Origin of the sequence: Konateibacter massiliensis (assembly GCF_900184995.1) — a bacterium.
GTDB classification, from domain to species: domain Bacteria; phylum Bacillota; class Clostridia; order Lachnospirales; family Lachnospiraceae; genus Lachnotalea; species Lachnotalea massiliensis.
Genome location: NZ_LT860099.1, coordinates 1,208,885 through 1,266,555 on the forward strand (window position 1 = coordinate 1,208,885; position 57,671 = coordinate 1,266,555).

Here is a 57,671-nt window from a genome sequence, read left to right on the forward strand (position 1 = left end):
ATCAATGCCACAACATCATTTTTCGGCTCAATAACAGAACAAAGCACCTTGTTTTTTAATTCTCGAAACCGCACAAAGCCAAGCAGATGATGACTTTCGTTTCCGACTGCCCTGCTCAGTTCAAACACACGGCATATATTTTTATCCTGCAAATTCTCCATCAGCTTTCTCGGATTGTTACTGGCAAGCCCTGCGTTGATTGTGCGAAAAATCACCTCCGCCTTATCCGCTCCGTTAGAGCATGCCGCCTCATAAATATTGGCGTATACCTCTGCTCCAAAGCGCCTCTCTATCGTTCTTGCCACCTTACTTGCCTTCTCAAAATCCGTCGTTACGTTAATATATTCAGAAAACAGCTCATAGTTTCCCTCTGCATTCACGGAAAGTTTGATAAATTCCTTGGGATGCCTGCTCTCCCACGCACAATATACACCCGTAAAGATGCCTTCTGTGCTGTTTTCGCATAAAAATATCTTCTGGTTCATATATGGTTGCTCCCTTCCCAGAGCTTTTACTTCTATTATCATAACCGTTTGGTGCCTGCACAGTTACATGTTACTCTATATCTGCCCAAACATACTCTGTGCCTGATCTACAATGTTTGGCTGCGGATTAAAGTTCACATCATCAAACAGAGAAATTTGCTTAAAGCCGCCTTCCGTTGCTTCAATCGGAATTCTTTCTCTTAAATTTAAAAGATTTCTTGTGATATAATCCTCTTCCAGCTTGATGTGGTACATCATCTTACCCTTGCAGGTGATAAAGTACAAGGCTCGTTTTAAAACAACTCCCATTCGCTTGATATCCTCAAAATCGAGCACTGCCTGTCTTCTTGCCTTTACAATTCGCTGTGCAGACTTGACACCGATTCCCGGAACGCGAAGCAAAGTGTAGTAATCTGCCCGGTTAATCTCTACCGGAAAATTCTCTAAGTGCCTAAGCGCCCAGTCACACTTCGGATCAAGCAGCACATTAAAATTCGGTCTCGCTTCAGACAATAACTCACCCGCCTTAAATCCATAAAAACGAAGCAGCCAATCTGCCTGATAAAGTCTGTGTTCCCGAAGCAGCGGCGGTCCTCCCGGAAGTGCCGGTAGGGCGGCATCCTCATTGACATGAACAAATGCGGAGTAGAATACCCTCTTTAAGTTAAACTTATCATACAAATTCTCCGCAACAGAGACAATTTGATAATCGTTCTCCGGCGTAGCTCCGATTATCATTTGTGTGCTCTGCCCCGCCGGCACAAAGCTCGGGGCATTTTTATAGACCATCAGTTCATTTTTATTCTGCACGATGCCAGATTGTATCTGCCTCATCGGTTTTAGGATAGTTTTTCGGGTCTTATGCGGCGCCAAGGTCTTAAGTCCCTCCGCCGTTGGAAGCTCCAGATTAATACTCATACGATCAACCAAAAAGCCAAGTCTTTGAATCAGCTCACTGTCAGCTCCCGGAATCGCCTTAACGTGGATATACCCCCCGAAATGGTATTCATTTCGAAGCTTCCATATCGTCTGATATATCAAATCCAAGGTGTGGTCCGGGCTCTTTATAATACCTGAACTCAAAAACAGCCCTTCTATATAATTACGCCTGTAAAATTCAACCGTGAGACTGCACACCTCATCAGGGGTAAAGGACGCCCGCTTCACATCGTTGGAGGATCGATTAATGCAGTATTTGCAGTCAAAAATACATTCGTTTGTAAACAATATTTTGAGCAGTGAAATACATCGTCCGTCGGCGGAAAAACTATGGCAGATTCCTGCTCCAATTGTATTGCCCATATCTTTTCCGTTTCCTTTTCGATCCACTCCACTGGAGGTACATGCCACATCATATTTTGCGGCATCGGACAGTATTGAAAGCTTTTCCATTACCGTCATATTTTCCTGAATTACCATAAAAACACCCCTTGCTCTTCTTCGAACGTTTGTTTGATTATCGTAACATATGTTCGAAAAAAAAGCAAGGGGCTTCTCTTTATTTATAAATATGAATTTAAAGTTCAGCCATGCCATTCATAATGTGTCAGATATACCGCTATTCCAAGTATCTTATGATATAATTGACACATTATGAATGTCGGGCGTCCGCCCTATAGAAATGATTATTCAAAAAGCCCTTAGAGTGCAAGCACTCACGGTCGTTTTGAATAATCATTTCTGCACGGCTGAACTATTTATCAATTAATATTCGTCAGGAATAATAATTGCTGCGATAAAATATGCTAAAATCCCCGTTCCGGTAAAAGCAAGTAATACAAGTAAAAGTCTTATAATCGTAGGGTCAATATTTAAGTACTCTCCAATTCCACCACACACACCACAGATAAATCTATTTGTTCTTGATCTGTATAATTTTTTCGTTTCCATCATTTCTACCTCCTATTATTCATTCTCAAAGCTTATTTGTATAGTTCCAACACCACAGTTGATATCCATTGTATAATCAGAATTGTTATCAATATGTTTCTCACCGTCAACCCCTCCAAAGGTAAGCGTTCCCACTATAATTGTTCCGATACCGCATTCTATGTCATAGTCATAATCGGACTGTTCTCCGTTCAACGTCAGCTTAATTGTCCCAATACCGCATTCTACGTTTGCATCTCCCCTAATTTCTCCTGCAACTTCCATTTTTCCGGTACCGCAGTCCATATTCAGCTCATCCGCTGCAATCTTTTCAACGGTCAATTGTCCGGCTCCTACACTTAGCTCTGCTTCCTTAGCAATAATTTCATCTGCCTCAAACTTTCCGGCACCCAAGTCTACATCCATTGTATTCGCCTCGATGCGCTCTGCGTTTACAACACCGGCTCCCATATCAATGTCAGCCTCCTTCAATGTGGCATTTTCCGGGATATAAAGCGTAATAAGAGGGTGATACTCATCTCCTATTCTCCAATTATTCTTAATGTTGTCTTCTATAATAAGTTCTCCGTTTTCTTCTCTACACTCAAAGCCTCTTACTACACGTTCAGCTTCCACTCGATATTTATCGCCATCTGTTTTTTGAATATTCAGCTCTCCATAGTTTAAATCAATGTTGAGTGTTTCAATTCCTTCGAATTCACCCGTAAAATCTGTAGTATTTTTGCCATCAACTACACTCACAATATTATTTCCGTTAATGGAAAATCTGCCGTCCCTCAGCATCGATGCAAAGGTGCTTCCTGCTCCTAATGCACCTCCGATAATAGTCAGTACTAATCCAATGGCGATTGCCACTCCGCTAAAAATCAAACATCCTCTTGTAAATGATTTCATTGCATTACCCCCCTTCTTTTAAACGGCATTCTGCACAGTTCAACAATATTGCGAAACAGCCAAGGAATAAACTTCCAACAAATCTGAACACTCAGCAGTGTCAAAAGACTTCCGACTCCCAATAAGAGAAGTCCCACGCCGCAACTGAATATTCCGGCGAGCGGCGATGTAAACAAAGTTACAAAGCCTACCACAAATACCGTGACACCGCCAAGTACGCCTGCAATTGCAAGACCGACAATTCCTGCAAAAATTCCGATTGCTCCGCCCACAAGTCCTACAATCAGACCGAATAATCCGCCTAACAGCGGCAGTCCTACCGGAATGGCAAGAATAAGAAGAATGATAATGAGAGCTATTTTACCGCCTGAAGCTTCTTTGGTATCTTTTCTGTAAGTTCTGCGGCTGTTGCTCTGTTCCTTTGTATCATGATTGTCTGCCACCTCGTAATTGATGACAAATCTTGGATCAGAATATCCTCTCTCCGTAAATTCTCCGGATTCGTTTATATTTTCCTGAAGACTAGTTTTGATAATAGCCGCAACCTTTTCCGGTGTTCCAAGTTCTATAATAACCTGATTTTCATTTTCCGGTCCTGCCTCGTCAAAATAATCATTATAATACTGCAAGGCTTCTTCTCTCTCGCTGTCTTGAATATTTCCCAGCAGATTTTCCAATTTTTCCATAAATTCTTTTCTACTCATCGCTCACGCCCTCCTCAAACATCATCGTTATTCGCTTGGAATAACTTTGCCATTCTGAAATATATAAATTCAACTGCAGCCTTCCCTTTTCCGTCAGCTTGTAATATCTTCTGTTACGTCCGCCAAATTCCATATCGTAGACTTCCAGACAATCATCTTTTTGCAACCTTCTAAGTACCGGATAGAGGGTAGACTCTGAAATTTCAATGACCTCTCTGACTTCCTGTGTTATCTTATAACCGTAAGTCCCTTCTATCTCTTTCGACACAACCGCCAAGACAATTGCATCTAGCAGTGCCGCACCAGTATTAAATACCATGTCATCATCTCCTTTTCCCTGTGACTTGCTTCCTTTCCTTAATATATTATTTAAAAATTAATATTATTTGTTTTTTAATATTATTATTTTATCAATATTAATTTATATACAATACTATACGCCGTATAATATTATATGTCAATATATTTTTTTAAAAAATATATTGACAGCTTATTTTTTTATTTCGTTACATTAGAGTTTTAACAAAACTATGGCTATTACTGAATTTATATGTATTTTGAGCAAAATCATCCCCCGTTGAATGATGTTTTGTTCTCTTCTATAAAAGGCATTACCGACGTTGGAGCCTAAAGGCTCATTAAAAAATTCTCCTCTTGCACAAACATTACCGCTCGAGTCCAACATGTCTCATTTTATTTGCTTTATTTTACCTGCTCACTCAGTAACGAGTCAAACATAAAATATATTCACCTACAACATAAAAATTCCAGCCGGATTTGTGCCCTGCTGGATGAAAAATTTATCTTTTTCAATTATCTACTTGATGAGAAGCGCTTCACACTTAATGCGACAGCTACTTTACTAGTCAACTATAATACGACGCATATAAGCCCCTGTAAATATTATTTAATCACCAAAAATAATATAGCTGCAATAATAATTATTGTAATAATCCTTGTAATAAAATTACCTTTTACTAAAATATTGAAATCACCTATCACTGAATGGTTTATAGAATCCGAAAAATTAATCATTGGATTTCTTTTATATTCATTGCTTCTTCGTTTTTCTTCTTTATCACTCATAATTCCTTCCTCCTGTTTTTTATTATGATTATCAGTATATTCCAATGAGTGAAGCCCTTTTGGTTTTCTGATGTCAGCTAACCTTTCAAATTTTTTTCAATAACTCCATATTCTATATTTTCATTCTAATATAGTTAGCTTTAAGTTAACATGGTATAAAACCGCAGAGCCTCTGCCCGGTTATAAATTAAGGTTTGTCAGCTTCACATTACGCCCATAAATAAAACTATTCTAGGATTGAGATACCATCATTTGCAAGTTGACTAAGTGTTTTCTCTAACTTATCTGCATCTGCTGCTCCAATGCATGAATGATTAAATATAATCGCTAAACCATTTTTCTTTCCGTCACGCGCTGATGCTGCCACACAATAATTTCCGTCAACTCCCACTATTTCTACTTCCGTTACTCTTTTGTCACGTAAGTACTGAGATAACTCAGCATTAGTAAAACAGCTGACTCTACTTTTAACAAAAACTGTATTAGGCTCTATAATATTTATCCCTTTAACAAGTTGTGGTATATATATTTTCCTTTGATAAAAAAATCGATTGACGATATAGATTACCATGTTTCCTGCATCCACAAAATCCAAAATTCTCTGATTAACTCGTGGAATTAATATTTCCGGGTTATAAGGAAATCGTTTTTTATTTCTTCCTTCTCCAACATAGTCTTCTTGCATATCTATTACCAGTAATGCTTTCATTCATCATCCTCTTTGTTCCTATTATAAAAAATCGTTATTATAAACGATTTTGTTTGTTAATACACATCCCTACAACCATACCAATGAGCATTCCAAAACTGATGCCATACGAAAGTGATATAATTCCCATTGAATTTAATACGGTTCCTGCGCACATTCCCAGACACATTCCTACAGACATGTAATTGTCCTCAGAATCTACCTTTGTTGATTTCGCTTTATCCAAATGCCCCTGCTCCTTTGGACTTAGCTTTCTCTTTTTCCTACTGAAATTGGCTGCAATAATAGCAACTGCAATTCCAATTAGCAGCCATGGTAAGGCTGCCGATAAAAAATCTGCCATTTCATTATCCTCCAATAAACTCCTGTTTGTCTGTGTGTTATATGAATAATTGGTATCAAATAATATCTTATTAATGACTGTTTATAAATATAATAGGAAGATCCCTAAATAATTTGTAGTTACATTTACTCTTTTAACTCATCTTCTTTTGGTAATCGTACATAGGAAATCATACTAAATTCACAAGCTTTGAATTCTTTATAATTTCTTTTAGCTTCTCGCAATGTAATGCCATGGTTACAACAACTATATTCTGTATCGTTTTCCAAAAAAACATCATTTTCCCAAAAACATACAGGACATATATAACCTTCATCATCTTTAGGCGCTATTGAATATGTATAAAATTCACAGCACGGACATTGATACTTCAATCAATTCACCTCATTTTAAAATTAGCTTCTCAAACCTTTTATATTTAATATCATATAATAAATATAATGGGCCATTGAAAATTATAGCTTAATTCTGAGCTTATGGAAAATGTATAGTTAGTGGTTATTATTTAAGCATTCCCAACAATAAACAGGGTGTCCTTCTTTCGGCTCAAAAGGCACCTTAGCATCTACTCCACAAGAAGAACACTTAACACTAAAATATTCTCTTGATGCACGAGTGGCATTTTTACGAGCAGTTCGGCAATTTATGCATCGTTTAGGTGCACGAAAATTTTGTTGAGCATAGAATTCTTGTTCGCCTGCCGAAAATATAAATGTGCCACTGCACTCGATACACTTTAAAGAAATGTCTGCTTGGCATAAAGGTTGCGAGTTTTCTAGTGTTACATTGCCACTAGCGTAAATGTTAAAATGTTTGTCTTTTCTACCACTTATAGACAATTCAACATTTAATGATGGATGAATAATCATTTTCCAAGGTGAATCAATTAACAAAGAATACTTCTCCTTATATTCCCATTGGGTTGCAGTATCTTTATTCAAATAATTCCCAATAAATCCGATCCTGTATAAATCATTAAGAACCGTAACCAGTTTCTCGGTTAAGAAGGTATTGGGAAACAGTTTGCCTACTCGCTCATTGATTTCATCATACGAAAATATAGTTTTATATCCTCGAAAACACTGAACAATACAATCTATTTCCTCTGCAGTATAGAGTGCACGCATCTCCTCTTGTACTTCCACCAAGCATTGTTTAGAGTAGACGTGCATAAATGTTTCAAATGCATTTTGATTAAACGAGTAGAATCTTTTTGAATTTTTAGATTGAGCTGCAAGGATTAACCGCACTATATCTCGAGGTCTGTGCCACGTATTATCAAGAATATATGTACATATATGTGTATTGTAAACTTGTGACACAAACCATCTTTTGATAAGATCATGCTGTGTCGAATTGACAATACCAGCTTTTTCTTCTGCCATTTCTATCCGTCTTATTAGTATGCTAATAATTGGGTGCTTAAACGAGTTTGTATTCGTATATTCCCAAGTAAGCCTCTTATCATATCCTTGCATAATTTTGTGTAACTGGTTGGATTGTACAAAACGATTTATTGAATTAACTATCTCCAATCGAACAGAACAAACAAATTTTGTTCTTTCACGAAAAGTGTCATTCATCCTCTTCGTGGTAAAAAGAAGATCTCTAATCATTCGTAAGTCTCGATAGAATACATCACTGCCACTTCTGTATGCTTCCAATTCATCAATGAAAATATAGTATGGTATATCCGTTCTTGTTACGTTCAGAATAAGGTCATCCGCCTTTTGAATGATCTTAATGAAGTCGCCATAACTTGCCGTATTGTTAAAGTGAGGTTTGGATAAATCCAAAGGTTCAACACCAATACTTGGCTCTACGGTTCCAAATTGAGGATTGGTAGTTGCTGAGAATGTAATTTTAGCTGGAATACGCATTTTTCCACTATAGATAGTTTTATCGATTTTTGATATCTCATGGCAGAATTTAGTCCAGTCATCATCATCTATGAAAAGGTTACTATTAAAACTCTTATTATCATCAATAATTTTTTGATAAAATTGCCATCTCCAAATGTACGTAAAGTCGCACTCTAATTCTTTACCAGATGCAGCTATAGATGCATCCACGGCTATTGGTGTTGAGATAGCCTGGGATATTGTATTTAATTTTGCTCTATCTACCTGCGAGTATCCACTTTCAAAAAAAACAAAGGATGAGCATGCTGCATCATCTAATGTCCTAACATAGTTTTCAAGAAAATGTAGTAACGCCGTTTTTCCTGTTCCCTTATCACCCATCACAAAATATGGAGAGCCGTATTTTGTGATGGCTATTTCCTCAATATCTATTCCTGTTGGTTCGATATAGCTGTTAACAAACTCATCGTAGCCTTGCTCTTTTATTTCATCATTAGCATCTGGTTTTCCAGCGTAAATATCCCCAATTGTCAACAATTTCTTATTAATTGTCATAAACATCAACCTCCTAATTTTTATAAATACATCTTAGATTATTACTTCTGATATCTATTCATATTTCATATTATAGCCACATTCAAACCTTGTGCCAGTTTCCCATTATTGCTATAATATGCAACTGATTTTATAACATTAAATTTCTTTAGTTACATAAGTTTTATGACATTAAGAACTAACTTATTATATTTTATACCTTTTTTCTATATTTTTCTATAAAAATAGTAAATTCATCGAAATTTTAAGTATGAAACATCTTATCCACCTTTACTTGTATTCATCCAAACTCTTTTTCTATTAATGCTTTGTTAAAAACTTTATTATATCGTCCATTAATCTTTTTCTTTTAAAAACAAAACTTGTTAAAAACCAAACGAAACTTGCTCATAAAAACTTTAAACTAAAAGCTAAATAATCTTAATCCTTATTATCACTTTACACACCTACTGGATATGGTTCCGAAACTGACGGATACAAAGGGAAATATAGAAACCTTAAAATTAGATTTATGACTACCTTGGTCAAAAGACCTATCTGTTAAATGTTACAAACCACGCCGCTTATGATGCAGCGTTACTTCATTGGCAGGAGGATAATTTGACATTTACGTATTCAGTTTAACAGGCTAAAGCCCTAATAAAAACGGAGCACGCTTCATGTACTCCGTACAAATTGTAAACAAAGTGAATTTTATTTTATCGTCTTTTATATCCAAATCATCACAAAATCAAATTAATGATTTCTTCCTTCTTTCGTATTTCACGAAGTTCTGTCATTCGCTTTCCAACGTATTTCTATTTGTACTTATATGCTCAATAACTTTTCCATGATCCATTCTAATAACCTCATCACATAGAATTTCAATATCTTCTTTTGTATGGCTTGCTATTATTATCGTTTTTCCCTGCCTTTTTAAACTTAAAATCACATTCCTTATATCTTCAACACCTTCGTTGTCAAGACCATTCATTGGCTCATCTAAAAGTAAAATATCAGGTTGTTCCATAACTGCTTGTGCCAGTCCTAATCGTTGACGCATACCTAGTGAATATTTACCAACTTTCTTTTTACTATCAGGGTCTAACCCCACCATTGTAATTGCATCCTTTATTTCCTTTATTCCAATTCGGTTACGAATCATCGCCAGCATCTTCAAATTTTTAACCGCAGAGTAATCAGGTAGAAACCCTGGATTCTCTATAATTGTACCAATATTATCCGGAATATCAATCTCCTTACCTAATAATTTATTATGTACTCTTATCGTGCCTATGCTAGGAATCACAAAGCCACAAATACATTTTAATAACATCGTTTTACCCGAACCATTTCGCCCAACTAATCCATATATCTTACCTGCTTCAAAGTTAATGGATATATTATCTAATACAATAGATTTATTGAATTGTTTTGTAAGATTCATAATTTCTATTACAGCCATACCACTTCCTCCTATATAAAATCATTTGATGTAATATCTCTATGTTTTGTGTTTTTTGCAATCATAACAATTAAAGTTCCTATAATTATAAGAAACATAATAACAGCATAGAGTTCAGATGGATATTTATTTCCATTTAATCGGCTTAAACTAGACAAACTTGACCAAGATACAGGGGAAATCCAATAGAAATCAGGGTTTCCAATGTAACGAACAATAGGGTCAACTAATACCAGAAAGCTTGCAAGAGCCAAACCTGGCTCTTTCCTTTTTAAATTAATATTACAAAAATAAATAATCAGTCCTAATAAAGCTGATGCTAACCAATTAAGTACAAATGACAAAAACATTGCATAGATTGGAGAGTAGATTGTTATTAAACTAGGGTAAAAAGACAATGTAGGCGCATAAGTATCTCTCGCATTTGTAAGCGCAAGTGTTCCTAATACTTTTCCCCAATCTGACATAAAAGCTACGTTTGGCAACAAGCTCAACACACTGCCGATTGTTATAACACATAAATAAAAAAAAGAGGTCATAATAATGTAAAGTACTTCTCCCTGCCACCATGCCCTTCTTTTACATCGTATCAAAAGATAAGGTTTTGCAGGATCAAAGAATGGAGCATCACAAAACAAAAAAATAACACCAAAAAGCAGTAGAACTTTTAAAAGTCCCATACTAACATAATAATTCTCCATTAGTATTGGCAATAACCATGGCGAAGATGGATAGCCGGAAACTTTGGCAAACGTTTTAATTCCGCTTGTATATTTCAATAATAATATCAGTACGGTAATAACTATCATATGAATACGATAATCTCGTCTCCATTTTAGAAATTGAAACAGCGTAACTTTCAAGACCTGCTTATAGGATTTCATTCTCTAACCTCTTTTCTAAAATAATTTCAAAGTAAAAACATGAAAGAAGCCATAAGCCGGTTAGTACTCCTATTGTATATAAAAAGTTACCCAGCGCCCCCAACGGAATTAATTTTACCCCTGTTGATAATCCAAAAAAAGAAAGTGGTTCAGGAAAAAAAAGTGTAAGAGAACATAATATGTAATAAGCTATAAATGGCATTGCAATAGCGACAAATTTATTTGGGAAATATACAGTAAAAACCATCCCAACCGTACATAGAAAAACGACAGAAAGACCAAAAATCAAGGTAATAAGTAATATGTATAAGATACCAGGATAATTCTTCACAATATTTTCATATGGTGAAAAGTTGGAAATAATCTGTAATATCTCTTTATGATTGACCATTGGCAAATGAAATAAATAGGAAAACGAAATTGAAAATACTAATACACTTCCCAAAAATGAAAATAAAATTGCACATGCGTTTGCCGTCAGTCTGGCCCACGCATACATCCTAACAGAACTACGTGCAACAATCATATGGAGAAAACGACTGTTCCAGTCTTCGCAAAAACTCGAAGTATAAATGGAAGCTAACAAGATTATAATAACTGACTTAAAACGATCAAGCCCTATGATACTGGAAAAAAGAGATACCATGCTACTATATCCACTAAATTTTCCTTTTATCAAGAGCTGCAGCGTATCCCATGCACTTGCATAAAAAACAAGTATAATTCCACATGTCAGTACAATAAACTTAAAGGATATTATACTCTGAAACAAATTCATTTTCATCATATTAAAAAAGGAACGTATTTTACTATCTTTCATAGTTAGATATCCTTTCCCGTAATCGCATTAAACCTAAAAGTATTTATAACTTTATTCGAACTATTGTTTGTATCACTTTCTTCATAGGAAAAAGTACAAATCCATACTGGAGATAATTCTGCTATAAAAGTGTCAAAAGAATATTCTGTTATTTCATATGTAAGAGATAAATCTGTAATTTCCACCTTTTTTATCATAAGGTTATTAAACCTATTTTTAATTATTTCATACATTTGTTCAGGAGGAATAACATCAACTGTTTCTGATTCAATTTTACTTAAATTGCATCCTACACTTGATGTAATAATTCCATCTTTTCCTACTAAATTATAAGCAAACGATGATAATCCTGCATTTTCAGAATATCCAACTGCAATCCCATTAACATTACCTTGATAAATAAAAAGATAGGCATCTTCTCCCTCTATCCACTCGCTACGATTCGTAAAGGAAACAGAAGAAAAATTATTTTCCTCCCAAATGTCATTCATAACGTTCACATCCAATGCATAGCACTCGGGTTCAAAACCAGCCTTAAATCCAGACATTGTTAACATTTCATCACTCAGTTCCCGTGCCGCTTCTTGAGAAATCCCAGGTAATTCATCGCCTTTAAAGCGTTCTAAATCCCTTGAGAATATTTGTGCTGATGTTCCACCAGAATATATTAGATTGTAACAGTCGGATAATGTTTCATTATTTGAATAATATAATGAACTACTATCATTACCAAACAACAGGCATCTCTCGTTATTTCTTATTATTACTGTTGTAAGCCCTTCGTAATCGTTTACCTCTTCCTTAATTTCCTGTGTCGGAATATCTTTAAATAAAAATTCTTTTATTTGCTCTTTATTATTGAGAAAATAATCTTTATCTGCCGCTGCTTCTATCACTTCAGGTTTAAAATCATCTGGAAATTCCACCGAAAAGTTAGCTTTCAAATCATCGTTAAGCATTTCATCTACCTGAAAGTTCCACTCGTCTTCAGACTGTTGGCTAGTGGCCTCTGAATTTCTACATCCTGCCATTATGAAAAAAAATGACATAAATATACTAATTATTATTATCTTTTTGGGCATCTTCAACTCTCCTACTTGTAAAATTATGAATAAATCTATAGCCAGCAAATAATTAATACCTTCATAATATATTCTGTGCAGGTTCAGAATATATTTTTTCTCTTTATGGTGTCCATGTACCTGTTGATGTAGGACCTACAGCACTTGGAACTGCTTTTAATCTATGATTACCAGTGGACGTTGTACTATATGATATTTCTTTACTGCCTGAATTTGACGATAACTTGTATCCCAGTGATACATCGCTCCCAGCCTTTTGCACAAACATCGTAATATAGCGCGAAGTGGTTAAATTACCTGATGTTGGAGAAAGTATTGCATGATCTGTCGTATTGGCCTTTGCTACATATGTAGAGTATTGTGTTGAACTGTTAGCAGTAAAAGTGAAATTATAAGAACCACTGGCTGCAAATGCTGTAGACCCTAATAAAACTGCTGTTTATATTAAATAAATTAGCATAAATTTTTTTGAAATTCAATCATAATGCACGAATGGGACATTTGAGAGCTCGAATGGACAAAATTTTGATTTTTTTGATAAATTATGGTTAAATGTAATCCCACTTTCCCGTTTTGTAAACAAGATTCACATTCTGAAATCAATCTTCCATTTTGAGTTAAATGTATCTCTAAATACAAACAATAAAAAGTTAAATTCTATTCCCACACTTGTCTACATATTATAACTGAAAGGAGGTAGAAAGAATATGAACAGTAATCTAGCCTTAAAAGAAAATACTACGCCAAATTATGATAGTCGCAACGGAAAGCGCGGATTAACAGATGATGAAGTGAGACAAGCCAGAAATAAATATGGAGAAAATCTTATCAGCAGGAAAAAAAAGAAAGGATTTCTCCTTAGTTTTTTAGAGAGTTTCGGCGATCCGATTATTAAAATTTTATTGATTGCACTTGTTATCAATATTATTTTTTTGTTTCATGAGTCTAGTTGGTTTGAAACGATTGGAATTGCGATAGCCATTTTACTGGCAACCTTTGTATCTACTTTGTCCGAATATGGCAGCGAATCTGCTTTTGAAAAGCTCCAGGAAGAAGCCGCCCGCATTGAGTGCAGAGTTTATCGGGCAGATGGGTTAATACAAATACCGGTAAATGAAATTGTTGTCGGCGATAACATTTTACTGCAATCGGGTGATCGGATTCCGGCAGATGGTCTTATAATGGAAGGAAATATCGATGTAGATCAATCTTCATTGAACGGAGAAAGTAAAGAAGTCACAAAATCCCCTCAGAGTTTAATTAAAAAACCCGGATTAAGCAAGGATAACTTTTTAAATCCTACAATGCTGTTTTCGGGCACGATTGTATGCTCCGGAGAAGGGGTGATGGAGGTTACTGCCGTTGGAGATAATACCTACTATGGACGTATCGGTGCTGAAATTCAAGAAGAAACAAGGGAAAGTCCACTTAGAATTCGCCTGCGTGGCCTTGCAGAATCAATTGGTAAACTTGGGTATGTGGCTGCTCTTTTTTCTGTGTGTGCATATTTTTTTAATAACATTATCCTGGATAATGAATTTAATCTTACACTTATTTTAAAAACAGTCACTACCTGGAGTATCATGTTTCCGCATCTGATAAAAGCATGCACACTCGCTGTTACCGTCATTGTTATGGCTGTGCCAGAAGGACTTCCGATGATGATAACAGTAGTCCTTTCCGCTAATATGAAGCGTATGCTAAAAGACAATGTATTGGTACGCAAGCTGGTAGGCATTGAAACAGCGGGAAGTCTCAATATACTGTTTACTGATAAAACAGGGACATTGACACAAGGAAAATTAAATGTAACCCATTTTATTGCTGGAAATGGTAAGGTATGGAATAAAAATGAAGTTGGGATAAATAATTCAAAAATATGGCAGATTTTAAATGACTCCATACAGTATAATTGTGCCGCCAGTCTGAATCAGGGTGTTGCGATAGGCGGAAATGCAACAGACCGTGCCATGCTGGAATTTACTTCAAATTTAAAAAGTAATAATAAAAATATTAAAAAGGTAAATGTAATACCGTTTACAAGTGATTTAAAATACATGGCTACTACTATATCCGGAGACTGGAATGTTACTTTAGTAAAGGGGGCTCCGGAAAAAATATTAACTTCCTGTACGAAGTATTATGATGAGTACGGCAATGTTTCTCCATTGGCCAATAAATCTGAGCTAGATAATATTTTAAAACACTTTGCAGAAAAAGCAGTTCGTATGATTGCAATCGCCGTGACCAGTAATAGCGGAAATACAGGCTCAAAAAACACAAATAGATTTGAAAATCTAATTCTGGTAGGGCTTGTGGGGCTGCGTGATGAAATCCGTCCTGATGCAGTAAAAGGGATACAGGAGGTTCAAAGTGCCGGTATTCAAACCGTTATGATTACAGGTGATTCTGCTCCTACTGCCCGCGCCATCGCAAAAGAAGTCGGACTAATAAGAAATCATAGTGATTTAGTCATAACCTCTAATGAACTGAATGCTATGTCGGATAGCACCCTTTCAAATAAGCTCCCGAACCTAAGAGTTGTAGCTCGTGCCCTACCGTCAGACAAAAGCCGGCTGGTGCGAATAGCGCAGGAAAAAGGACTTGTGGTGGGTATGACAGGCGACGGCGTAAATGATGCCCCTGCACTGAAACAGGCTGACATTGGATTTGCTATGGGAAGTGGTACAGAAGTAGCGAAAGAAGCCGGAGATATCGTAATTCTTGATGATAATTTCATATCGATTTCCAAGGCGGTTTGTTATGGGCGTACTATTTTTAAGAGTATACGTAAATTTATTATTTATCAGCTAAGTATTTGCATGTGCGCAGTTGGAGTTACTGTAATCGGACCTCTTATCGGGATTGATTCTCCGATCACGGTTATACAAATGCTCTGGATTAACATTGTTATGGACACATTAGCTGGCCTCGCTTTTAGCGGTGAAAAGGCGCGGCTTAGTTACATGAATGAACAGCCTAAATCACGTGATGAAAAAATTATTAATCCGTATATGTTGCAGCAGATAACCGTAAACAGTATTTATTCCACCTGCTTATGCCTTTTTTTCCTAAAAAGCTCTGCCATACAAAGCTTATTTGGATTTCAGGATGATGCTTATAAGATGACTGCCTTTTTCTCTCTATTTATGTATTCTGCTATATTTACAAGTTTTTCAGCCAGAACTCATCAAATGAATCTATTAGACTATTTGGCAGCAAATAAGCCTTTTATATTAATAATGGGATTCGTAACCATTATTCAAACCATCATTATTTATTATGGCGGAACTGTTTTTCGGACGGTTAAACTCGATTTTAATGATTTGATTTTGGTCGGGTTGCTCGCCTTTTCCGTTATTCCGGTTGACCTAATACGAAAATCCTTATTAAATAAAAACTCAGAAGTCATTGGAACTTGATTTCTTTGCTGCTATTCTATACGAATGATAAATAATTTCTCCTAAATATAAATCAAACGAAAAAATGACATTTAATCTACCGCTAAGTGGTGATTACTTTCATTTTTTCGTTTGCATAATTTAACGTTTTTTTAAACCTGCGAAATTGCCTCTACCGGGCAGCTATCCATCGCATCAATAGCACTTTCCTCATTATCCTTCGTCGCTTCCTGATATGCTTCTGCTACTCCCTCATCATTCATTCGAAATACTTCCCCTTCTTTTTCAGGGCAAAGTCCGCAGCTAATACAGACATCTGGATCCACATAAAATTTCATTTGGCTCACTCCTTTTTATTTTGGATTATAGCCATATTTCTATAAATTCATTCATATCCTGCGTGCGAAATTTTTCCAATTCACCCAAATCAAATAGCAATTGTAAAAGCCCGTAGCGGTTTCTCAGCTCCTTGGCGTAGATAATGCTGTTTTTCAAAAGCTGCATGTTGATATCCACCTGCTCCGGTAAATACGGAGCATCCAGCGAACTTAGAATTTCACTGATTGCCTCCGCTTTTGGCAGATGGTTAATCAGGTTGATAATCTCATCTCGTTTTTCTTTTACAACTTCCCGTCTCTCTGCCACTGCCTCATTGCTGTTTTTATGTACTCTCTCCTCCAGCGCAATCACATCCTCCGCTGCCGGACCATATACGCTTTTTATCTGTTCCTGCCACTCTTCTTCCTCAAAGCTTGGTGCAGCCAACAAATCTATATACCCCAAATTCTCTTTCACCCGATTATACAGCTTTATCGCGGCAACCGTTCCTATTCCCACCTTCGTTCCATGAAGCGGACACGGCAGGTTTTCCTGCAAGAAGGTCAGTTCCCAAAAATGTGACAGATGGTGCTCGCTTCCCGAAGCCGGTCTGGAGTTCCCGATATAGCTCATTGCAATCCCTGATAAAATTAAGGCCTCCATAAGAGACGAAATTGCCTCCTTATCCCGCTCCTTCAATCTGTCTGCCGCTTTGACCACAAGGTCCAAGGAATCTCTGACAAGTGCCTCAACAAAATCACAATGATATTCCCCGGTAACAAGATGAGACAGCTTCCAATCCGTGAGGCATACATATTTCCCCAATATATCGCCGACACCTGCCGAAATCATGTGCAGCGGTGCCTCAGCCAATATATCTGTATCTGCAAAAACAGCCTTCGCACGCCCTACCTCGTAGCTGCATTTCAAATGATTGTTAATCAAGACAGATACATTCGAGGCATAGCCGTCCATGGACGGAGCTGTAGCTACAATAATATAGTCAATTCCCATCTTAAAGCTGATGAATTTACATAAATCGTTAATCGTGCCGGAGCCTACTCCGATAATCAAATCGCATTTCGGAGCAATGTGCATCATAATCTCACCGATGCTTTTCTCATCTGCGATTGGCTCTTTCTCCTTCAACACAATCGGTTCAAACTGAATTAGATTGTTTCGAAGCTCCTGATATACCATCTTACCTGCAATCTCTTCGGTCGTCTGGTCGCATACAATGCAGGTATTGTGATAAAAGCCTGCCATAATAAACTCGGAAAGCTTTGAGATTGCGCCTTCCTCTACAATAATTTTATCTATTTCACAACTGTGCTTCATGCCGCAGTTACAGTCAATTTCCGTATTTAAATAATCGTCCCAATTCCTATTTTCCATTACATACTCCTATTTCATAATTACCGCTATTATAGCATAGCATTCCCTGACTGTCTATTGTACATTTTGTTAAACATTTCCTCTGTAAATTTGTCCAAATATAGGAAAGGAGTCCCATAAGAATGAGACCCCTTTCCTGCTGTTATTCATATCCTAAAAATCTGCTTCCAGCTTCGTCATGCTGCTTAAAAATACTTCTATTTTACATAATGTATGCGTGCTTCCTCATATCTATCCTGCTGCTTTGCAGTTTTTTGAGGGTAGCCGCACGGAATTACCGCAAAAACCTCCAACTCCTCGGGTATTTCGAGTATCTCTCTCACTGCCTCCATTCGGCCTTTGTGCGGTGCAATTCCAAGCCAAACAGCTCCAAGACCTAACTCAGTTGCTTCCAGTAATAAGTTCTGCGTACTGGCACTCAAATCAATTTCTGCATACTCCGGCATTTTAATCTCTTTGCGGTAGCAGTTGACAATCGCAAGCGGAGCATCTTTTGCACATCCCGCATACATGCTGCATTTTGAAAGCTTCTCCAGCTTACTCTTATCCGTCACAACATAAAATTCCCATGGCTGTTGATTTCCGGCAGAAGGCGCTGCCATCGCCGCCCTTAAGAGCTGCTCAACCTTTTCTGCTTCCACTTCTTTATCTTCGTAGCTTCTGACACTTGTTCTCGTAAATATCGCGCTCATAGTAGCCTCCATGTTTCTCAGATTATTTTACTTCTATTTTAACACTCTATTTTACTTTGACAAGAATATACTTTGAAGTAATTTACTATCCAAATGGAAAGTATTCAGTTTGTTTTAGTGGTCCTGCGCCGCATAAAGCTGTGCATAAATTCCATTTTTTGCAATCAGCTCCTCATGCTTTCCGATTTCCGCAATTCCGTTTCCTTCCAGTACAACAATCTGGTCCGCATGGCGGATTGTCGAAAGTCTATGTGCAATAATAAGAGTCGTGCGTTCCTTTGATATCTCATCTAACGCACCCTGTATCTCTTGTTCTGTTTTCGTATCTAGAGCTGAAGTAGCCTCATCCAAAATAAGAATCGGAGAGTTTCGCAGTATAGCTCTGGCAATCGACAATCTTTGTTTTTGTCCGCCTGAAAGCCTAATTCCGCGCTCTCCTATAAGTGTATCATAACCATTTTCCATCTTTTCAATGAAGTCATGGGCATTGGCTGCTTTTGCCGCGGCAATCACATCATCCTTCGTTGCATCTTTCCATCCGTAAACAATATTTTCATAGACCGTTCCGTTAAATAGAAACGTATCCTGTAAAACCATGGATATATTATCGCGAAGACTGGTTAGGGTGACATTCTTAATATCCACCCCATCGATTAATACTTTGCCCTCCTGCGGGTCATAGAAACGGTTAATTAAATTCGCAATCGTACTCTTTCCAATACCGGTTGTTCCAATCAAGGCAACCGTCTGCCCCGGCAAAATCGTAAGATTAATGTTGTTTAAAACCTTCATATCCTCCTGATAGGAGAAAGTAAGGTCCTTCAATTCAATTTTCCCCGCAACACGAGGCAGTATCTTCGCATCCTTTTTCTCTTTCACATCTGAACTTTCGTCCAGAACCTCAAATACACGCCTGCAACCGGCGGCTGCCTCTCCTGCCTGCTCCGCAAGCCTTGAGAAACTTTTAATCGGGTTATAAAACATGGATAGATACATCACAATACCAACGATATCTGCAATGGCTACCTTATTCTGGCTCAGCAGACTGCCTCCGTAAATAACAACAATTACCGTTCCAAGAGCCGTAATAAATGACAGCAACGGATAGGTCATCTCAAAGAAAAAGCTGGCACGAAGATAAGCCATGCTATGTCTGATTGACAATATACCTACCTTATTTTCTTCATGCTTTTGTTGATTAAAAATCTGTATTTCTTTAATACCGGATAAATTATCCTGTACCGTTCCCGCCAATTCTCCGCGTATTTTTGAATTTTCTTTCCAGACCGGAGACACATGACGGCTTTGCCAAATCGTAATGCCGAGCAAAATCGGAACCGTAATAATACTCATTAGTGCAAGACGCCAATTAATGGTAAATAAAAGAAATCCCACTCCGATAAGAGTTAAGGTATTCATAACAAAATCGGGAATGACATGTGCAAGCAGCATTTCTGCATCCAGTGCATCGTTCACAACACGACCGGTCAAATCACCCGTCCTGCTTTTGTGAAAATAGCGAAGGCTCATATGCTGTAGCTTACTGTAAAGGCGTTTACGCAAATCTGCTACATAATGAAGCGCTGCATAATGGTTCAAATACCCGGAGACTGAGTTTCCTACTGCCTGTAATGCAGTTGTCAGCAATAAAAGAAGTCCAATTCGAAGTGCCTCTTTCGCAAAATCACCAGACTGCTGTGTGGCAAGACTTGTCAGTTCACGCAATGCCCAAGGCATGTAGAAACCGGCAATTGTCGAGATAACAAGCGCAAAAAAAGCGATAATCAGATAAATCCAGTATTTTTTTGCTTCTCCAAATATTCTTAATACAGTCTTCATACAGCAGCCACCTCTTCCCGGTAATCGGTTTCAACGGAAAGAAGGTCATAGGTAAGACATACCGGTCTTCCGGTTCTTGGCTCATGTACAATCTGTGCATCAATAGAAAAGGTTTCCTTTAGTACTTCTTCTCGCATAACTTCTTTTGGATTTCCGTGGCTTATAATTTTACCCGACCGTATGGCTATCATATAATCGGAAAAGCGCGCCGCAAGGTTTAGGTCATGAAGCACCATTGCAATCGTACAGCCCTGTTTGCGGTTTAATTCATTCAGCAAAGTCAGAACCTCCAACTGATGAGCCAAATCAAGATAGGTGGTCGGCTCATCAAGCAAAATCAAATCGGTTTGCTGCGCCAATGCCATTGCAATCCATACTCGCTGTCTCTGACCTCCGGAAAGGGTATCGACTTCTCGATGTTCGAATTCCGTTAGCTTTGTTATATCCAGTGCCCACTGCACTATTTTTTTATCCTCCGGCGTTAATTTACCAAAGCCGCTTTGATGCGGAAATCTTCCATAAGCCACTAATTCGCTCACCGTTAAACCGCTGGGAGCTGTTGGCGTCTGAGGAAGAATTGCCATTTTTTTCGCTACCTCCTTCGTAGAAAGCTTGCGTATATCTTCACCGCTTAAATATACCATACCGTTCTTTGGTTTCAAGATACGCCCTATCGCTTTTAACACCGTCGATTTGCCGCATCCGTTGGGACCGATAATCGATGTTATTTTTCCATGAGGAATATTCATATCAAGAGCCTTTACAATCAGCTCTTCTTCATAAGAAATATCTAAATTACTCGTTGTAATACTGTTCATTTTTTCTCCTTCCTTTGTTACTGTCCGCAAAATACTAACTTGCTTTCGCTAATAAATATAAGAAATACGGGGTACTGAGCACGGTAATAACAATACCCGTCGGTACTTCCGTTCCAAGACTGATGGTACGGGTAATCGTATCCGCCAATAGGACAAGAAGCGCTCCTGATAAACAAGAAGCTGGCAGCAACAGCTTATGGTTAGGACCAACTAATTTTCTTGCCATATGAGGAGATATCATACCTACAAAAAAGAAGTTTCCGCCAAGAGCTACACATCCGGAAGATAATGCCACGGATGCAACCGATAGTCCCAAAAATTCTTTTTTTACTGCCACACCAAGGCCGGTTGCCGTCTCATTTCCAAGATGAAGGGTATTGAGTATTCTCGATTTATAGATGACATAGACCAATAAAATAAGAGTCCATGGCGCTAATACCATCAGATAATTCCACTCGTCGCCCCAAAGGCTTCCCGCGCTCCAGCGCTGCATAAACTCCATCTGAGTGTCATCCAATTTGAGTGTCAGAAGTGTCGTTACGGCTCCATAACCGCTTGATAGGGCAACACCGGTCAGAATCAATCCGGTCGGCGATATATCCCTGCCTCTGCGATAAGACAACAAGAAAATCAATGCCGCAGCCGTCATTCCTCCTACAAACGCCAAAAGCGGCAATGTAAGAGCGGACGAAATTCCTTTCGAAGCAAACATTACTACAAAAATCAAAACAAATAATCCCGAACCGGAACTAATACCTAAGGTTCCCGGGCTTGCCATATCATTTCTTAAAAGACTTTGCATAATACTGCCGGATGCGCCCATTCCAAATCCTACCAGTACCGCAAGAATAATGCGGGGAAGTCGAAATTCAAACACAATCAGCTTTTGTTTCTCTGTCCCGTTTCCAAGAAGTACCTGAAATACCTCATAAACCGATAAGTTCATCTTTCCCGAATTAACGCCCATGATCGCAATCACAACGAGCAGAACAAGCATTATAATCAAAACCATAATTCCATGTTTTATTGTGAAACGTTGCTTTCTCATTCAAACTCCCTCCTTTGCTTTCTTGCAAGATAGAGGAAATACGGAACACCGATTACCGCAAAAATTACGCCGATAGGTGTTTCATACGGTTTATTGATCAATCTTCCGGTCAAATCCGCAAATACAGTTAAAAGCGCACCATATAAACCGGATGCCGGAATGATATAGCGATAATCAACACCGATCAGATACCGAACGATATGAGGTGTAATCAATCCCACAAAGCCAACGGGACCAACCACAATCACGGAAAGACCTGTTAACACCAACACGATTAGCGTTGAAATTCCTCTTACAAATCCGGTTTTCATACCAAGACCAATTGCAACATCTTCTCCCAAACTCATAACCGTAACGGAAGGTGAAAGTGCGATTGCTACTATTACCGATACCAGAAAAAAGGGAGCTACAATTGCCAGTTCACTCCACTTAGCCCCTGCTGTTCCGCCGGCAGTCCAATATATCAGCGCTTGTCCTAAATTGTATTTAATTGAAATATATTGACTAAATGCACCAAACATCATGGAAATTGAAATACCTGCAAGTACCAGTCTCTGCGGTGTCATGCCGCGCTTTCCAAAAGAAGCAATGGAATAAGTCATTCCTGTTGTTACAGCCGCACCAAGACATGCAAAAAGCATGGTCTGTCCATAGCTGCGGCCCGGCATATATGCCATTGCCAGTGCAATCGCAAAGGTTGCACCGCTGCTGATACCCATCAGACCAGAGTCTGCCAAAGGGTTTCTTGTTGTTCCCTGCATCAATGCACCGCAAATAGCAAGACTGCAACCGACGATAACATCCGCTACAGTTCTGGGAAAACGCAGGGTTTTAATGATTTGGTGCTCCGTCAGATTAGGGTCAAATTTAAAAATTGCACCCCAAGCGGTAGACAAATCCATGTCGGCGGCGCCGAAAGAAATCGACACCGCCGACATCAGAACTAAAAGCCCTGCTCCCACAAACATATAAAACACGAAGTTTACTGCACCTCGACGCTTGTTGGAGTTTTTTTGCATAATACTTAAATCCTTTCTCAGCTTATACTAATCAGCCTATAATATCCCTACTTAACAACTTCATTTAACTTGTCAATAATATAATCAAGCTGCGCTGTTACACTGAGTACGTCAGAATAGTAGAATAAACCACTCATATTTCCCGGTACAGTGACTACCTGCCCTGCTTGTACTGCCGGAAGGCTTTCCCAAATCGGGGTCAGCTCATATTCAGACGGATTATCCTCTACCGCATCATAAGGACGGAACCAAATCATATAATCTCCAAAGTATTCGGCTGCCACCTCATAGCTCAAGCCTCCTCTGCCTTCACCTGTTTCTTCAACCAACTGCTCCAGCTTCTCCGGTTTTTGCAAACCAAGGTATTCATATAACAGTGTACCTCCTCTGGAGCCGGTTTCATAATACACACCGTAGGATGCAGAACCCCAGTCTTCGTTAATACTAAAGGTTTTTCCTTTGAAGTCGTCTCCTTCCAAGGTTTCCTTTGCAGCATCAAGCTTTGTATTAAAAGTATCTACCGCTGCTTGTGCCTGCTCACTTCTTCCTGTTGCTTCTCCGATAAAGAGAACACGCTCAAGAGATGTCATACCTTCTTCCGGTACAACAAGTACGGGTGCAATACTGTTAAAGGTATTATAATCATCTTGACTGTATGTAATGATTAAATCAGGATCAAGTGCCATAACCTCTTCTTGTTCCCAATTTTCAATTCCTGTAGTCGCCATCATTTTATCATAAAACGGCATAGCTTCATGTGCCCACGCATTGTAACCTACCACGTTGAGGTCAAGTGCTAATACATCTCCGATATACCAATTAACAACTACTCTTTGTGGATTGGCAGGAACTTCAATGTCGCCCATCACCGTACTTACCGTACGTGTTCCGCTTTCCTCTTGTACGTCCTGCGCTTCCTCTGTTGCCTCAGCTTGTGAGTCTTTAGTTGTTTCCGCTGTTGCTTCTGTTTCTGCTACTGCTGCTGTTTCTGAAGTATTTGCTCCTTGGCATCCAACGGTTACTAATAGGACTGCCATTACCATCAAGGGTAAAAGAAACTTTTTATTTAATTTTTTCATATTATTCTACTATCTCCTTATTGTTGATTTCATATTAAAAGCTTAGTGCGCGCTTCCAAACCAAGTTAGACACCGCTAACTCATGTTGGTATTCTATCATGCCCTATTTTTCGTGTCAATCTAGGATAGTCTGTCTCATGCTAGGTTATAATTTTTTATAACTTTCAAAACATCCCTAAATACAGGAACTAATTATAATTTTTCTTTGTTTTTCATATTTGTTTTGGAGTATTTCTATCACATTTTGGATTGTTTTTTCTTGACTCATTTTCTTTTTCCATGCTATAATCGAGCTAATTTGAAATAGAAATGGAGGAGATAAATTATGGGTTATACCGAGGAATATAAGCTGGGTCTTGGCGCAATGACAGATCATTTGCATTTTGATACAAAGTACCATAATCATTATGCTTTTCATACCTTTCCGGGGACATGGGAAAATGGCTGGATTAACGAAGTTCATTCTTGCGACGGACTATTTGTAGGCAGTGCCTGGTTTACAACACAGAACGTTCTTAATTACACCATGCATATCGAGTTGCCCTGCCTCTTTGTCCTGTGTATTGATACCGGAGAAATCACCCTGACACAAAAGGGAAAAGCTCCCCGCACCCTTACTCCGTTTACACATCTATTCATCAACCCAGGAAGTCCGGTGCGTATTACTGTTCCCGCGGGAATGCATGTTTGTTTTACCAGTGTGCTTATCTTTGATTCTTGTATTGAAACTTTTTTGAATGCGACCGGGTCCTCCTATCCGATTCGTGTCAAGGATGCTGTCAATTGGAAAACTCAGCACGTTGACACGCCGAATGTAATGCTTGTTATGGAACAGCTTCGGTGGGGTGTGCGCGGCAACCGGCTTCCTCCTCCGGCATATCTGTGCAAGGCAATCGAACTGCTTTGCTTGTTTGCTCATAATTTGGACCGAGAGAAGCAAAAAAACAGCCGCCGCAACTATGTGACTTGGAATGACGAAAAAAAGCTCTACCGGGTAAAGGAGCGAATTGATCAAAATCCTCTTTCGCTGCCTACCACAGAAGAGCTATGCCACCTTGCTCAGATGAGTGAGAGCAAGCTGCGTATTTCATTTAAAAGTTTGTATAATATTACGCTGTACGCCTACATGAGAGAAGCCATTATGAAGCGTGCCATGCAGATGTTAGCCGATGATGAATTGAATATTAAAAATATCGCCCATCTATGCGGATATGAAAATTCAGCAAAATTCAGCGCGGCATTTAAAGCAATTCACGGGATTACACCAAGCGGGTTTCGCAAGACCTTTGGATTATAATACACCAGCTCGGTAACATTATATCGCTCCGACGATTTTATGCGGAACATAAAGTTCCTCTAAATAATCAATATCCTCTTTCGTCAGCTTTATCCCAAACGCACCTGCGGCATCATCAAAGTATTTCAGCTTGGTGGCTCCGATAATCGGTGATGCCACATCCTTTTCAAACTGCCATGCAAGAGAAATCTGAATGTCCGTGTTTCCCAATTTTGTATATTCCATATTTTTTTCTCCTTTTGCTTTTTCTATTGTTAGTATTAGACTAGCATCTGGAGTTAAGTCCATGTCAAGAAATTTTTTAGTACCAATTTTAGGCTATAGGCGACATTCCTCCTCAATTCTCATCCAAATACCCCTTCAATATCTCCAATCCGCTTCTCAGTCTATTCTCGTCATCCACCGTTGCCAACGAAATACGAAGAAACGCATCATCGCTATATTTACCGGATAAAAACCGATCGGAGTGATAAACCCGAATTCCTCGCTCCATCAGCTCCGCTTCTATCACGCCTCCGTTTTTCTCATTTGAAATCGGAAGCCATCTGTAATAGCTGTATGGGTGACCGTTTGGAACCTTATTATCAAAATATTCATCGAACAGCGCATTTCGCCTCTCGGCAAGCTGTCGCTTTTTCGCTACAATTTTGTGCGCTGTTCCTGTTAAAATAGCTTGCGTAATGACCTCCGCATCAAGAGATGACGTTTTTACATTAACATTAAAAATAGCAGATAAAATCCCTTCCTTCAAACGCTCACCAAATACAAGGTAGGCAACTCGAAGACCAGAGCAGATTGATTTTGACGTACCGCACAGATAAACGGTCTGCTCTGGGAGAATACTGAAAAACGACTGGCGGTAATCCGGCATAATCCCTGCTGTCATAAAAGCATGAATATCATCCTCGATAACCAAAAGCCTGTATTTTTCAATTATCTTTGCAAGTGCCCTCTTTCGCTTATCGCTCATCATAATTGTGGTCGGATTGCTGCAGCACGGCATAAGAAAAACCCCCTGAATTTTATTTTGCTTGCAGGCATTTTCCAGCTCCTCCGGTATCATACCGTTCTCATCCCCCTCGATGGGTATGAGTTGAATGTGATAGATTCTAGAAAGCTCAATAAAATTTGCAAAAATAAAAGTATCTACCGCAATCTGATCGCCCGGAGAAAATAAGCCAAGCAGGGCGATTGCAAGGGCATTTTGTGTTCCTGAGACAATCGCCACATGATCGATATCTGCCTCTATCCCAAACGAGGACATCCAGTTTAATCCTGCCATCTTCTGATAGGGGATGCCGGTCGGATTGTTGTAGTCAAACAAAGAGGCAACCTGTGATTGCTCCAATATATTTGCGGTACATTCCAAAAGCATGGCATTGCACTCCTCAAAAGACGCAACAATACCAAGGTCAATGCAGTCACCGGAAAAGTTTCCCGCTGATATCGTAACCGAACGCAGAGCATTCGGAGATACAAAGGTGCCTTTTCCTGTAATTCCGTACACAAGCCCTTTCTGTCCGCATTGCTTGTACACTCTTGTAATTGTAGTAAAATTCAAATCCAGATAATCCGCAAGCTCTCTTTGCGGCGGTAATTTCGTTCCGGGTGCCAGAAGCCCTCTCGCAATATCATTTTCCAGTGCTTTTGCAAGCGACAGATAATAGGGCGCTTTTAATCTTGATTTATCCGGTTTCCATGACAGCGGATAATTTTCAAATGAATTTACAGGCATAGTAACCTCCAATCAAAATTGTTGTACATACAATTATATAATTGAATGTATGGATTGTCAAAGTTATAATAAATGCATTGCTATTGATTAGACTTAGTACAAATTATAGATTAACAGGAGTTTAGACATGAAGAGATACACGATAATAAAAAACTCATTTCAGGCGGCATTTCCGTATACAATCCCTATCTTTGCGGGCTTTTGGTTTCTGGGGCTGACCTATGGTATTTATATGAATGTTTCGGGCTTTAGCTTTATCTACCCGATGATTATGAGCTTTATTATATTTGGAGGTTCTTTGGAATTTGTTGCGGTGAGCCTGCTGCTTGGAGCATTCAATCCCATTCAGGCATTTACGATGACTCTCATGATACAGGCAAGACATCTGTTTTACGGTATTTCCATGCTGGAAAAATTCAAGGATACCGGTTGGAAAAAGAAATATCTCATCTTCGGAATGTGCGATGAGACCTTTTCCATCAACTATACCGCAAATATACCTAAAGATGTGGACACAGCGTGGTTTATGTTTTTTGTGACCGCCCTCAATCATCTCTATTGGGTGTTCGGCTCCACACTTGGAGGAATTCTGGGTTCTTTTATTCATTTTGACACAGAAGGCTTGGATTTTGTTATGACCGCCATGTTCATCGTCATATTTTTAGAGCAATGGCTAAAGGAAGAAAAACATTATACCGCTTTGATTGGAATTGCTGTATCCGTTCTTTGCCTGATCTTATTTGGCGCAAATAACTTTATGATTCCGACTATGCTGATGATACTTTTACTTTTGACTGTTTTTAAGAATCCAATTGATAACAAAGAGGACAAGTCCGCATCAGCTCTCTAATCCCTCACCCATGAGAGACTTGGATTTGTGCGCATGATATAAAAAAGGAGGCTTCCCTACGACATGACTCTCACACAACAGATTGTTACCATCGGCGTCTGCGTACTTGGTACCATGATAACTCGTTTTTTACCTTTTATTGTATTTTCCTCTAATAAACCAACTCCTGCCTACATCCAGTATTTGGGGCGGGCACTTCCGTCAGCTATTTTTGGTATGCTCGTTATCTACTGCCTGAAAAACGTAGAGATACTGGGCAACACCCACGGTCTGCCGGAACTGATTGCCATCATAGCCGTGATTGGCTTACATATGTGGAAGCGCCAGATGCTGCTTTCCATTGCGGGCGGAACCGTGCTTTATATGGTGCTTGTACAGGTTGTTTTTTAGACAATATAACAAAGCAGGTGCTCAAAATTTTTTTATTTTTAAGCACCTGCTTTTCTCTATTTCTCTTCTAAAAGTCTGCTGACCAATTCTTCGCAGATTTCCACAATACTCTTATCATCTGTCGCAACAATGATATCAGCTGCCGCCAGATATTTCTCTCGCCTTTTTTCCATTAACTCGGCAATAAATTCCGTATTCATATTGTTATTTAAAATCGGACGCTCCTTGCTGTTTTTGACGCGTGCAAGCGTTGTCTCAGGAGTTGCCGTCAAAAGGACGACCTTTCCTTGCTTTTTCATATGCTCCACGTTTTCTGAGCGAAGAACGATACCGCCACCACATGAAACGATGAGTCTCTTTTGTTTTTGCAGCTCAAGAAGCGTATCGCTCTCGCACTGTCTGAAATATTCCTCACCATGCTTTTCAAAAATCTGAGGAATGGACATTCCTTCCTTTTTTGCAATCAGCCTGTCCGTATCGACCTCCTCCATCTGCAGCAAGTCTCTCAACAAGGAAGACACCGTACTTTTTCCTGCCCCCATAAAGCCTATGAGCATAATATTATAAGAAATTTTCTGTCTTGCCTCGGCATACCATTCACTGTTTTTTCTTTCGTCTTTCAAATTTCCCATAAAAGTCCCCTTTCTCATCTCTGCTTTTCTATGAAGCCGAAGGCTGAATAGAAGCGTTTAATATATGCAATACCTCATTTAAGTCATTTACCGGTATCTGCCCCGGCGCCGATATCTGTCCTGCTGATGCGAATGTAAGGGCGGAGCCAAATATCTCGCCTGCCAGCCTGCTTATCACACCCATGCCGGACATGGACATCGTAATGACAGGTCTGTCTGCGTAGTGCTCTGTCATCAAAATCGTTGCCTCCAACAGCACAAGCACATCCAGCTTGCTCTTTGGCATCGCCGCAAGCTTTACGATATCGGCTCCCATATCCTGCATTTTTCTAAGACGGGATATGATGTCCTCCTTGTCCGGTGTCTTCTCAAAGTCATGGTTTGAGGCAATCACCTGTACTCCGTTTTCATGAGCATACGAAATAATATCGGCCACAGCTTCATCTCGGGTGAATATCTCCACATCAAGCAAATCCGCAAGGCGGCTGTCTGCCACTGCTTTATTTAACGCAATATATTCCTCTGTCGTGATATCCCGCTCTCCGCCTTCCTTTGCTGTACGGAAGGTAAAGAGAAGCGGCTTATCCTCAAGCACTAAAACAAGTGCCTTTAAAACCTCCATTACCTGTTCCAAGTCAGAGACACCCTCAAACCAGTCGGCTCGCCATTCCGCTATATCAAACGGGAGACTCTGAAAGCGTTTTGCTTCCTGAATGATTTCTTCTTTTGTCTTTGCCACAATCGGGATACAGATTTTGGGAATTCCTTCCCCTATCGTCACATTTTTTACCGTAACTGCATTCATCTCGGTCTCCTCCTTTTTCTGACAAGTTTAAATTCTATCGCTCTTCCCTGAAATATGCTTTTCCAAGGCTGGACGGCGGCTGGCTTTCATGCTTGTTTCGTTTGCTGGAAATGATAAGCACGATAATCGTCACCACATACGGGAGCATTTTGCAAAGCTCCTGTGTTGCCCTTGTAAGTCCCGGAAGGTAAATATAGAGAATATACAGACCTCCGAACAAAAATGAGCCCCAGATGGCGTTATTTGGGTTCCACAGTGCCAGAATAACCAAAGCGATGGCAAGCCAGCCTCTGTCACCAAAACCATTGTTGGACCATGTTCCGCCTAAGTATTCCATAACAAAATATAAACCGCCTAATCCTGCAATTGCAGCGCCTACAATGGTTGCCACATATTTATATCTGGAAACATGGATACCGGCAGCATCTGCTGTTGCAGGATTTTCACCAACTGCACGCAGATTTAGCCCTTTTCTTGTATTCTTTAAAAAGTATGTCATAGACAACGCGATAATAACAGCAAGGTAGGTTAAAAAACCATAAGAAAAGAATAACTCTCCTATAATAGGTATCTTGTTCAAGCCCGGTACAGACGCACGGAATGCCGATGCTGTCCCTTTTACCGAAATCTGTCCAACTCCTCCTGCAAGCTTTGAAATAGAGCCGCCAAAGAAGTTACCAAAGCCCACACCAAAGGTTGTGAGTGCCAAGCCGACTACATTCTGGTTTGCACGGAGTGTTATCGTCAAAAAGCTGTAAATCAGTCCTCCAAACGCAGACGCAAGAAGCGTCGCGGCAAAGGAAATAATAAGTCCGATAAACGGAATAGGATTCTCTGCGGCGTTCTCATAGACAAATGCTCCCATCAGTCCGCTGATGCCTCCCATATACATAATTCCCGGAATACCGAGGTTTAGATTTCCCGATTTTTCCGTTATAATTTCACCTGTTGCACCAAAAAGAATTGCAATGCCCTGTCCGATTGCCTTTTGTATAAAGGTAAGTACTAATTCCATCTATCTGTCACCCTTTCCCTTTCTTCTAAATTCCAACTGATAATTGATAAAAAACTCGCAGCCGATCAAAAAGAAGATAATAATACCGGTTATAATATCGGAAGCATTTTCATTCAATCCGAATTGAGATGCAATCTGAATGGAGCCTTGCTGCATAAAGATTAACAATGCGGACACCAAAACCATGGCAGCCGGATTGAATTTAGACATCCATGCCACAATAATTGCCGTAAAGCCTCTTCCTCCGGCAGTACTTGTGGAAATCGTATGGCTGGCACCGCTCACAATAAGACAGCCTACAAAGCCGCATATTGCACCGGACAGCATCATCGTACGAAGAATAACCTTCTTAACCTTGATACCTGCATACTCTGCCGTAAATTCACTTTCTCCGACAACGGATATCTCATAACCGTGTTTGCTGTATTTCATGTAGATTGCAATTCCAATTGTAAGCAGCAATACAAGCACGACATTCAGCCCGTATGCATTTCCGAACAAGCTTGGAAACCAGCCTGCCTTTGTCGCGGAGTTGATAATGCCGACCGTGTTAGAGCCCGCAGGATTTTCCCAAAAAACAATGCAAAACGTTACAATCTGCATTGCCACATAGTTTAGCATCAACGTAAACAACGTCTCATTTGTATTAAAATAAGCTTTAAAGAAAGCCGGAATAACACCCCATATAAGTCCTGCAACCGCACTTGCCACAATGATGACAATCAAAAGCACTGCGTTTGGAAGCTTTCCTCCAAAAAAAATCATAAGGGCTGCGGCAGCCGTTCCACCCATAAGTATCTGTCCCTCTGCTCCGATATTCCAGAATTTCATCTTAAATGCCGGTGTCAGACCGATTGCAATACAGAGCATTACAAGAATTTCCCTGATTGTCACCCACAATCTGCGGTTACTTCCCACTGCACCATCTATAATACCAAGATATATCTGTATCGGATTTTGTCCTGTAATTCCTACAATGACAAGAGCCGCCACGATAAGCGCCAGCAAAACGGCAATCAGACGTATCGACCATGCCTTTGCCGTGGAGATAGTGTCACGTTTCACCATTCGTACCATCGGCTCTTTATTTAAAACCACATTTTCCTTACTCATCGATGTGCTTCTCCTCTCTCGTTCCCGTCATCAAAATTCCGATTTCTTCTTTCGTTGTGGTGCGCGCATCTACAATACCTGAAATCTTTCCGCTGTTCAGCACAAGAATGCGGTCGCTCAGTTCCAACAGCACATCCAAATCTTCGATAACACAAATAACTGCATGTCCTTTTTCTTTTTCTTCGTTTAATAAATTATAGATTGTATAGGATGAGTTGATATCTAAGCCTCGAACCGGATAAGCAACCATTAAAACAGTCGGATTTAATGCAATTTCTCTTCCGACAAGTACCTTCTGTACATTTCCTCCTGATAGCCTCTGTACAGGCGTTTCCAGCTTCGGTGTCGCAACCTTTAGCTGCTCCACAATTTTTGCCGCAAGCTTTCTCGGTCTTTTTCTGTCAACCAAAAAGCTCTTTCCGTCCTTATAGCTTCGTATCATCATGTTGTCTGTCAAATCCATCGAACCCACAAGCCCCATTCCCAGGCGGTCCTCCGGCACAAAGGCAAGACGAATTCCTCTTTCCTTGATGGCATCTGCACTCAGCTTTGTGAGATCTTCTGTCTCTCCTTCCGGCGGATGGTATAAAATCTCTCCGCTCTTTAAGCGCTGCAAGCCTGCGATAGACTCTAAAAGTTCCTTTTGTCCGCTTCCTGAAATTCCTGCAATTCCAAGTATTTCTCCACTATATGCGATGAACGAGGCATCCTTTAAAATAGGCAGCCCCTCTTTATTTCTGCAATTAATTCCGCGAACCTCAATTCGTTTCTGCGGATTTACCGGCTCGGTGCGGTTAATATCCAGATCCACCTTTTCTCCTACCATCATTTCGGTTAGGGATTCTACCGTGGCATCCTTCGTCTCAACTGTTCCGACATATTTTCCTTTTCGAAGTACACTGACTCTATCTGATATTTCTAGTACCTCGTTTAATTTATGTGTGATAATGATAATGGACTTTCCGCCCTTTTTCATATTTCTCAAAACCTGAAACAGCTTTCTCGTCTCATGCGGGGTCAACACTGCGGTAGGCTCATCGAGAATCAAAATCTCCGCCCCGCGGTACAGCACCTTCACAATTTCAACCGTCTGCTTCTGTGATACCGACATGGTATATATTTTCTGGCTTGGATTTAGCTCAAAGCCGTATTTTTCTGTTAACTCATTAATCTCTGCCTCTATCTCGGACATTTTCATTTTTTTGCCCGGCAAGCCTAATATTGTATTTTCTGCCGCTGTTAAAATGTCAATCAATTTAAAATGCTGGTGAATCATTCCGATTCCCAGTGCAAAAGAATCTTTTGGAGAGCAAATCGTAACTGCATTTCCATTGACGCTGATTTCTCCTTCATCAGGAAAATAAATACCGGATAACATATTCATAAGTGTGGTTTTTCCACTTCCGTTTTCGCCCAGAATCGCGAGTATCTCGCCCTTTTTCAGTGTGAGATTTACATCATCATTTGCTGTAACCTCACCAAAACGTTTTGTTACGTGCTTTAGTTCAATTGCGTTCACCTGTTCCACAAGAAATCCTCCTAAATAAAATAAGATGAATCTGCACGCAGATTCACTTTATGAATAAGTTTGCGGAACTGTGTAATACAGCTCCGCTAAAAAGTTTATCAATTGTTCAATACTAAAACTACTCTGTCAACTCCGTAATACCATCAATTCTTAAGTCAAAAGACGGAACAGATGCAAGCTCTGATTCATGGTAGTAGCCATCTTTTACATAGTCTGCATATTTTGCAAACTCAGTATCGTTTGCGATTAAATCTTCAATCGAAGAACCGTTTACTGTAAATGTGCTTGTATCAAATACATGTAAGCTGCCGTCCTTGATTGCCGCTTTTATTTCCTCTACTTTATCAGCACTTCCTTCTGCTGCTACAGCCTCGTTGATTGCTGTAGTTCCGACTGCATCTTCGTTATAGCCCTGGCACCAGTCTGTACTCATTGCAGTGCCTTCCAGAACGCTTTGAACTGCATATGTATAGTAAGGACCCCAGTTGTTATAAGCTGATATCAATGCGCTGTTTGGAGCAACTGTTGTCATGTCTACGTTGTAGCCTACACAAGGAATACCTGCTGTCTCCGCTGTGGATGGTGCACCTGTTGTATCTGCATGCTGACCGATTAATACACAGCCGTTTGCGATTAACTGAGAAGCAACCTCTGCCTCAGCTGACATATTTCCCCAGCTGTTTGTATACTGCACGTCCATTGTTACGGTAGGGCATACACTCTTAGCTCCTAAGTAAAAAGAGGTATAACCGGAAACCACTTCCGCATATGGGAATGCACCTACATATCCTATTTTTGCCGCATCTGCTGTAATAGTACCATCTTCAATCATTGCATTTAATTTTAAGCCGGCAACAACACCCGATACATATCTTGCTTCATAAATAGAAGTAAAATAGTTGTGCATATTAGAAAGTCCTGAGGAAGCTGCCTGATATCCGGTTGCATGACAGAACTGGATTTCCGGATATTCGGATGCTGCCTGTATTAAATAGCTCTCCTGTCCGAAGCTTGTTGCAAAAATAATATTACAGCCCTGATCTGCAAGGTCAACCGCTGCATCGTATGCTGACTCATCCTCTGGTATATTCGTTTTTTCAATGACCTGAGAATCTTCGATACCGAGCGCTTTCTGCATCTCATCAATTCCCTTCATATGAGACTCTGTATAGCCTTCATTCTCATCACCGATATAGATAATTCCTACTTTGACTGCACTCGCATCCACTGCACCCGCTGCTGTACCCTCTGTTTTTGCTGCATCAGTGCCTGCTGAGCCTTCCTCAGCCGCAGAGCCGCAACCTGCCAGTAATGTTGCTGTCATTGTCAAACCAAGCAGCAAACTAAGCATTTTCTTCTTCATAATTGTCCTCCTAAAATAATGTGCGTTTATCATTTTATACAAAACTCTTTCAACTCTATTATTTTACAAGTTATACTAATAAATTTCAACTGATTAATATGTATTTTTAATAATAAGTAGCATGCTGTTTTGCTTATAAATCAAAGCTTTACCACTTTAATTCCAAAAAGCCTGTCTTGCAAAAAAGGAAGTGACATGTATCACTACATACACTCCCTTGTAAGTCTATGGATGCTTCTTAACTTTTTGCCAGCTCATTCAATTCTTCGGCTTTCCTTGATATTACCTCTATGCTTGCGGTAATATCCTCAACCTCCGCTGATTGTGTGCTTGATATTTCATTGGCATTGTTGACATGATTGCTTAACAGACCAATATATTCCGACATCTTGGTAAGCTTATCGCTAATCAACTTCGCTGATTCGCTGTTGCTCTTTGAAAATTTTCCCATTTCGGAAGCAACCACAGAGAAACCACGTCCGGCATCTCCAGCTCTTGCCGCTTCAATCGAAGCATTCAGTGCCAAAATATTAGATTGTCCCGCACTTTTTTGAATCATATCCACCACATTTGTAATGTTTTGAATTTCCTTCGTCACTTCCTGTGAAAAGCTTTGTATCTTGCCGAGCAGCTCTGTGAGGTTCATGGAGCCGTCTGCTATATGGCTGATGGACTCATTAATCTGTCCGAGAGATCCTGCCAATGCTGAGGAAGAAGACTCAACCTGAAAGTTTTTCTCTGTATCATACCCCGAAGTTACCACTGCAATTACTTCGTTTTTATTGTTTTTAATCGGAATTACTTCTCCCTCAATCGATCTTCCGAATACCTCTCGCGGAATCACATTATGCATTGCTTTTCCCGTTCTTGTCACCTCAATTAAAGTCGGATCATGGCTCATATCAAATCCCGGCTGCACGCCTGCACCGGAATCCGGGTCACAGAAACAGCTATCGCAGATTCCATTTATAAAAATACTTATAACAAGATCATCCTTGGTTAGTTGTCTTAGATAAGGTATGCTCACTTTAAGTGCATTGATTATCTCCATATCGTTTTCGTTGTTCATCATTTAAAAGCCTCCTTAGTATGCCGGATGAATCTTTTTCTTTTGTCCGGTTTATGCTCCCGTAATCATTATTGAATTACACTAAAATATTATACCACACTGTAAAAATCAGGTCAAATAATACGTGTTTTTCATTTATGTCAAACAAAAAACCAAGTCTGCGATTTGAGCAAACTTGGTTTTTCCTATATTTTTATATCTCTTTCGCTTTTTAAAACTGTCTCACATTCTCCGGTATAATCAAAGGTGCCTCCGTTTTCTCGACAACCTCTTCCAACGTTGTACCCTCTGCGATTTCCCTCAGTATGAGCCCTTCTTTTGTCACCTCGATTACGGCAAGTTCTGTCACAATCTGGTGCACCTTTTCCACTGCCGTTGCAGGCAGGGTAATCTGCTTTAAAATCTTTGGTGAGCCATCCTTTGCCGTGTGGGTCATCGCAATGATAACCTTCTTTGAGCCGGTAACCAAATCCATTGCACCGCCCATGCCCGGTACCATCTTGCCCGGTATGATATGGCTTGCAAGGCTTCCCCGTTCATCAACCTGAAGTGCGCCAAGTACCGTCATATCAACATGACCCCCGCGTATGATTGCGAAGGAGGTTGCGCTGTCAAAATAGCATGCTCCCGTCTCAACCGTGACGGTTCTTCCTCCGGCATTTACGATATTTCGGTCTGAGGACTCCTCCGGCACAACAGCGCCCATTCCCAGAATTCCGTTTTCAGACTGCAGACAGATCGTAACATCCTCAGGAGTATAATCCGCCACCATTGTAGGCAGACCGATTCCTAAGTTTACGACATGTCCGTCTTTCATCTCCATCGCTACTCTTTTCGCTATCTTTTCCTTAACCGACATGAGGTTCACCTCCTACCAGATAATCCACAAAAATTCCCGGCGTTGCGATTAACTCCGGCTGTAATTCTCCAACCGGCACAATTTCCTCAGCAGCGACGATTACGGTCTCGGCAGCCGTTGCCATAACCGGATTAAAGTTTCTGGTCGTCGCCTTATAATAAACATTTCCTTTTTCATCGGCAACGGAGCCGCGAATCAGCGCAAAATCTGCCTTCAAAGGTTTTTCTAAGAGATACTGCTTTCCGTCAATCTCCAAAACCTCTTTTCCTGCTGCCACCTCAGTCCCAAGACCGGTCGGGGTCAGCACGCCGCCAAGCCCTGCTCCGCCTGCTCTGATTTGTTCTACGAGAGTCCCCTGGGGCACCAATTGCATTTCGATTATTCCGTCATGCATCATCTGGCCTGCCATAGGATTCAAACCAATATGAGATGCTATCATCTTTTTTACTAGGTTTGCTTCCAATAAACGTGCTATCCCGGTTCCCGGTGTCCCGCTATCATTTGCAATAATTGTTAAATCCTTAACATTTTTTTCAATTAGTGCATCAATTAAAATTTCAGGTGTTCCGTTGGACATAAAACCGCCAATCATAATAACGGAACCATCTTTAATTGCTGCAACTGCCTCCTGTGCAGATACCATCTTCATATTCATTCCACCTATCGTTCTATTACAATCGCCGTGCCCATTCCGCCGCCGATGCAAAGTGTCGCAAGACCTTTTTTCGCCTCTTTTCTTTGCATTTCAAACAGCAGGGAAACTAAAATTCTGGCGCCGGATGCTCCTATCGGATGTCCAAGTGCAATGGCACCGCCATTTACATTTGTCTTCTCCATTCCAAATCCTAAATCTCTGCACACTGCAATCGCCTGTGCCGCAAAGGCTTCGTTTGCCTCGATTAAGTCAAGCTCCTCTGCGGTAACACCCGCTTTCTTCATCGCAAGCTTTGCCGCAGGGACAACGCCGAGTCCCATAACCTCCGGCTCCACTCCGCCTGAGCCGTAGCCGGTAATCTCAGCCATAATCGGAAGTTTTAGTTCCAACGCCTTTTCCTTGGAACAGATAACAAGCATTGCCGCTCCGTCATTGATGCCGGAAGCATTTCCTGCTGTGACTGTTCCGTCCTTTTTAAAGGATGGGCGCAAGTTTCCAAGTGTCTCCGCTGTTGTTCCAAACCTCGGGAATTCGTCTGTATCAAAGATTTTTACCGCGCCTTTTTTCATTGGAATCTCAACCGGTACAATCTCTTCCTTAAAACGCCCTTCTTGGATTGCTTTCTCTGCTCTTTGCTGGCTTATCGCTGAAAATTCATCCTGCTCTTCTCTGCTGATTTGATAACGCTCTGCAATATTTTCAGCGGTAATTCCCATATGGTAATCATGGAAAGCATCCCACAATCCGTCATTTACCATTGAATCTACAAGCTTCTCATCGCCCATCTTTTTACCAAAGCGGTGATTACTAAGAATGTACGGCGCATTTGACATGCTCTCCGCACCTCCTGCCAAAATAATGTCCGCATCACCTGCTTTGATAATCTGTGCCGCTATTGAGATTGCTCTGAGACCAGAACCACATACCATATTGACACCAAATGCAGGTGTTTCAATAGAAAGCCCTGCTTTTAATGCAATCTGTCTTGAGATATTCTGTCCAAGCCCCGCACTCAGCACGTTGCCGATTACCACTTCATCTATCTGCTCCGGTTTCAGTCCTGCGCGGCTTATTGCTTCCTTGGCAGCGGTGGCACCTAACTCCACCGCTGATATGCCTGCAAGACTTCCGCCAAAGCTGCCTACAGCCGTTCTTGCTGCTCCGGCAATTACTACTTCTCTCATACGTCCTCCTTGCACTCTACACTCCCAATATCTGTCTTGCTTCGTCAGGAGTTGCAACCTGTTTTCCGAATGCTTCGATTGCAGTCTTTGCACGTTCCACAAATTCCACATTGGATTTTGCCAACTGTCCCTTGCTAAACAGAATGTTATCTTCCATTCCGACACGGATATTTCCGCCCAATGCCAATGCCGCATACATAATCGGCAAATGTCCTTTTCCGATTCCAAGTGCACTCCAGGTTGACCCTTCTGGTATCAGGTTTTTCAGATAAACCAAGTTTTCTACCGTTGCAGGCATTCCTCCTGCCGCTCCCAGTACAAACTGGAAGTGTAAAGGTCCTTTTAATACTCCTTTTTTCAGATAATAGAGGGCATTGTAAATCATACCTACGTCAAAAATTTCAATTTCCGGCTTTACTCCGACATTCTGCATCGTCGTTCCGAGCTTCTCCAAAAAAGCAGGGCTGTTTTCAAACACGGTATTGTGCTGCCAGTTCATGGAACCACAATCATAGGAAGCCAGCTCCGGCTTTAAATTGATAAAAGGCATCATTCTCACGTCATCCGTCAGTCCGATTCCACCTGAGGTTGTAAGGTTTAACACAATGTTGCAGTCCTTTTTCTGACGAATCAGATTGACGGTTTCTTCAAATTTATTATAGTCCATCGAAGCATTCGCATTGTCATCGCGGACATGAATATGTGCCACCGATGCGCCTGCTTTCCAGCATGCATATACTTCCTCGGCAATCTCGCTTGGTGTAATCGGCACATAAGGAGTATCCTCCTTTTTCGGCCATGCACCTGTTGTTGCCACTGTCAAAATAACTTTATTGCTCAAATCGCTCATACTTGCCTCCCGCTTATCTTACATACAACCGCCGTATGTATAGGTTCTTTCCGGTACATCATTTAAATCTTCTTCGTCAATCTCTGCAACGCAGCGAACCATGGAGCCGTCTCCCATATACCAACGGATTGGGAAACAGAAAAATCTAAAACGTTTGCCGGAAACCTTATCTAAGTTACCACCAAGGTTCTCAACACCAACGATACCGTGTCCAAGCATTTCCTTGTGGCATGGCTCCCATGTTCCCCAGCAGCCGATGTCTTCTAATTCACCGAACTTTTCATCATAAGCCTTCTGTCCGTGAAGCTTGATATATAATTCTTTATCAAATTCTGCGTATGCTTCCTCGCCGAATTTCTCGATATATTCCTCTGTAATCGGCTTTCCGGATGCTCCCAGAAGGTTCATACGTGTCATTCCGTTATTTCCCATAGCGGTGTGCAGCGGATGATCAAGTGCCTGCATATCCATTGCCACGCATTTTACTTTATGCTTTACAAACCATTTTCCTGCATCAATTCCTGTTCCGCAAGAATAGTGGTAGTAATCCTTGGAATCGTCAAACTTACGGTGCATACCTGTATTTAAGCATACTACCATTCCTTCTAATTCCTCCGGTTTGATGTTTGCACGCTCACATGCGTCCTCTAAATGCTTTTCTGTGATAAGTCCCCAAGGCTCAATCTGAATCTCAAGACAAACCGCATCTCCTGTGTATGCATCAACCGGCATTTCATGTGTGTAACGTGCTCTCTTGCCGTCAAATTCTTTTTCCATAACATGACGAGGTGCGTCACAGTGAGTGCCTGTATGCATTGTACAACCAATATACTGTGTTAAAACACCACCCTTTGCCAAGGTGTGCTTGCTGTCAATTACCGGCTTATCAAAATATGGCCAACGTGGGATCTCCGCGCTGAATGGATGTGTTAAATCTACAAATACTTTTTTACTCATTTTATATTCCTCCATAGGTTTTCTTTTTTTTAATTGTTAAAATAATTTAGTTTGCCCAATATCCGCCGTCTACCGGAATGTTTGCTCCTGTGATGAAATCACTTGAGCTGGAAGCTAAGAATAACGCTGTTCCGACAAAATCTTCCGGCTCGCCTAAGCGTCCGATTGGAATACGGGTTAAGAACTTCGTGCTTGCCGTATCATCATTGAACATCCACTCTGTCAAATCAGAACGGAATACCGTAGGGTTAAAGGTGTTTACATTGATGCCGTACTCACCCCACTCACATGCAAGTGACTGTGCCATCAGGTCAATTCCTGCCTTTGCTGTACAGTATCCGGTGTAGTTCTTCATACCAATCTTAGAACGTGCAGAAGAAACTAAGATAACTTTTCCGCCCTTTTTCTGGTCTACCAAAACGTGACCTACATATTTACAGAAGAGCCATGTTCCCTGCACATCAGCGTCAATGATAACTCTCCAATCTTCCAAGGTGTGATTTAAAATGGATTTCGGGCTGTTGTATCCTGCTGCCGTCACCAAAACATTGATTTCCTTAAATGTCTCAACCGTATCCTTCACGATACGCTTTACATCTTCTTCTTTTGCAGGATCGCCTACGCTGTAAGCGCATTCAATTCCTTCTGCCTTTAATTCCTCACATAATGCCTTTAGTGATTCTTCTTTTCTTCCGGTTGCCATAACTTTCATTCCAGCAAGACCGTAGCCCTTTGCAATTGCTTTTCCAAGTGCTCCTGTTGCTCCTGTGATTAAAGCTACCTTTCCCTTTACATGAAACATATTGTCTACAAAATTCTTGTCTAACATCTCGTTTCTCCTTTCTTACTGCGGATAATTGATAATAACCAGCATCGTTGCAGGGCTATTTGATTCGTTAATTAAGTAACGTCCTTCGTTTGGTGCAAAGGAAATGCTTTCATTTTTATGTATCACATATTTCGTACCCGCCTTGTCTGTAACGGTCATTTCCCCTTCCAAAACGTAATATACCTTCTCCAACGGATTGTCCTCATATGCGTATTCCGCGCCGCCTCCAGGAAGAAACGTGGATAATCCCATCCAGAATTTCTCTGCTCCTGTCTCTTCCTTGCCGTGAATTCTCATCGCGGTCATTTTAAAATGTCCCGGTGCATCATAAGCCTTTAGTTCTTCCAATGTTCTCTTTACCATAGCCTTGCTCCTTCTCTTTTTTTATTTTTAATCATATGACTTGCTTACTTCTAATTGCTTTAACAGACGTCTGTTAAACTGGTTCTGTATTTTAAGCCTATCGGAATCAGGATATTCAAAAAAGCCTCTGCCTGTCTTAAATCCTAATTCTCCTTTTTCAACCTTATCGCGAAGCAATGAGCTTGCATGGTCGGAACGGTCCATATCTGAAAGAAGGTTATCGCCTACTTTACACCAGATATCCAAACCTCCGAAATCTGCAACCTCCAGTTGTCCCGTCGTCGCATAGCGAAATGCCGGACCGAATTTCAATGCAGTCTCGATATCCTTTGCATCCGCAGCACCCATTTCCATCAAGGAAAACACCTCTCTTGCGATGCCTTGCTGAATGCGGTTTGCAAGAAGCCCCGGAATATCCTTTCGCACCTTTGCAGGTCGTTTTTCAATGGAGCGGTATAAATCCTCTACCTCCTGATAGCGAGCCTCCTCCATATTCCCGAAAAAGGACAGCTCCACAAGCGGAATTAAGTGCGCCGGATTGTACCAATGACAGACCATCACTCTTTTCTTATTTTTCTCATCAAGCTTCTCTGTCAGTTTGGAGAAAGCAATGCTTGACGTGTTGCTCGCAAATATGGTATCCTCACGGCATATTTGAATCAAGCTGTCAAACAGCTCCTGCTTTAGTTCAGGTACCTCAGGAATCGCCTCAATAACATAGTCTGCATCCTTAGCAGCCTCTGCCAAATCTGCATACAATGTTATGTTGTCCAGTGCCTTCTGCTCCTTCGCTTCGTCTAGTACACCTTCAGAAACCAAAAAATCATATTGATGTTTGATTTTTTCTTTACAAATGTTTCTCACTGCCTCGAAACTCTCATAAACGGATACTTTGTAACCATAAAGAGCGAAACAGCCTGCAATGGCATGCCCCATCGTCCCGGCACCTACCACTGTGATGTTTTGTATCATGTTCTTCCTCCTTTCAAAATAGAGAATGTGCAAAGTACATTCTCCGCGCCCGAAAGTCTTTTGAAATCACTTGGTTATTTTGACCAAATCCAGTGACTTTTTCGCTTTTTTGTTGTAAAATAAGTGTAACATATCGCCAATATTAAGTGAAATTCATAAAATTCATTACAGTTATGACAAAGAGGAGACCAACATGAATTTATTTCAATTTGAATATTTTATTACACTCGCTGAGACGCTCAGTTATACAAAAGCTTCTCAGAAATTGCATATTTCCCAGTCAACGCTCAGCAAAATGATTATTAATCTGGAACATACCATCGGTTCCCAGCTTTTTATCCGGAACAAAAGGGATGTTAAACTGACAACCGCGGGTAAAATCTATTATGATGAAATCAAAAATATTTTAGATACTTATGAGGGAACGATACGGAAAATTCAGAATATGGAAAACGGTACGACCGGAGTAATCAACTTAGGATTTCTTGGAACTGCGCTTGTGGAGCTGCTTCCGTTTATCATCAACCGCTTTCATGAGCACTATCCGACAATCAGAATTAACCCTTTAGACTACACCTATTCGAAAATTATGGAATCACTGTTTAACAATGAGATTGACATTGCAATCTTGCCGGATTTGGAACTGGAGCATTTTCCAAATCTGGCAAAGAAGCCGATTTTTAAGGACAGCATGTGCGCCGTTGTGCATAAAGACCACCGCTTTTCAAAACTTGATAAGATTAATATCGCCGATCTCAAGGATGAGCCTATCGTCAGCATGGACCCGAAGGTATCGCGTCACGACAGCTCTCTCATCAGCAATATTTGTATCAAGCAAGGATTTTTCCCAAATGTGATCTATGAGGCAAACAGCCTGTTAAATATGCTTGTGATGGTGGATTGTCAGGTAGGAATCACGATTATGGCAAGTCACATGAAGCACTTTGCCACAGATACTGTGAGATTTGTACCGATTGCCGGTTTGGAGAATAGCTTTCATGTCGTATGTGTCCACAACAGTACGACAAATGAGAGTGTGCCAAAGCTTTTGGCAGTGATTGATGAATGTTTTCCACCGGAAAACTGATGATATATTCTTTACATTTAACAAGATGTGTGTAAAATTCCAAAATGAACTTACGATAAGACGGAATACTATACTTATAAGATAATCAGTAATAAAACTTACTAAGAGCCCGTTTAGATATCAATATCTAAATCAGGCTCTCTCTTTTTTGTTATCCTTAACAAAGGCTACCATTTACCCCTTTTAATAAAAGTCATGAAACACATAATCAAAAATATCAGTAAACTATAAAGTAATATTATAAAATCATTTCTCCAATGGTTCTTCCGATAGAAGCAATATCGCTGGTGCCAGTAAATTCAAATTTCACTTTACCGAGTCCACTGAAATATAATTCTAACTCGCTATCAAGCTCTAGAACACCAGCAGTTTCAACAGAAAATACTTAAATTTTTGAATACGGCAATGAAGAAAAATCTTTTTTCTTTCCTGTAAGCCCTTGTACATTAACTGCAATAATACGCTTATTAGTAAATACAACAAAATCTCGTATACTTTGATAAGCGCCGATAATAGTTTCACCTGTAATAAATAACGGAGCAACCTAAAAACATTACAAAATATATTATTTACGCAGTTGTAGAATTGCAAGGTATCGTAATGAATTTCCCATGATACTAAAAATCCCCCTATCCGGGTTGGATAAGGGGAAATTATGTAATTTTGCAAATAAAAAATTATTACTGATTAAACGAACAATTACTTACCGTTGCACCAACTATTTTGTCTTTACTCGTACCACTTATCGACTTACAATCTGTAAATTTATGCTTTCCTGAAGCCGGAGCTGTTGGAAAATAAAAATTCACATAATTGCTTGTGCCGGTACAACTAGTCAACGTAACATAACCTGTGTTATTATTCTGATCGAAACCCCTCAGTTTATTACCTGTCGCTGAGCATCCTTCTAAGTAATGATTATCAGCCGTATAGTTTCCACCTACTTTAAAACCATTTCCGTTTCCATCACCAACGCCGCTGTAATTTGCCTGGCTGTTATAAACAGATACTGCATTACCGGCTTGATAGAAATCAAATCCATCATCTGAGTTGTATTCTGCAATACAGTCTTCAAAAACATTTCCAGGTCCAATATCTAATTTAGCTGCAAAACCATCCGCATTTTCTCCATTTGTTCCGGAATCGTAATTATAAGTGGATGTAACTCTTGTGATTCTATTATAGGAAGCTCCATTGCTCATCTGAAGTCCTGTATCACAACACTTGGTAATAAAGCAATCCTGTACACGGTTATAATTTCCGCTGATATGGATACCGTTATCTCCTGCATTCTTGATCGTAAGTCCTGCAATAATCCAATAATTTCCGGAAATTTGGAAGCCTCTGTTACTGCTGCTCTCTGCTTGTCCTGAAAAATCAATTACAGGAGCATGTCCGCTATAATTTAGAATTTTGATGGGTTCACTTGATGTTCCGTTTGCTGTTAGCTTAAATGTCGAAGAATAACTATAAGTTCCGTTCAATACAAAAATCGTAGTACCCGCACTTGCTTTTGTCAAAGCTTTTGTTAAGGTCTTGAAAGCAGTTGTTTTCGATGTTCCGTCGTTCGAATCGCTTCCACTTGTTGAAACATAATAATACGTTGTTGCTGCTTTAACCGGTATCTGATTCAAATAAAACATACTAAAAACCATGACACAAGTTAAAATAAAACTGATACTTTTTCTTCCTCTTCCTCTTTTCATTATAATACCCCTTTCTTTCTGATCTATAAAATCCCTCCCCAGTTATTTGGTTCGGTAATTATAGCGAAACAAAATCTATAAATATATTATAATTCAGCAGCATTATTACTATATTTTCTTTTATTACTTAACCGTTTTTGTAAGTATTTACCATTTGTTTTAGTATACCATAAAATAATTTATTTTCAACTGTTTTTTTCATATTTATTTTATATTTTGTTAATTATTTTAATACTTTGTTAATATTTTATTTTTCTTTTTTATCTGTAATAAAAGAAAGACAAGTACTTTATTGAGGTACCTGTCTTTCTTCTTAATTATGTATTCTATTTTTTCTTTATGAATCACTTTCGCCATCCCAATTCTATCTCAGGGTTTTAATTCCCTCGCAAATTCTTCTTGCAACCAATGGATTATTCATTGTAAAGAGATGAATTCCCGCTACATCATGTGCAAGCAAATCCACAATCTGATCAATTGCATAGGCGATTCCCGCATCGAATAAAGCTTCTTTGTTATTTTCATACTTCTGCATCATCTTGCTGAATTTAGCCGGCAGGGAAGCACCGCAAAGGGATACCATTTTCTCAATCTGCGCTTTGTTGATGACCGGCATGATTCCGGCCTCTATCGGCGCATCTATCCCGGCTGCTCTCGCCCTGTCGCAAAAATCATAAAACAGCTCATTGTCAAAAAACAGCTGCGAAACCAAGTGATCCACTCCGCTTTCTGTTTTCTTTTTCAAGTTTAAAATATCCACTTTTGCGCTTCCCGCTTCTATGTGAGTTTCCGGATAGCAGGCACCGCTTATATGAAAGTCTCCCTTCATTTTTACAAAGGCTGCCAAATCACTTGCATAGTGAAAATCATCCTTCTTTTCTACGTCGGGATTGACATCACCGCGCAGCGCCAAAATATTTTCAATACCGGAGTCCTTTAACTCTTCTAAAATTCCACTGATTTCCTGTTTGTTATAATTAAGACAGGTCAGATGTACCAACGGCTCGAGGTGGTATTGATGCTTTATCTTCTTGGCAATCTCAACTGTCTGGTTATTCACACTGCTGCCCCCCGCCCCGAAGGTCACGCTTATAAAATCAGGCTGCAGGCTGCAAAGCTCCTCCAGTATCCCGTCAATGTTTTTCAGCGCAATTTCTTTTTTTGGCGGAAAAATTTCAAATGATAAAACCGGTTTTTTTGTCTCAAATATTGTTTGTATTTTCACTTTTGTTCTCTCCGTTTCATTTGTTTCTTTCACTATACATAGAATTACGTTGTAATTCAAGCGTTTTTTATTTGAGGCTATCGTATCCCTATAATATATTATTAAGCCTGACTTATCAACTTTTATTAATATATAATTTATAATTATTAGTTTTTCCTGTAGAAATATGTAAGAGACTGTGCTATACTTTTTCGTGACAAATTTTAAGGAGGATATTTTCTTGGAAAGCAAAAAAATCATTCAAGTGGAAGACAAAGTATCTGCAAATTTATTAGTTCCTCTCTCTTTGCAACACATGTTTGCAATGTTTGGTGCATCGGTTCTTGTACCAATTATCTTTAACATTAACCCGTCGGTCGTTCTGTTAATGAACGGTATCGGCACACTATTATTTATTCTTATTACAAAGGGCAAGGCTCCAGCTTATCTTGGCTCTAGCTTTGCATTTTTATCACCTGCCGGGTTAGTTATTGCTAGCTTTGGCTATCAATATGCGCTTGGCGGATTTATCGCTGTTGGTTTTGGTCTGTGCGTGTTATCCTTAATTATTTTTAAGTTCGGTGTTAAATGGATTGACGTTGTACTGCCGGCGGCTTCAATGGGTCCGGTTGTAGCTCTTATCGGTCTGGAGCTTGCAGGAAGCGCTGCCAGCACAGGCGGTATCGTTCCAACCGAAGCCGCACCAATCATTGATCCGAAAAATGTACTTGTATTTGTTATCACATTGGCAGTAGCGGTATTTGGTAACGTACTTTTCAAAAAATTCTTTGCCGTTATCCCTATTCTGATTGCGATTGTTGTGGGATATATTGCAGCCTTATTTACCGGAGTCGTTAAAATAAGTACTGTTGTTACAGCACTGCATGCAAATTTTTTCGTTATCCCGAATTTCCAGACACCTCGCTTTAATCTGGAAGCTGTTATCACAATTTTCCCTGTTATTCTGCTGCTTGCTTCCGAGCATATCGGTCATCAGATTGTAACAAGTAAAATTGTAGATCGTGATTTATTGAAAGAGCCGGGATTACACCGTACGCTGTTTGCTGATGGTATTTCTACAATGCTTTCCGGCTTTGTAGGCTCCGTTCCGACTACAACCTATGGTGAGAATATCGGTGTTATGGCTATGACAAAGGTATATTCTGTACAAGTTATCGGTGGCGCGGCTGTGCTTTCCATCCTTTCCTCCTTTATCGGACCGGTTGCAGCATTGATTCAGACCATTCCGGGACCTGTTATCGGCGGTATCTCCTTCCTGCTCTACGGTATGATCGGAGCCTCTGGTATCCGTGTTATGGTAGACGGTCAGGTGGATTACAGCAAGAGCCGTAATTTGACTCTTACTTCCGTTGTTTTCGTAACCGGACTTTCCGGTGTAGCTCTTAACATCGGCAATGTTTCCTTAAAAGGTATGGTGCTTGCATGTATCGTAGGTATGCTGCTTTCACTCTGCTTCTATGTATTTGATAAGCTTGGAATTGCGAATGATAAATAAAGCAGATTTTTAAAATAACAAATGTCCCCTGAGAGCAAAGGCACAAAATTGTGCTTGACTGTCGGGGGACATTTATTTTACTAATTTCGGCCTAAGCCTTTCGTTCGTTGTTGTTTTTACATGATATTTCAATTTATAACGCTTCTGGAAACAGGAACTTATTTGTTCTTCAATTTTACCGGTATAAAGGTTTCCATTTGCGCCCATCCCTGCGCTTTGATAATATCTGCTGGCGTAATGATGTGCCCCATTGCATAATGATTCTGACGGATGTCCAGCATTAAAACCTCTGAATTTTCAATATATTTCATTGCTTCCTTATACAATTTTTCATTCGTTTCTTCATCACCGTCTTTGTAGGCATAGGTTAAATAGTAGCCGCCTTCAAAATCAATTACCTCATTCCCTCCATCATCCATATCTTCACTCAATGCCCATATCCACACCATGCCTTGTTTTTCCTCATCAAAATATAAGAAATCACGGGGCATAAAACGATCTCTATCACATGGTATGATAGCTGAAAAATACTTATCAAATTTTCCCAAAACACCTTCGGGTGAAAAATCAAAATCTTTATCTACCCCTGATGATGCCGCCTTAAAGTCCGGTAATGATATAATCCTAAATTCCATAATAACCCCTCCTAGTTATATTTATAATCTATCTGACAAATTAACAAAGTGTCCATTTTATTTTAGAAGCTTAATTTCAAAAAAGTTCTCTACTATTCTTTTGAAATCAAAAATATCTTTTTATCAAATCCGCCTCGCTCCACATGTTTCTTCTGATATGCCTCCTGCAAAGCTTTTTTTGAATAACCTCTTGCCTTGCATATTGCATATATAACTTCCAGTATATCCGCAAGCTCTCCTAGTGATTTATCCTGTTGGTATTCGAATGCCTCCTCCATAAGTTTTTGGTCTAATGCACAAATATACTCCTCTTCATTCATTATTTTATAATTAGTTTTATATCCTTCCTTTTCTATTATTTGTGGTATCCTATTACGTACTAATTTGTTAAAATTCATTAATGATTACCTTCCCCTCCAAATTCAGTTTTTCTTTAGCCATCCTCTGAAATCGTTTGATTTTACTGGAATTCTCGGCAATTTGTTTTTCTTTATTTTTGTTCTTGCCCGCCGAACAAGGAATTTTTTATGATACCCTGTTGTTTACATCGACATTAAAAGCCGAAACACTACCATTCAATTTATATTTATGGTTTTCTAATATTACCATTTAATGAATTGCTACGCTGTTAAGCTTCATCAACCGTTCCCGCTGCAGCAAACCATCTTCTCTCAATACCCCATTGATGTTTTCCATATTAGACAGACAAATCAATTCATTTATGCTGGCATAATCTCTGATACTTTCAGCATTATCGGTTTTTTCATTATGCCATTGCTATTCCTCCATAACTTTTTTAACCAAAGAATACATTTTCATATCCAGTACTTTACCGTTTTTGACTGCATTACTTCGGAGAAGTCCTTCAAATTGAAAACCTGCTTTTTCAAGCACATGGCATGAGGCGGTATTATAAGCAAATGGCTCTGCAAATATTCTAATAATATCTGTATGCTCAAATATATAACTGCAAGTCTGTTTTACCCCATTTGTTCCTATCCCTTTTCCCCAGTATTGCTCGCTAATATAATAACCCATTTCAGCAGTTCTGAAATGAATATTATCACATCGAAAAACACCAATACTCCCAACAGCTTGATTGTTAATAGTTATTGCAAAAGCAAAAGTTTTTGTTTTATCAGCTGAACGCATTGCAGTTATATATTCTTCGGCATCTTTTACTGTATACGGATATGGCAATCCGTCACGCAAATTATTCAGAATATTCTTATTATTCAACATTTCTGCTAAATTGTCGGCATCTTTTATATTCCATTCTCTGATAGAAGTTTCCATGTCTAAGTCCCCCCCTTTTAATCCAGACATTCCTCTGTAAAGTAGTGCTAATTATAATCCAGAATACCTCAAAAAAACAACAAGGAAATTTGATAGCAAATAGCATTTGTTTCCAGTTTTTCTTACCCTCGATTTTCCTCTTATAAGACTTGCAGACAGCGAGAACAAAATGTAAAATCAAGTAGATCCAGTTTCATATAAATCTATCGTATCTTAATGCTTCCAGTCTTTTAGCTTTTTCAAAAGCTTCATATAAAAATTCTTCTGCAGATAAATCCTTGTACTCCCAGTTCATGGGCTCTAGTGCAGTCGCGCCTGAATAATTCGTTTCTGCAATTTTTTTCATAATTACATCCCAATCAATCGTACCATCAAAGGGTAACTGATGTTGGGCATAACTTCCCCCATTATCATGTAAGTGCAGAGCCATCAATCGGGACCCATACATAGATAATAAATCATCGCTCAAATTGTAATTGTTGTGATGGCAACAGTCATAACAGAAGCCGATATTCGGAGAGTCCACTTGCTCTAATACATATGACAAATTTGCAAAGTTATGTAAGTTTTCCAATGCAACATTGACTCCAAGCCGCCCAGCTTTTTCAGCTATTCTATTTATTCTATATAGTCCTAATGCATTACATGGATGTTTTTCGTCAGGCAAATGTACCACCATTGTAGGAATTTCAAATTCGGCACAATCTGAAATACACTGCAAGTAACAATCCATCAAGGCTTCACCGTTTAGGTTATCCATCCAGAGACTATTTTGGTCTTGAATTGGAGTGTGGATATTTTCTAAAAAAAGGTCTGCATCTCGTGCGATTTGCGGTCCATTACGATAATCATTACGACCAAACCCTTCACTCCACCATAATAAAACACCATCAAATCCAGCCTTTTTTATAAGCTGATAACGTTTCTTTATAGGCAATTCATATCCAAACCAATCATAGATTGTAATCATAATACAATTCTCCCCTTTGTTGTTTTTTAACTTTTCTCTCGCTCCCAAAATGTCACATGAACGGTATCCCCTATTTGTTTTCCGATTTTTGATCGAATGTCCTTCCGCAAACCAATAATGTGACCTGGTGTTCCCATTCTCACAACCTGTCCATCATACGGTTCACCGTCAAATGTTGCATGAACAAGCACACGCCCTTTGCCAAACTCTGCTTTTATATCAAACGGTATTTCTACATATGCTCCGTCTATATCCGGAACCTTATGAATAACTGCGTCAAATTCATATATTTTAGGCTCCATAAAATTTCTCCTTTCACTCAGTAATAAATGCTATATTCCTTTATATTCTTCTATCAGATAACTCTCTTTTTCTACATCCATCATCTCCATATAGGGCGCACTCCCTTTATACACCCATCTTTCAATATAGGTCGGCGTAACCATAAAAAGACGTTCATTATCAAGTGAAGTATACGCATTATATGAGCCTTGGAAACACTCTTTAAAACTATTGCAAAAGTTACTGTTGTCCAGAGGATGCCCCAGCTCCTTGCACACACCTTCAATTTGTATGTTATCAATACATAATGCAACATTGGGATTATTCAATATTTGCTTGTATTTTCTAAGCATTTTATCTGTTTGAAAATAAAAAATACCATCTAATTGAACAACGCTCATCATTCTTGAGGTTACTTTATCATTCTCAGAAGTAGATAAAACCATTTTTCTTCCTTTTCCAAACTCCTCCAAAAATGCTTGAAATTTTTCTTTAAAAATATCCATTTAATCTTTCCTCCCAAAATTGGAATTTGCCAGTTTCATGTTATACTCATAATACATAGTGCATATTACTTTTTTGCTTTTATATATAATATAAGAGATAATATCAAGCATATTGCAGTTGGAGGTAAAAACAATACACTGTTAATTAAAGCATCAAGATCAGCCCCCGCAGAAGCATAGGGATTATACTCTTGAATATTGTAAATATAAAATAAGCCTCCAAAATAACACATTAATAATAGAATTCCAATTCCAAGTAAAATTTTTGACCCTATATTTTTTTTCATCTTCATTTGGCAACCTCCTGCACCTAATATAAATAATCCGAAGTTCAAAACCAGTCGATAACTTTCAAATCTGCCGTGTTCCTGTTACACTCCTAATACGCTATGATATTCTAATATTCCCCTGCAAATACAAAGTAGCTTTGCCTGCAATGATTACCCTATCGTTTTGGTATTCGCAATAAAGTGTCCCGCCTCTTTTTGAAAGCTGTTTTGCAACCATTTTCTCCTTTTTTAATTTTTGTGCCCAAAAAGGGATTAGCGTGGAATGAGATGATCCTGTGACGGGATCTTCTGGAATCCCGGCATTAGGGGCAAAAAATCTTGAAACAAAATCTACTTCCTTACCTTTTGCCGTTACTATAAGTGCAAAACAATCAGGTAGTTTTGAAATTAAGCTTAAATCAGGCTGTAAATCCCTCACCTGCTTTTCAGAGTCAACTAATACAAGCATATCACGAGATAAATGAGCTTCCTGTACTGGTACGCCAATTGCTTGTTCCATGAGTTGTGTGACCGAAATCGGTATCGGCATCCTCGCAGGAAAATCCATTTCAAATAAGTCAACTTTTTTCTCAACCGACAGTATGCCGCTCATAGTATGAAAAACCATTTTCACCGCGGAGTTATCAATAAAGTTGGAGATAACAAAGGCAGCTGCCAGTGTAGCATGGCCGCATAAATCAATTTCTGTTTCCGGTGAGAACCACCGCAAATCGTAATAATCCTTGCGCTTAACAACAAAGGCAGTTTCCGCAAGATTGTTTTCTGAAGCTATGCTCTGCATAATATCATCGTCAAGCCACTCATCAAGTAGGCAAACACCTGCTTGATTTCCTTTAAAAAGTTCATCGGTAAACGCATCTATAATATAATATTTCAAAACGATACTCCCTCCTTCTAAGATAAATAATTAATAGCTAAGCCACCCTGATATATACCATTTTTTCAGTCCGATAAATTCTAATTAATAACTATATATAAATGATTTAAGCAGAATTAATTTTCATAGCCTACATCTCCAAAAAATTCACTACATCAAGCGGTTTTTCTATTTGGAAGAAGTCATGCTTTCGCTTTGAAGGTTGTGTTGTTCCTTCTTGCAAATACCAAGCTGCTTGAGCTGCTTTCATTCCGAGTCTTCTGGCAGTCTCCAGCTCATTACTGCCTCCGTCTCCAACATATATACATTCCTCTGTCTTCACAGAAAAGCCATCCATACATCTTTGGAAAATCTCTGCATCTGGCTTTTGAATCCCCTGTTCATATGAAAGATAAATATCGTCAAAATATTGAAACAGTTCACTTCTTCGTATAACATCCGCTTCTTCTGAAAAACAATTACTTATTAATCCGATTAAAAGCCCTTTTTTTCTCAATGTTGAAAGCATTGGAATAATTTCAGAATGTAAATGTCTAAAACACTCTTCCTTGGTCGCTATACGTTTTTCTACAATTTCCTTTAAAAGCATTTCGGAGTAACAGTGATTCTCTCGGAGAATCATTTCCAATACCTCCTCCAATGTTAATTTCCCTGTAGAGCGCTCATGTTCAGTCAGACACCAAAGTGACTGAAATTTATCTTCTGAAATCCCTGCATCCTCCGCCATTTGTGCTCCAAAATATAGTGGACTATGATAATGAGTAATCAGCGTTTCGAACATATCAAAAATTACTGCTCGTGTCATTATTTTTCCTCCCCACAAATTCCTGTTTGTCTGTACGTTATATAAATAATTGGTATCAAATAATATCTTATTAATGATTGTTTATAAATATAATGCGAAGTTCAAAATTCCCCACAAATTGAAATTTGTCAATCACTAAATATTTTGATGTCCGCAAACATTTTGTGCAGTTTATGCTCATCAAATGGAAGATATTCTGCTATTGAAAATCCGACAACATCGGAATTCTCGGTTATAAACTTCAGTACGCCAGAAAGCTTCTCCATCGTCATCCTTCCGCTGCCGCTGCCATCTCCAACCAGCTCTTGGTTTGCAAAATAGGTAGAGTGAAATAAGCCTGCATCCAACACATCAACATCAAGATGAATCAATATGTGGTCAAAATGACATAAGAAATTCTTGATTTCATCATCTGATATAAACGCCTGTGTCTGCACTTTGTAATCTACATCCATATCTTTTAGAAACTTCTCCTGATAACTGTGCAGGTCTTGTAATCCAACATACAAAATCTCATCAGCTCTGAATTTTTTGTTCTTCATCAGACCAGAAAGTGCATTGTTCCCATGACCCATGAGCGAGCCAAGTACCATAGCATGGGCATTTGGATATCCGTCCTTCACAGTTGATATATCTGGATGAGCATCAATCCAGATAATACCAACATTATCGTAAATTCCATGCAGATAATCAAAAGGAGCTTGTGAAACAATGCAATTACCACCAATTGTGATAATCCTATCCGGTTTGGCATCCTCAATAACTTCAGTCGCCTTCTTTATGCCTGCTATAACCTCATCCTTAGCATAAACTCCATCTGTTACACTGCGTTCCTTCCCGTCGGGCGGAGCAATTTTTACTTTCAGCAAGGGTTGGTGTTCATTTTCGGGAAGAATATGTGCAAGCAGATTTGCACCGAAATAATATGTTTCTAATCCACCGCTTAAATAATCTGGGTACAGTAACCTAATTGTTTTCATATGTTCTCTCCTTTTAATGACTGCTTATAAATATAATGGAAAATTTAACTATTAGAGCATTTTAGGTTTTCTATCTATTAAAAAATCAAATAGAATTTTACCACTAAATTATAGCACCCTTCCCTTTTATTTGTCACCATAATTTAAGGGCATGACGTTAGCCATACCCTTAAGTTCCTTTATATCTGAGAAAAGTTCTCTAGATATCCTATGCAGTTTTCATCCTATTACTTCCCGCAATCCCGGCAAGAAGCACAATCGGGAACACAATTGCTGCCAATATTCCCACTCTCAAATTATCTCCAAACTGCCCTGATACAATACCCACAACTGTTGGGCCGCCAAGACATCCCAGATCACCTGCCAATGCCATAAGAGAAAACATTGCCGTTCCTCCTCTGCTTATCGAAGCGGCTGCCTTACTGAACGTTCCCGGCCACATAATGCCGACGGAAAGCCCGCACACGGCACAGCCGATAAGTCCAAATACCGGTATCGGCACAAACGCAATACACAGATAGGAGGCAATACAAAGCAAGGTGCTTAAATACATAAAACGATCCAGATTTATTTTTTCACCGTACTTGCCATAGAAAACTCTTGATATTCCCATCATAATCGCAAATGTCATCGGTCCTGCCAAATCACCGATTGTCTTACTGATGCCAAGTCCTTTTTCTGCAAAGGTGGATGCCCACTGGCTCACTGACTGTTCAGATGCACCGGAGCATACCATCATGACAATGAGAAGAAGAAATATTTTTTTCGAAAGAAGTTCCTTTAATGTAAGTCCCTGTTCTCCTTCCTCTATCAGGGAAGCAATCGGTACTTTTGCAAACAACAGTGCATTTGCAAGCGGAATAAGTGCCCAGAGTACAGCAAGCACACGCCAGTTGGCAATGCCGAACACACCAAAGTAGAGTGTGGAAAGCAGCACAACACCTACGTGCCCCCAACAATAAAAGGAATGTAACAGACTCATCGCCTTTTCTTTGTTATCTGTCGGGCATGCCTCCACAATAGGGCTCACAAGAGTTTCCAGCAACCCTCCGCCCAAAGCGTATACCATAACAGCTATCAAAAGTCCCACAAACGGATCGCCTAACATTCCCGGCAGCACCGTGAGCAATATTAATCCGGATGCCGCAGAGATATGTGCAATCAGCATCGAAACGCGATATCCGATTTTATCCACAACTACAACGGAGAGCAAGTCCACAAGCAACTGAATGGCAAAATTGATGGTGACCAGCATTGTGATTTTGGTCAGCGGAATGCCATAGCTTGACTGGAAGGTCAAAAACAGCAACGGAACAAAATTATTTATGATTGCCTGCACAATATAGCCGATAAAACAGGCGTAGACAGTTTTATTATACTTATTTTTCATTGAAAGTTCTCCTAATCTTTTCTTGCCGGCTAATTCAGTAACAGCGTTACGAATTACATCTTTCAAGCTTGAAAGGCTGACTAGTAGCATTATATCACAAACACTTCCTCACTTATCTATACTTTTTCGTCAAAACATGATATAATATCGCCAAATATTATTTTATTGGGAAAGGGTGAAAAGCATGCAGATTTTTGAGATTGTCACGGATGATACTTTAAGGGAAACTCTTGCACACGGAACAACAGAGTTTCCGTTTGAATACTATTTTGATGATATCAAAAAATATGATAAGCAATACGTGGAGTGGCACTGGCATAATGAATTTGAATTTTGTTCCGTAGAAAAGGGACCGATTGATCTATTAGTCGGACAAGAGCGCATCCGCATGCAGGAGGGAGACGGAATATTTATTAACAGCGGCATCATCCACCGCTTTGAAGCTCCTCAGGAGGGCTTGATGCCGAATATTTTGTTTGCTCCTGAGTTTATTGCCGCAAAGCACACCGCAATTTATAAAAACTATATTGCTCCGATTGCACTTTCCAAATGCAGCTATATCATGTTACACCGCAATGTTTCATGGCAATGCACGATTTTAGATTTATTAGATATTATATATGAAAAGGCACAAAAGCCTGTACCTATGGGGGAGCTTTTTATTCAAAATCTGGTCTCCAAGCTATGGTTGGAGCTTTTTCCAAATATTCACGACTCTCTTTCTATGCCGGAGGACAGTAAAAATGCAAGAACACAGGCGCGTCTGCAAATTATGCTGCATTTTATCCATGAGCACTACGCGGAGAAAATCACACTTGAGGAGATTGCCAACTCTGCTAACATAAGCAAAAGTGAGGCTCTTCGTTGCTTTCGTTTTGGAGTTTGGACCACACCTGTGGATTATCTCATTCAATATCGCCTTAACCGCGCAAAGGAGCTGCTTCTATCGACCAAAAGCTCAGTCACAGAAATTGCCTTGGAAACAGGATTTGAAAATGCCGGCTATTTTGACCGGATATTCAAGAAAAACTTCTCTGTTACCCCGACAAAATACCGGCATGATTCCTCTTTATTTGGATGGCATTAATCTCATAATTCTTCCTGCAAATTCATTGAAGTTTTGTGTTTGCAGCAACACTTTTCCCGGACCTGTCAGCTTCGTTAAAAACAGACCTTCTCCTCCAAGGAATATATTTTTGATACCTTTTACCGTTTCGATTTCATAGCTGACACTTTTATCAAATGCCACTACGTTTCCTGTATCCACCTTGATTACTTCACCGGGTGCAAGTTC

General features: G+C 39.6%; 60 protein-coding genes and 2 pseudogenes (2 of these 62 running past the window's edge). 7 read left to right on the top strand and 55 right to left on the bottom strand.

The genetic code is table 11. From position 1 onward, the window contains the following. The 15 genes from CTY48_RS11355 to CTY48_RS11425 form a co-directional block, all read right to left on the bottom strand. A protein-coding gene (locus CTY48_RS11355) for a TIGR03915 family putative DNA repair protein (RefSeq protein WP_180272713.1) crosses the window boundary here: on the bottom strand, nucleotides 1-485 show its 5' portion. Its footprint begins 286 nt before the window's first position; only the first 485 of its 771 coding nucleotides appear in the window; the start codon lies at nucleotides 483-485; its stop codon lies beyond the left edge, outside the window. 75 nt (nucleotides 486-560) lie between these two features. Then, entirely contained in the window at nucleotides 561-1,904 is a 1,344-nt protein-coding gene (locus CTY48_RS11360; RefSeq protein WP_099468602.1) for a putative DNA modification/repair radical SAM protein, read from the bottom strand. 285 nt (nucleotides 1,905-2,189) lie between these two features. Then, complete coding sequence (locus CTY48_RS11365; protein WP_099470142.1) at nucleotides 2,190-2,375, bottom strand: PspC domain-containing protein; 186 nt, start codon at nucleotides 2,373-2,375, stop codon at nucleotides 2,190-2,192. Nucleotides 2,376-2,390: 15 nt separating this feature from the next. Next, nucleotides 2,391-3,269 carry a DUF4097 family beta strand repeat-containing protein gene (locus tag CTY48_RS11370; protein ID WP_099468603.1) on the bottom strand — a complete coding sequence of 293 codons (879 nt, stop codon included), beginning with the start codon at nucleotides 3,267-3,269 and terminating at the stop codon, nucleotides 2,391-2,393. After that, nucleotides 3,266-3,973 carry a DUF1700 domain-containing protein gene (locus CTY48_RS11375; protein WP_099468604.1) on the bottom strand — a complete coding sequence of 236 codons (708 nt, stop codon included), beginning with the start codon at nucleotides 3,971-3,973 and terminating at the stop codon, nucleotides 3,266-3,268. The genes CTY48_RS11370 and CTY48_RS11375 overlap by 4 nt, the downstream gene beginning before the upstream one ends. Continuing rightward, complete coding sequence (locus tag CTY48_RS11380; protein ID WP_099468605.1) at nucleotides 3,966-4,292, bottom strand: PadR family transcriptional regulator; 327 nt, start codon at nucleotides 4,290-4,292, stop codon at nucleotides 3,966-3,968. Before CTY48_RS11380 ends, CTY48_RS11375 begins: the two co-directional genes overlap by 8 nt. A 584-nt stretch (nucleotides 4,293-4,876) precedes the next feature. Next, nucleotides 4,877-5,059, bottom strand: coding sequence for a hypothetical protein (locus CTY48_RS11385; protein ID WP_099468606.1), 183 nt, complete (start codon nucleotides 5,057-5,059; stop codon nucleotides 4,877-4,879). Nucleotides 5,060-5,285: 226 nt separating this feature from the next. Next, nucleotides 5,286-5,768: a cysteine hydrolase family protein gene (locus CTY48_RS11390; RefSeq protein WP_099468607.1), complete on the bottom strand. Its 483-nt coding sequence runs from the start codon at nucleotides 5,766-5,768 to the stop codon at nucleotides 5,286-5,288. 37 nt (nucleotides 5,769-5,805) lie between these two features. Continuing rightward, nucleotides 5,806-6,111, bottom strand: a complete 306-nt coding sequence (locus CTY48_RS11395) for a hypothetical protein (RefSeq protein WP_099468608.1) — start codon at nucleotides 6,109-6,111, stop codon at nucleotides 5,806-5,808. 125 nt (nucleotides 6,112-6,236) lie between these two features. Continuing rightward, entirely contained in the window at nucleotides 6,237-6,485 is a 249-nt protein-coding gene (locus CTY48_RS11400) for a CPCC family cysteine-rich protein (protein ID WP_099468609.1), read from the bottom strand. Between the two features lie 117 nt (nucleotides 6,486-6,602). Further along, complete coding sequence (locus CTY48_RS20000) at nucleotides 6,603-8,528, bottom strand: P-loop ATPase, Sll1717 family (RefSeq protein WP_328587802.1); 1,926 nt, start codon at nucleotides 8,526-8,528, stop codon at nucleotides 6,603-6,605. Nucleotides 8,529-9,303: 775 nt separating this feature from the next. Next, on the bottom strand, nucleotides 9,304-9,972 hold the full coding sequence (locus CTY48_RS11410) for an ABC transporter ATP-binding protein (RefSeq protein WP_099468610.1): 669 nt from the start codon (nucleotides 9,970-9,972) through the stop codon (nucleotides 9,304-9,306). 11 nt (nucleotides 9,973-9,983) lie between these two features. Then, nucleotides 9,984-10,856: a hypothetical protein gene (locus tag CTY48_RS11415; protein WP_099468611.1), complete on the bottom strand. Its 873-nt coding sequence runs from the start codon at nucleotides 10,854-10,856 to the stop codon at nucleotides 9,984-9,986. Then, complete coding sequence (locus CTY48_RS11420) at nucleotides 10,843-11,676, bottom strand: hypothetical protein (RefSeq protein ID WP_099468612.1); 834 nt, start codon at nucleotides 11,674-11,676, stop codon at nucleotides 10,843-10,845. Before CTY48_RS11420 ends, CTY48_RS11415 begins: the two co-directional genes overlap by 14 nt. A gap of 2 nt (nucleotides 11,677-11,678) precedes the next feature. After that, nucleotides 11,679-12,758, bottom strand: a complete 1,080-nt coding sequence (locus tag CTY48_RS11425; RefSeq protein WP_099468613.1) for a hypothetical protein — start codon at nucleotides 12,756-12,758, stop codon at nucleotides 11,679-11,681. A gap of 707 nt (nucleotides 12,759-13,465) precedes the next feature. Between CTY48_RS11425 and CTY48_RS11430 the strand changes: the two genes are divergently transcribed. Then, nucleotides 13,466-16,180 carry a calcium-translocating P-type ATPase, PMCA-type gene (locus tag CTY48_RS11430; protein WP_099468614.1) on the top strand — a complete coding sequence of 905 codons (2,715 nt, stop codon included), beginning with the start codon at nucleotides 13,466-13,468 and terminating at the stop codon, nucleotides 16,178-16,180. A 131-nt stretch (nucleotides 16,181-16,311) separates the two neighbouring features. Here CTY48_RS11430 and CTY48_RS11435 read toward each other — a convergent pair whose 3' ends face one another. The 8 genes from CTY48_RS11435 to CTY48_RS11470 form a co-directional block, all read right to left on the bottom strand. Continuing rightward, nucleotides 16,312-16,497 (bottom strand): ferredoxin, encoded by a 186-nt coding sequence (locus tag CTY48_RS11435; protein WP_099468615.1) that lies wholly within the window; start codon nucleotides 16,495-16,497, stop codon nucleotides 16,312-16,314. Between the two features lie 25 nt (nucleotides 16,498-16,522). Beyond that, entirely contained in the window at nucleotides 16,523-17,872 is a 1,350-nt protein-coding gene (locus CTY48_RS11440) for a sn-glycerol-1-phosphate dehydrogenase (RefSeq protein ID WP_099468616.1), read from the bottom strand. A 197-nt stretch (nucleotides 17,873-18,069) separates the two neighbouring features. Further along, the gene (locus CTY48_RS11445; RefSeq protein ID WP_099468617.1) at nucleotides 18,070-18,564 is read right to left on the bottom strand and encodes a nitroreductase family protein; all 495 of its coding nucleotides are present in this window, start codon (nucleotides 18,562-18,564) and stop codon (nucleotides 18,070-18,072) included. A gap of 114 nt (nucleotides 18,565-18,678) precedes the next feature. Next, nucleotides 18,679-20,403, bottom strand: a complete 1,725-nt coding sequence (locus CTY48_RS11450) for an ABC transporter ATP-binding protein (protein WP_099468618.1) — start codon at nucleotides 20,401-20,403, stop codon at nucleotides 18,679-18,681. Continuing rightward, nucleotides 20,400-21,221 (bottom strand): ABC transporter ATP-binding protein, encoded by an 822-nt coding sequence (locus tag CTY48_RS11455; protein ID WP_099468619.1) that lies wholly within the window; start codon nucleotides 21,219-21,221, stop codon nucleotides 20,400-20,402. Before CTY48_RS11455 ends, CTY48_RS11450 begins: the two co-directional genes overlap by 4 nt. Nucleotides 21,222-21,255: 34 nt before the next feature. Continuing rightward, entirely contained in the window at nucleotides 21,256-22,269 is a 1,014-nt protein-coding gene (locus CTY48_RS11460) for a FecCD family ABC transporter permease (RefSeq protein WP_099468620.1), read from the bottom strand. Then, entirely contained in the window at nucleotides 22,266-23,288 is a 1,023-nt protein-coding gene (locus CTY48_RS11465) for a FecCD family ABC transporter permease (RefSeq protein ID WP_099468621.1), read from the bottom strand. Before CTY48_RS11465 ends, CTY48_RS11460 begins: the two co-directional genes overlap by 4 nt. Nucleotides 23,289-23,335: 47 nt before the next feature. Further along, nucleotides 23,336-24,367: an ABC transporter substrate-binding protein gene (locus CTY48_RS11470; RefSeq protein WP_099468622.1), complete on the bottom strand. Its 1,032-nt coding sequence runs from the start codon at nucleotides 24,365-24,367 to the stop codon at nucleotides 23,336-23,338. A gap of 325 nt (nucleotides 24,368-24,692) precedes the next feature. Between CTY48_RS11470 and CTY48_RS11475 the strand changes: the two genes are divergently transcribed. Further along, nucleotides 24,693-25,664, top strand: a complete 972-nt coding sequence (locus CTY48_RS11475; RefSeq protein ID WP_099468623.1) for a helix-turn-helix domain-containing protein — start codon at nucleotides 24,693-24,695, stop codon at nucleotides 25,662-25,664. An 18-nt stretch (nucleotides 25,665-25,682) separates the two neighbouring features. Here the strand turns inward: CTY48_RS11475 and CTY48_RS19890 are convergent. Next, nucleotides 25,683-25,856 (bottom strand): annotated as a pseudogene (locus tag CTY48_RS19890) (aldo/keto reductase); the annotation flags it as partial. 145 nt (nucleotides 25,857-26,001) lie between these two features. Beyond that, complete coding sequence (locus CTY48_RS11485) at nucleotides 26,002-27,399, bottom strand: aminotransferase-like domain-containing protein (protein WP_099468624.1); 1,398 nt, start codon at nucleotides 27,397-27,399, stop codon at nucleotides 26,002-26,004. Between the two features lie 127 nt (nucleotides 27,400-27,526). On the opposite strand from CTY48_RS11485, the gene CTY48_RS11490 reads away from it, so the two are divergent. Continuing rightward, nucleotides 27,527-28,249: an AzlC family ABC transporter permease gene (locus CTY48_RS11490; protein WP_099468625.1), complete on the top strand. Its 723-nt coding sequence runs from the start codon at nucleotides 27,527-27,529 to the stop codon at nucleotides 28,247-28,249. Between the two features lie 63 nt (nucleotides 28,250-28,312). After that, entirely contained in the window at nucleotides 28,313-28,639 is a 327-nt protein-coding gene (locus CTY48_RS11495; RefSeq protein ID WP_099468626.1) for a branched-chain amino acid transporter permease, read from the top strand. 56 nt (nucleotides 28,640-28,695) lie between these two features. Here CTY48_RS11495 and CTY48_RS11500 read toward each other — a convergent pair whose 3' ends face one another. The 15 genes from CTY48_RS11500 to CTY48_RS11570 form a co-directional block, all read right to left on the bottom strand. Continuing rightward, nucleotides 28,696-29,271 (bottom strand): shikimate kinase, encoded by a 576-nt coding sequence (locus CTY48_RS11500; RefSeq protein ID WP_236354900.1) that lies wholly within the window; start codon nucleotides 29,269-29,271, stop codon nucleotides 28,696-28,698. 28 nt (nucleotides 29,272-29,299) lie between these two features. Further along, complete coding sequence (aroD, locus tag CTY48_RS11505) at nucleotides 29,300-30,076, bottom strand: type I 3-dehydroquinate dehydratase (protein ID WP_099468628.1); 777 nt, start codon at nucleotides 30,074-30,076, stop codon at nucleotides 29,300-29,302. A 34-nt stretch (nucleotides 30,077-30,110) separates the two neighbouring features. Then, on the bottom strand, nucleotides 30,111-31,091 hold the full coding sequence (locus CTY48_RS11510; RefSeq protein WP_099468629.1) for an ABC transporter permease: 981 nt from the start codon (nucleotides 31,089-31,091) through the stop codon (nucleotides 30,111-30,113). Continuing rightward, nucleotides 31,092-32,204 carry an ABC transporter permease gene (locus CTY48_RS11515; protein ID WP_099468630.1) on the bottom strand — a complete coding sequence of 371 codons (1,113 nt, stop codon included), beginning with the start codon at nucleotides 32,202-32,204 and terminating at the stop codon, nucleotides 31,092-31,094. Further along, a complete protein-coding gene (locus CTY48_RS11520; protein WP_099468631.1) occupies nucleotides 32,197-33,732 on the bottom strand; it encodes an ABC transporter ATP-binding protein in 1,536 nt (511 codons plus the stop codon). The genes CTY48_RS11515 and CTY48_RS11520 overlap by 8 nt, the downstream gene beginning before the upstream one ends. Before the next feature lie 118 nt (nucleotides 33,733-33,850). Continuing rightward, on the bottom strand, nucleotides 33,851-35,095 hold the full coding sequence (locus tag CTY48_RS11525; protein ID WP_099468632.1) for a BMP family ABC transporter substrate-binding protein: 1,245 nt from the start codon (nucleotides 35,093-35,095) through the stop codon (nucleotides 33,851-33,853). Between the two features lie 238 nt (nucleotides 35,096-35,333). Further along, a complete protein-coding gene (locus CTY48_RS11530) occupies nucleotides 35,334-36,167 on the bottom strand; it encodes a methyl-accepting chemotaxis protein (RefSeq protein WP_099468633.1) in 834 nt (277 codons plus the stop codon). A gap of 208 nt (nucleotides 36,168-36,375) precedes the next feature. Further along, nucleotides 36,376-37,023: a 3-oxoacid CoA-transferase subunit B gene (locus CTY48_RS11535; RefSeq protein ID WP_099468634.1), complete on the bottom strand. Its 648-nt coding sequence runs from the start codon at nucleotides 37,021-37,023 to the stop codon at nucleotides 36,376-36,378. Beyond that, nucleotides 37,013-37,672, bottom strand: a complete 660-nt coding sequence (locus tag CTY48_RS11540; RefSeq protein ID WP_099468635.1) for a CoA transferase subunit A — start codon at nucleotides 37,670-37,672, stop codon at nucleotides 37,013-37,015. The genes CTY48_RS11535 and CTY48_RS11540 overlap by 11 nt, the downstream gene beginning before the upstream one ends. 11 nt (nucleotides 37,673-37,683) lie before the next feature. Further along, complete coding sequence (locus tag CTY48_RS11545; protein ID WP_099468636.1) at nucleotides 37,684-38,862, bottom strand: acetyl-CoA C-acetyltransferase; 1,179 nt, start codon at nucleotides 38,860-38,862, stop codon at nucleotides 37,684-37,686. Nucleotides 38,863-38,878: 16 nt separating this feature from the next. Continuing rightward, nucleotides 38,879-39,712: a BKACE family enzyme gene (locus CTY48_RS11550; RefSeq protein WP_099468637.1), complete on the bottom strand. Its 834-nt coding sequence runs from the start codon at nucleotides 39,710-39,712 to the stop codon at nucleotides 38,879-38,881. An 18-nt stretch (nucleotides 39,713-39,730) separates the two neighbouring features. After that, nucleotides 39,731-40,669 carry a cyclase family protein gene (locus CTY48_RS11555; protein ID WP_099468638.1) on the bottom strand — a complete coding sequence of 313 codons (939 nt, stop codon included), beginning with the start codon at nucleotides 40,667-40,669 and terminating at the stop codon, nucleotides 39,731-39,733. Between the two features lie 46 nt (nucleotides 40,670-40,715). Beyond that, the gene (locus CTY48_RS11560; RefSeq protein WP_099468639.1) at nucleotides 40,716-41,498 is read right to left on the bottom strand and encodes an SDR family NAD(P)-dependent oxidoreductase; all 783 of its coding nucleotides are present in this window, start codon (nucleotides 41,496-41,498) and stop codon (nucleotides 40,716-40,718) included. Between the two features lie 15 nt (nucleotides 41,499-41,513). Then, nucleotides 41,514-41,861, bottom strand: coding sequence for a cupin domain-containing protein (locus tag CTY48_RS11565; protein ID WP_099468640.1), 348 nt, complete (start codon nucleotides 41,859-41,861; stop codon nucleotides 41,514-41,516). A 27-nt stretch (nucleotides 41,862-41,888) separates the two neighbouring features. Further along, entirely contained in the window at nucleotides 41,889-42,833 is a 945-nt protein-coding gene (locus CTY48_RS11570) for a 3-hydroxyacyl-CoA dehydrogenase family protein (RefSeq protein WP_099468641.1), read from the bottom strand. Between the two features lie 193 nt (nucleotides 42,834-43,026). Here CTY48_RS11570 and CTY48_RS11575 point away from each other — a divergent pair, with 193 nt between their 5' ends. Next, nucleotides 43,027-43,920 (top strand): LysR family transcriptional regulator, encoded by an 894-nt coding sequence (locus tag CTY48_RS11575; RefSeq protein WP_099468642.1) that lies wholly within the window; start codon nucleotides 43,027-43,029, stop codon nucleotides 43,918-43,920. 238 nt (nucleotides 43,921-44,158) lie between these two features. On the opposite strand, the pseudogene CTY48_RS20065 reads toward CTY48_RS11575, so the two are convergent. The 3 genes and pseudogenes from CTY48_RS20065 to metF form a co-directional block, all read right to left on the bottom strand. Further along, nucleotides 44,159-44,449 (bottom strand): annotated as a pseudogene (locus tag CTY48_RS20065) (PH domain-containing protein). A 151-nt stretch (nucleotides 44,450-44,600) separates the two neighbouring features. Next, nucleotides 44,601-45,626, bottom strand: a complete 1,026-nt coding sequence (locus CTY48_RS11585) for a right-handed parallel beta-helix repeat-containing protein (RefSeq protein ID WP_099468643.1) — start codon at nucleotides 45,624-45,626, stop codon at nucleotides 44,601-44,603. 364 nt (nucleotides 45,627-45,990) lie between these two features. Next, nucleotides 45,991-46,851, bottom strand: coding sequence for a methylenetetrahydrofolate reductase [NAD(P)H] (gene metF / locus CTY48_RS11590; protein ID WP_099468644.1), 861 nt, complete (start codon nucleotides 46,849-46,851; stop codon nucleotides 45,991-45,993). Between the two features lie 220 nt (nucleotides 46,852-47,071). On the opposite strand from metF, the gene uraA reads away from it, so the two are divergent. After that, complete coding sequence (gene uraA, locus CTY48_RS11595; RefSeq protein ID WP_099468645.1) at nucleotides 47,072-48,346, top strand: uracil permease; 1,275 nt, start codon at nucleotides 47,072-47,074, stop codon at nucleotides 48,344-48,346. 158 nt (nucleotides 48,347-48,504) lie between these two features. Here the strand turns inward: uraA and CTY48_RS11600 are convergent, their stop codons facing one another. The 11 genes from CTY48_RS11600 to CTY48_RS11655 all read right to left on the bottom strand — a co-directional run bounded on the left by CTY48_RS11600 (nucleotide 48,505) and on the right by CTY48_RS11655 (nucleotide 56,377). Beyond that, nucleotides 48,505-48,981: a hypothetical protein gene (locus tag CTY48_RS11600; protein WP_099468646.1), complete on the bottom strand. Its 477-nt coding sequence runs from the start codon at nucleotides 48,979-48,981 to the stop codon at nucleotides 48,505-48,507. A gap of 92 nt (nucleotides 48,982-49,073) precedes the next feature. Continuing rightward, complete coding sequence (locus CTY48_RS11605; protein ID WP_099468647.1) at nucleotides 49,074-49,379, bottom strand: nucleoside triphosphate pyrophosphohydrolase; 306 nt, start codon at nucleotides 49,377-49,379, stop codon at nucleotides 49,074-49,076. 379 nt (nucleotides 49,380-49,758) lie between these two features. Then, nucleotides 49,759-50,277, bottom strand: coding sequence for a GNAT family N-acetyltransferase (locus tag CTY48_RS11615; RefSeq protein ID WP_099468648.1), 519 nt, complete (start codon nucleotides 50,275-50,277; stop codon nucleotides 49,759-49,761). Between the two features lie 193 nt (nucleotides 50,278-50,470). Further along, the gene (locus CTY48_RS11620) at nucleotides 50,471-51,247 is read right to left on the bottom strand and encodes a sugar phosphate isomerase/epimerase family protein (protein ID WP_099468649.1); all 777 of its coding nucleotides are present in this window, start codon (nucleotides 51,245-51,247) and stop codon (nucleotides 50,471-50,473) included. A 26-nt stretch (nucleotides 51,248-51,273) separates the two neighbouring features. Next, on the bottom strand, nucleotides 51,274-51,549 hold the full coding sequence (locus CTY48_RS11625) for a DUF1905 domain-containing protein (RefSeq protein WP_099468650.1): 276 nt from the start codon (nucleotides 51,547-51,549) through the stop codon (nucleotides 51,274-51,276). A gap of 30 nt (nucleotides 51,550-51,579) precedes the next feature. Next, on the bottom strand, nucleotides 51,580-52,035 hold the full coding sequence (locus CTY48_RS11630; RefSeq protein WP_099468651.1) for a pyridoxamine 5'-phosphate oxidase family protein: 456 nt from the start codon (nucleotides 52,033-52,035) through the stop codon (nucleotides 51,580-51,582). A 65-nt stretch (nucleotides 52,036-52,100) separates the two neighbouring features. Next, nucleotides 52,101-52,328, bottom strand: coding sequence for a hypothetical protein (locus CTY48_RS11635; RefSeq protein WP_099468652.1), 228 nt, complete (start codon nucleotides 52,326-52,328; stop codon nucleotides 52,101-52,103). A 94-nt stretch (nucleotides 52,329-52,422) separates the two neighbouring features. Continuing rightward, nucleotides 52,423-53,202, bottom strand: coding sequence for a PhzF family phenazine biosynthesis protein (locus tag CTY48_RS11640; RefSeq protein WP_099468653.1), 780 nt, complete (start codon nucleotides 53,200-53,202; stop codon nucleotides 52,423-52,425). 130 nt (nucleotides 53,203-53,332) lie between these two features. After that, a complete protein-coding gene (locus tag CTY48_RS11645; RefSeq protein ID WP_099468654.1) occupies nucleotides 53,333-54,007 on the bottom strand; it encodes an HAD family hydrolase in 675 nt (224 codons plus the stop codon). Between the two features lie 128 nt (nucleotides 54,008-54,135). Continuing rightward, a complete protein-coding gene (locus CTY48_RS11650) occupies nucleotides 54,136-54,987 on the bottom strand; it encodes an arginase family protein (protein WP_099468655.1) in 852 nt (283 codons plus the stop codon). Nucleotides 54,988-55,195: 208 nt separating this feature from the next. Beyond that, entirely contained in the window at nucleotides 55,196-56,377 is a 1,182-nt protein-coding gene (locus tag CTY48_RS11655) for an MFS transporter (RefSeq protein WP_099468656.1), read from the bottom strand. Nucleotides 56,378-56,561: 184 nt separating this feature from the next. Between CTY48_RS11655 and CTY48_RS11660 the strand changes: the two genes are divergently transcribed. Continuing rightward, nucleotides 56,562-57,464 (top strand): helix-turn-helix transcriptional regulator, encoded by a 903-nt coding sequence (locus CTY48_RS11660; RefSeq protein ID WP_099468657.1) that lies wholly within the window; start codon nucleotides 56,562-56,564, stop codon nucleotides 57,462-57,464. Here CTY48_RS11660 and CTY48_RS11665 read toward each other — a convergent pair. Further along, on the bottom strand, nucleotides 57,447-57,671 hold the 3' portion of the coding sequence (locus tag CTY48_RS11665; protein ID WP_099468658.1) for a TIGR00266 family protein. The gene runs 453 nt beyond the window's last position; the window shows 225 of its 678 coding nt (coding positions 454-678); its start codon lies beyond the right edge, outside the window — the gene reads right to left on this strand; its stop codon occupies nucleotides 57,447-57,449. The genes CTY48_RS11660 and CTY48_RS11665 overlap by 18 nt on opposite strands.

Excerpts from the sequence above, each read along its gene's own strand:
- CTY48_RS11360 (WP_099468602.1), bottom strand. The coding sequence starts at position 1,904 with ATGGTAATTCAGGAAAATATGACGGTAATGGAAAAGCTTTCAATACTG.
- CTY48_RS11365 (WP_099470142.1), bottom strand. The coding sequence starts at position 2,375 with ATGGAAACGAAAAAATTATACAGATCAAGAACAAATAGATTTATCTGT.
- CTY48_RS11370 (WP_099468603.1), bottom strand. The coding sequence starts at position 3,269 with ATGAAATCATTTACAAGAGGATGTTTGATTTTTAGCGGAGTGGCAATC.
- CTY48_RS11375 (WP_099468604.1), bottom strand. The coding sequence starts at position 3,973 with ATGAGTAGAAAAGAATTTATGGAAAAATTGGAAAATCTGCTGGGAAAT.
- CTY48_RS11380 (WP_099468605.1), bottom strand. The coding sequence starts at position 4,292 with ATGGTATTTAATACTGGTGCGGCACTGCTAGATGCAATTGTCTTGGCG.
- CTY48_RS11385 (WP_099468606.1), bottom strand. The coding sequence starts at position 5,059 with ATGAGTGATAAAGAAGAAAAACGAAGAAGCAATGAATATAAAAGAAAT.
- CTY48_RS11390 (WP_099468607.1), bottom strand. The coding sequence starts at position 5,768 with ATGAAAGCATTACTGGTAATAGATATGCAAGAAGACTATGTTGGAGAA.
- CTY48_RS11395 (WP_099468608.1), bottom strand. The coding sequence starts at position 6,111 with ATGGCAGATTTTTTATCGGCAGCCTTACCATGGCTGCTAATTGGAATT.
- CTY48_RS20000 (WP_328587802.1), bottom strand. The coding sequence starts at position 8,528 with ATGACAATTAATAAGAAATTGTTGACAATTGGGGATATTTACGCTGGA.
- CTY48_RS11410 (WP_099468610.1), bottom strand. The coding sequence starts at position 9,972 with ATGGCTGTAATAGAAATTATGAATCTTACAAAACAATTCAATAAATCT.
- CTY48_RS11415 (WP_099468611.1), bottom strand. The coding sequence starts at position 10,856 with ATGAAATCCTATAAGCAGGTCTTGAAAGTTACGCTGTTTCAATTTCTA.
- CTY48_RS11420 (WP_099468612.1), bottom strand. The coding sequence starts at position 11,676 with ATGAAAGATAGTAAAATACGTTCCTTTTTTAATATGATGAAAATGAAT.
- CTY48_RS11425 (WP_099468613.1), bottom strand. The coding sequence starts at position 12,758 with ATGCCCAAAAAGATAATAATAATTAGTATATTTATGTCATTTTTTTTC.
- CTY48_RS11430 (WP_099468614.1), top strand. The coding sequence starts at position 13,466 with ATGAACAGTAATCTAGCCTTAAAAGAAAATACTACGCCAAATTATGAT.
- CTY48_RS11435 (WP_099468615.1), bottom strand. The coding sequence starts at position 16,497 with ATGAAATTTTATGTGGATCCAGATGTCTGTATTAGCTGCGGACTTTGC.
- CTY48_RS11440 (WP_099468616.1), bottom strand. The coding sequence starts at position 17,872 with ATGGAAAATAGGAATTGGGACGATTATTTAAATACGGAAATTGACTGT.
- CTY48_RS11445 (WP_099468617.1), bottom strand. The coding sequence starts at position 18,564 with ATGAGCGCGATATTTACGAGAACAAGTGTCAGAAGCTACGAAGATAAA.
- CTY48_RS11450 (WP_099468618.1), bottom strand. The coding sequence starts at position 20,403 with ATGAAGACTGTATTAAGAATATTTGGAGAAGCAAAAAAATACTGGATT.
- CTY48_RS11455 (WP_099468619.1), bottom strand. The coding sequence starts at position 21,221 with ATGAACAGTATTACAACGAGTAATTTAGATATTTCTTATGAAGAAGAG.
- CTY48_RS11460 (WP_099468620.1), bottom strand. The coding sequence starts at position 22,269 with ATGAGAAAGCAACGTTTCACAATAAAACATGGAATTATGGTTTTGATT.
- CTY48_RS11465 (WP_099468621.1), bottom strand. The coding sequence starts at position 23,288 with ATGCAAAAAAACTCCAACAAGCGTCGAGGTGCAGTAAACTTCGTGTTT.
- CTY48_RS11470 (WP_099468622.1), bottom strand. The coding sequence starts at position 24,367 with ATGAAAAAATTAAATAAAAAGTTTCTTTTACCCTTGATGGTAATGGCA.
- CTY48_RS11475 (WP_099468623.1), top strand. The coding sequence starts at position 24,693 with ATGGGTTATACCGAGGAATATAAGCTGGGTCTTGGCGCAATGACAGAT.
- CTY48_RS11485 (WP_099468624.1), bottom strand. The coding sequence starts at position 27,399 with ATGCCTGTAAATTCATTTGAAAATTATCCGCTGTCATGGAAACCGGAT.
- CTY48_RS11490 (WP_099468625.1), top strand. The coding sequence starts at position 27,527 with ATGAAGAGATACACGATAATAAAAAACTCATTTCAGGCGGCATTTCCG.
- CTY48_RS11495 (WP_099468626.1), top strand. The coding sequence starts at position 28,313 with ATGACTCTCACACAACAGATTGTTACCATCGGCGTCTGCGTACTTGGT.
- CTY48_RS11500 (WP_236354900.1), bottom strand. The coding sequence starts at position 29,271 with ATGGGAAATTTGAAAGACGAAAGAAAAAACAGTGAATGGTATGCCGAG.
- aroD (WP_099468628.1), bottom strand. The coding sequence starts at position 30,076 with ATGAATGCAGTTACGGTAAAAAATGTGACGATAGGGGAAGGAATTCCC.
- CTY48_RS11510 (WP_099468629.1), bottom strand. The coding sequence starts at position 31,091 with ATGGAATTAGTACTTACCTTTATACAAAAGGCAATCGGACAGGGCATT.
- CTY48_RS11515 (WP_099468630.1), bottom strand. The coding sequence starts at position 32,204 with ATGAGTAAGGAAAATGTGGTTTTAAATAAAGAGCCGATGGTACGAATG.
- CTY48_RS11525 (WP_099468632.1), bottom strand. The coding sequence starts at position 35,095 with ATGAAGAAGAAAATGCTTAGTTTGCTGCTTGGTTTGACAATGACAGCA.
- CTY48_RS11530 (WP_099468633.1), bottom strand. The coding sequence starts at position 36,167 with ATGATGAACAACGAAAACGATATGGAGATAATCAATGCACTTAAAGTG.
- CTY48_RS11535 (WP_099468634.1), bottom strand. The coding sequence starts at position 37,023 with ATGTCGGTTAAGGAAAAGATAGCGAAAAGAGTAGCGATGGAGATGAAA.
- CTY48_RS11540 (WP_099468635.1), bottom strand. The coding sequence starts at position 37,672 with ATGAAGATGGTATCTGCACAGGAGGCAGTTGCAGCAATTAAAGATGGT.
- CTY48_RS11545 (WP_099468636.1), bottom strand. The coding sequence starts at position 38,862 with ATGAGAGAAGTAGTAATTGCCGGAGCAGCAAGAACGGCTGTAGGCAGC.
- CTY48_RS11550 (WP_099468637.1), bottom strand. The coding sequence starts at position 39,712 with ATGAGCGATTTGAGCAATAAAGTTATTTTGACAGTGGCAACAACAGGT.
- CTY48_RS11555 (WP_099468638.1), bottom strand. The coding sequence starts at position 40,669 with ATGAGTAAAAAAGTATTTGTAGATTTAACACATCCATTCAGCGCGGAG.
- CTY48_RS11560 (WP_099468639.1), bottom strand. The coding sequence starts at position 41,498 with ATGTTAGACAAGAATTTTGTAGACAATATGTTTCATGTAAAGGGAAAG.
- CTY48_RS11565 (WP_099468640.1), bottom strand. The coding sequence starts at position 41,861 with ATGGTAAAGAGAACATTGGAAGAACTAAAGGCTTATGATGCACCGGGA.
- CTY48_RS11570 (WP_099468641.1), bottom strand. The coding sequence starts at position 42,833 with ATGATACAAAACATCACAGTGGTAGGTGCCGGGACGATGGGGCATGCC.
- CTY48_RS11575 (WP_099468642.1), top strand. The coding sequence starts at position 43,027 with ATGAATTTATTTCAATTTGAATATTTTATTACACTCGCTGAGACGCTC.
- CTY48_RS11585 (WP_099468643.1), bottom strand. The coding sequence starts at position 45,626 with ATGAAAAGAGGAAGAGGAAGAAAAAGTATCAGTTTTATTTTAACTTGT.
- CTY48_RS11600 (WP_099468646.1), bottom strand. The coding sequence starts at position 48,981 with ATGGAATTTAGGATTATATCATTACCGGACTTTAAGGCGGCATCATCA.
- CTY48_RS11605 (WP_099468647.1), bottom strand. The coding sequence starts at position 49,379 with ATGAATTTTAACAAATTAGTACGTAATAGGATACCACAAATAATAGAA.
- CTY48_RS11615 (WP_099468648.1), bottom strand. The coding sequence starts at position 50,277 with ATGGAAACTTCTATCAGAGAATGGAATATAAAAGATGCCGACAATTTA.
- CTY48_RS11620 (WP_099468649.1), bottom strand. The coding sequence starts at position 51,247 with ATGATTACAATCTATGATTGGTTTGGATATGAATTGCCTATAAAGAAA.
- CTY48_RS11625 (WP_099468650.1), bottom strand. The coding sequence starts at position 51,549 with ATGGAGCCTAAAATATATGAATTTGACGCAGTTATTCATAAGGTTCCG.
- CTY48_RS11630 (WP_099468651.1), bottom strand. The coding sequence starts at position 52,035 with ATGGATATTTTTAAAGAAAAATTTCAAGCATTTTTGGAGGAGTTTGGA.
- CTY48_RS11635 (WP_099468652.1), bottom strand. The coding sequence starts at position 52,328 with ATGAAGATGAAAAAAAATATAGGGTCAAAAATTTTACTTGGAATTGGA.
- CTY48_RS11645 (WP_099468654.1), bottom strand. The coding sequence starts at position 54,007 with ATGACACGAGCAGTAATTTTTGATATGTTCGAAACGCTGATTACTCAT.
- CTY48_RS11650 (WP_099468655.1), bottom strand. The coding sequence starts at position 54,987 with ATGAAAACAATTAGGTTACTGTACCCAGATTATTTAAGCGGTGGATTA.
- CTY48_RS11655 (WP_099468656.1), bottom strand. The coding sequence starts at position 56,377 with ATGAAAAATAAGTATAATAAAACTGTCTACGCCTGTTTTATCGGCTAT.
- CTY48_RS11660 (WP_099468657.1), top strand. The coding sequence starts at position 56,562 with ATGCAGATTTTTGAGATTGTCACGGATGATACTTTAAGGGAAACTCTT.